Origin of the sequence: Anaerosporobacter faecicola, assembly GCF_012070565.1 — a bacterium.
GTDB lineage: Bacteria > Bacillota > Clostridia > Lachnospirales > Lachnospiraceae > Anaerosporobacter > Anaerosporobacter faecicola.
The window spans coordinates 57672-115342 of the sequence record NZ_JAAQRO010000006.1 but is presented as its reverse complement, the minus strand read 5'-3'; the positions used below and the strand labels follow the sequence as shown (position 1 = coordinate 115342).

At 35.4% G+C, this 57671-nt stretch carries 67 protein-coding genes and 7 tRNA genes (2 of these 74 cut by a window edge); 68 read left to right on the top strand and 6 right to left on the bottom strand.

Translation table 11 applies throughout. The features are described 5' to 3' along the window. Positions 1-184, bottom strand: the 5' portion of a protein-coding gene (locus HBB17_RS03000; RefSeq protein ID WP_167955637.1) for a transposase. The gene continues 20 nt to the left of window position 1, outside the view; the window shows 184 of its 204 coding nt (coding positions 1-184); its start codon is at positions 182-184; its stop codon lies off the left edge, out of view. Positions 185-569: 385 nt separating this feature from the next. Here HBB17_RS03000 and HBB17_RS02995 point away from each other — a divergent pair, with 385 nt between their 5' ends. From HBB17_RS02995 to rpsI, 14 genes are all read left to right on the top strand, one after another. After that, positions 570-1046 carry an HAAS signaling domain-containing protein gene (locus tag HBB17_RS02995; RefSeq protein ID WP_167955635.1) on the top strand — a complete coding sequence of 159 codons (477 nt, stop codon included), beginning with the start codon at positions 570-572 and terminating at the stop codon, positions 1044-1046. Between the two features lie 1216 nt (positions 1047-2262). Then, on the top strand, positions 2263-2580 hold the full coding sequence (locus tag HBB17_RS02990) for a rhodanese-like domain-containing protein (protein WP_167955633.1): 318 nt from the start codon (positions 2263-2265) through the stop codon (positions 2578-2580). A gap of 174 nt (positions 2581-2754) precedes the next feature. After that, positions 2755-3912: a THUMP domain-containing class I SAM-dependent RNA methyltransferase gene (locus HBB17_RS02985; RefSeq protein ID WP_167955631.1), complete on the top strand. Its 1158-nt coding sequence runs from the start codon at positions 2755-2757 to the stop codon at positions 3910-3912. A gap of 36 nt (positions 3913-3948) precedes the next feature. Beyond that, a complete protein-coding gene (locus HBB17_RS02980) occupies positions 3949-4545 on the top strand; it encodes an XTP/dITP diphosphatase (RefSeq protein ID WP_167955629.1) in 597 nt (198 codons plus the stop codon). 10 nt (positions 4546-4555) lie between these two features. Beyond that, entirely contained in the window at positions 4556-5044 is a 489-nt protein-coding gene (locus tag HBB17_RS02975; RefSeq protein WP_167955627.1) for a metallophosphoesterase family protein, read from the top strand. Positions 5045-5441: 397 nt separating this feature from the next. Next, positions 5442-5516: transfer RNA gene (locus tag HBB17_RS02970), tRNA-Pro, on the top strand. A gap of 7 nt (positions 5517-5523) precedes the next feature. After that, a tRNA-Gly gene (locus tag HBB17_RS02965) sits at positions 5524-5594 on the top strand. A 51-nt stretch (positions 5595-5645) separates the two neighbouring features. Then, positions 5646-5719 (top strand) — tRNA-Arg (locus HBB17_RS02960). 34 nt (positions 5720-5753) lie between these two features. Further along, positions 5754-5827: transfer RNA gene (locus HBB17_RS02955), tRNA-His, on the top strand. A gap of 20 nt (positions 5828-5847) precedes the next feature. After that, a tRNA-Gln gene (locus HBB17_RS02950) sits at positions 5848-5919 on the top strand. Between the two features lie 49 nt (positions 5920-5968). Beyond that, positions 5969-6041: transfer RNA gene (locus tag HBB17_RS02945), tRNA-Lys, on the top strand. Positions 6042-6069: 28 nt separating this feature from the next. Continuing rightward, a tRNA-Leu gene (locus tag HBB17_RS02940) sits at positions 6070-6149 on the top strand. 1002 nt (positions 6150-7151) lie between these two features. Beyond that, positions 7152-7592: a 50S ribosomal protein L13 gene (rplM, locus tag HBB17_RS02935; RefSeq protein WP_167955625.1), complete on the top strand. Its 441-nt coding sequence runs from the start codon at positions 7152-7154 to the stop codon at positions 7590-7592. Between the two features lie 26 nt (positions 7593-7618). Then, entirely contained in the window at positions 7619-8011 is a 393-nt protein-coding gene (rpsI, locus tag HBB17_RS02930; RefSeq protein ID WP_167955623.1) for a 30S ribosomal protein S9, read from the top strand. A gap of 94 nt (positions 8012-8105) precedes the next feature. Here the strand turns inward: rpsI and HBB17_RS02925 are convergent, their stop codons facing one another. Together HBB17_RS02925 and HBB17_RS02920 are read right to left on the bottom strand one after the other, a co-directional pair. Further along, positions 8106-9290, bottom strand: coding sequence for a tyrosine-type recombinase/integrase (locus HBB17_RS02925; RefSeq protein WP_167955621.1), 1185 nt, complete (start codon positions 9288-9290; stop codon positions 8106-8108). Between the two features lie 143 nt (positions 9291-9433). After that, complete coding sequence (locus tag HBB17_RS02920) at positions 9434-9931, bottom strand: helix-turn-helix domain-containing protein (protein ID WP_167955620.1); 498 nt, start codon at positions 9929-9931, stop codon at positions 9434-9436. 137 nt (positions 9932-10068) lie between these two features. On the opposite strand from HBB17_RS02920, the gene HBB17_RS02915 reads away from it, so the two are divergent. The 16 genes from HBB17_RS02915 to HBB17_RS02845 all read left to right on the top strand — a co-directional run bounded on the left by HBB17_RS02915 (position 10069) and on the right by HBB17_RS02845 (position 19047). Continuing rightward, a complete protein-coding gene (locus tag HBB17_RS02915; RefSeq protein WP_167955619.1) occupies positions 10069-10266 on the top strand; it encodes a helix-turn-helix domain-containing protein in 198 nt (65 codons plus the stop codon). A 33-nt stretch (positions 10267-10299) separates the two neighbouring features. Continuing rightward, a complete protein-coding gene (locus HBB17_RS02910; protein ID WP_167955618.1) occupies positions 10300-10488 on the top strand; it encodes a helix-turn-helix transcriptional regulator in 189 nt (62 codons plus the stop codon). Between the two features lie 236 nt (positions 10489-10724). Beyond that, the gene (locus HBB17_RS02905) at positions 10725-11057 is read left to right on the top strand and encodes a helix-turn-helix domain-containing protein (protein WP_167955617.1); all 333 of its coding nucleotides are present in this window, start codon (positions 10725-10727) and stop codon (positions 11055-11057) included. Positions 11058-11063: 6 nt separating this feature from the next. Then, a complete protein-coding gene (locus HBB17_RS02900) occupies positions 11064-12959 on the top strand; it encodes a DUF927 domain-containing protein (RefSeq protein ID WP_167955616.1) in 1896 nt (631 codons plus the stop codon). A gap of 379 nt (positions 12960-13338) precedes the next feature. Next, on the top strand, positions 13339-13482 hold the full coding sequence (locus HBB17_RS02895; RefSeq protein WP_167955615.1) for a hypothetical protein: 144 nt from the start codon (positions 13339-13341) through the stop codon (positions 13480-13482). Between the two features lie 224 nt (positions 13483-13706). Further along, the gene (locus HBB17_RS02890; RefSeq protein WP_167955614.1) at positions 13707-14213 is read left to right on the top strand and encodes a hypothetical protein; all 507 of its coding nucleotides are present in this window, start codon (positions 13707-13709) and stop codon (positions 14211-14213) included. Continuing rightward, positions 14210-14812, top strand: coding sequence for a hypothetical protein (locus HBB17_RS02885; RefSeq protein WP_167955613.1), 603 nt, complete (start codon positions 14210-14212; stop codon positions 14810-14812). The genes HBB17_RS02890 and HBB17_RS02885 overlap by 4 nt, the downstream gene beginning before the upstream one ends. Beyond that, on the top strand, positions 14805-14993 hold the full coding sequence (locus HBB17_RS02880; RefSeq protein ID WP_167955612.1) for a hypothetical protein: 189 nt from the start codon (positions 14805-14807) through the stop codon (positions 14991-14993). Before HBB17_RS02885 ends, HBB17_RS02880 begins: the two co-directional genes overlap by 8 nt. Positions 14994-15013: 20 nt before the next feature. After that, entirely contained in the window at positions 15014-15154 is a 141-nt protein-coding gene (locus tag HBB17_RS02875) for a hypothetical protein (protein WP_167955610.1), read from the top strand. A gap of 554 nt (positions 15155-15708) precedes the next feature. Then, entirely contained in the window at positions 15709-16425 is a 717-nt protein-coding gene (locus tag HBB17_RS02870; RefSeq protein ID WP_167955609.1) for a hypothetical protein, read from the top strand. A gap of 10 nt (positions 16426-16435) precedes the next feature. Continuing rightward, on the top strand, positions 16436-16567 hold the full coding sequence (locus tag HBB17_RS20595) for a hypothetical protein (RefSeq protein WP_274380752.1): 132 nt from the start codon (positions 16436-16438) through the stop codon (positions 16565-16567). Between the two features lie 61 nt (positions 16568-16628). Then, positions 16629-16853 (top strand): hypothetical protein, encoded by a 225-nt coding sequence (locus HBB17_RS02865; RefSeq protein WP_167955607.1) that lies wholly within the window; start codon positions 16629-16631, stop codon positions 16851-16853. A 4-nt stretch (positions 16854-16857) separates the two neighbouring features. Next, the gene (locus tag HBB17_RS02860) at positions 16858-17070 is read left to right on the top strand and encodes a hypothetical protein (RefSeq protein ID WP_167955605.1); all 213 of its coding nucleotides are present in this window, start codon (positions 16858-16860) and stop codon (positions 17068-17070) included. Continuing rightward, positions 17063-17362 carry a hypothetical protein gene (locus HBB17_RS02855; RefSeq protein WP_167955603.1) on the top strand — a complete coding sequence of 100 codons (300 nt, stop codon included), beginning with the start codon at positions 17063-17065 and terminating at the stop codon, positions 17360-17362. The genes HBB17_RS02860 and HBB17_RS02855 overlap by 8 nt, the downstream gene beginning before the upstream one ends. A gap of 18 nt (positions 17363-17380) precedes the next feature. Continuing rightward, positions 17381-18256, top strand: a complete 876-nt coding sequence (locus HBB17_RS02850) for a sigma-70 family RNA polymerase sigma factor (protein WP_167955601.1) — start codon at positions 17381-17383, stop codon at positions 18254-18256. Positions 18257-18426: 170 nt separating this feature from the next. Then, positions 18427-19047: a sce7726 family protein gene (locus tag HBB17_RS02845; protein ID WP_167955599.1), complete on the top strand. Its 621-nt coding sequence runs from the start codon at positions 18427-18429 to the stop codon at positions 19045-19047. Here the strand turns inward: HBB17_RS02845 and HBB17_RS02840 are convergent. Then, positions 18980-19993: a beta family protein gene (locus tag HBB17_RS02840; RefSeq protein WP_167955597.1), complete on the bottom strand. Its 1014-nt coding sequence runs from the start codon at positions 19991-19993 to the stop codon at positions 18980-18982. The two genes, HBB17_RS02845 and HBB17_RS02840, sit on opposite strands and share 68 nt — an antisense overlap. 442 nt (positions 19994-20435) lie before the next feature. Between HBB17_RS02840 and HBB17_RS02835 the strand changes: the two genes are divergently transcribed. The 13 genes from HBB17_RS02835 to HBB17_RS02775 all read left to right on the top strand — a co-directional run bounded on the left by HBB17_RS02835 (position 20436) and on the right by HBB17_RS02775 (position 29863). After that, positions 20436-21026, top strand: coding sequence for a hypothetical protein (locus HBB17_RS02835; RefSeq protein ID WP_167955595.1), 591 nt, complete (start codon positions 20436-20438; stop codon positions 21024-21026). A gap of 12 nt (positions 21027-21038) precedes the next feature. Beyond that, positions 21039-21311, top strand: coding sequence for a hypothetical protein (locus HBB17_RS02830; RefSeq protein ID WP_167955594.1), 273 nt, complete (start codon positions 21039-21041; stop codon positions 21309-21311). Between the two features lies 1 nt (position 21312). Next, the gene (locus HBB17_RS02825; protein ID WP_167955592.1) at positions 21313-21729 is read left to right on the top strand and encodes a protein-export chaperone SecB; all 417 of its coding nucleotides are present in this window, start codon (positions 21313-21315) and stop codon (positions 21727-21729) included. Between the two features lie 521 nt (positions 21730-22250). Further along, complete coding sequence (locus HBB17_RS02820) at positions 22251-22856, top strand: DUF6273 domain-containing protein (protein ID WP_167955590.1); 606 nt, start codon at positions 22251-22253, stop codon at positions 22854-22856. Between the two features lie 30 nt (positions 22857-22886). Beyond that, positions 22887-23378 carry a pyridoxamine 5'-phosphate oxidase family protein gene (locus tag HBB17_RS02815; RefSeq protein ID WP_167955588.1) on the top strand — a complete coding sequence of 164 codons (492 nt, stop codon included), beginning with the start codon at positions 22887-22889 and terminating at the stop codon, positions 23376-23378. A 332-nt stretch (positions 23379-23710) separates the two neighbouring features. Next, entirely contained in the window at positions 23711-24364 is a 654-nt protein-coding gene (locus tag HBB17_RS02810) for a TetR/AcrR family transcriptional regulator (RefSeq protein WP_167955586.1), read from the top strand. A gap of 46 nt (positions 24365-24410) precedes the next feature. Further along, a complete protein-coding gene (locus tag HBB17_RS02805; protein ID WP_167955585.1) occupies positions 24411-25670 on the top strand; it encodes a glycosyltransferase in 1260 nt (419 codons plus the stop codon). A 459-nt stretch (positions 25671-26129) separates the two neighbouring features. Beyond that, positions 26130-26573, top strand: coding sequence for an NUDIX hydrolase (locus HBB17_RS02800; RefSeq protein ID WP_167955583.1), 444 nt, complete (start codon positions 26130-26132; stop codon positions 26571-26573). 38 nt (positions 26574-26611) lie between these two features. Next, positions 26612-27187 carry a histidine phosphatase family protein gene (locus HBB17_RS02795; RefSeq protein ID WP_167955582.1) on the top strand — a complete coding sequence of 192 codons (576 nt, stop codon included), beginning with the start codon at positions 26612-26614 and terminating at the stop codon, positions 27185-27187. 99 nt (positions 27188-27286) lie between these two features. Next, positions 27287-27619, top strand: coding sequence for a hypothetical protein (locus HBB17_RS02790; RefSeq protein ID WP_167955580.1), 333 nt, complete (start codon positions 27287-27289; stop codon positions 27617-27619). A gap of 104 nt (positions 27620-27723) precedes the next feature. Further along, positions 27724-28260: a GNAT family N-acetyltransferase gene (locus HBB17_RS02785; RefSeq protein WP_167955578.1), complete on the top strand. Its 537-nt coding sequence runs from the start codon at positions 27724-27726 to the stop codon at positions 28258-28260. 10 nt (positions 28261-28270) lie between these two features. Next, on the top strand, positions 28271-28933 hold the full coding sequence (locus HBB17_RS02780; RefSeq protein ID WP_167955642.1) for a YkgJ family cysteine cluster protein: 663 nt from the start codon (positions 28271-28273) through the stop codon (positions 28931-28933). A gap of 171 nt (positions 28934-29104) precedes the next feature. Further along, entirely contained in the window at positions 29105-29863 is a 759-nt protein-coding gene (locus HBB17_RS02775) for a tRNA threonylcarbamoyladenosine dehydratase (protein WP_167955576.1), read from the top strand. A 2-nt stretch (positions 29864-29865) separates the two neighbouring features. Here HBB17_RS02775 and HBB17_RS02770 read toward each other — a convergent pair whose 3' ends face one another. Continuing rightward, entirely contained in the window at positions 29866-30762 is an 897-nt protein-coding gene (locus HBB17_RS02770) for a GNAT family N-acetyltransferase (RefSeq protein WP_167955574.1), read from the bottom strand. Positions 30763-31124: 362 nt separating this feature from the next. On the opposite strand from HBB17_RS02770, the gene HBB17_RS02765 reads away from it, so the two are divergent. The 18 genes from HBB17_RS02765 to HBB17_RS02680 all read left to right on the top strand — a co-directional run bounded on the left by HBB17_RS02765 (position 31125) and on the right by HBB17_RS02680 (position 49315). Next, positions 31125-31949, top strand: coding sequence for an oxidoreductase (locus tag HBB17_RS02765; protein ID WP_167955572.1), 825 nt, complete (start codon positions 31125-31127; stop codon positions 31947-31949). Between the two features lie 11 nt (positions 31950-31960). Continuing rightward, positions 31961-32608 carry a TetR/AcrR family transcriptional regulator gene (locus HBB17_RS02760; RefSeq protein ID WP_167955570.1) on the top strand — a complete coding sequence of 216 codons (648 nt, stop codon included), beginning with the start codon at positions 31961-31963 and terminating at the stop codon, positions 32606-32608. 269 nt (positions 32609-32877) lie between these two features. Next, a complete protein-coding gene (locus HBB17_RS02755; RefSeq protein WP_167955568.1) occupies positions 32878-33483 on the top strand; it encodes a PadR family transcriptional regulator in 606 nt (201 codons plus the stop codon). Positions 33484-33564: 81 nt separating this feature from the next. Beyond that, positions 33565-33954: a hypothetical protein gene (locus tag HBB17_RS02750; protein ID WP_167955566.1), complete on the top strand. Its 390-nt coding sequence runs from the start codon at positions 33565-33567 to the stop codon at positions 33952-33954. Positions 33955-34212: 258 nt separating this feature from the next. Beyond that, a complete protein-coding gene (locus tag HBB17_RS02745; RefSeq protein WP_167955564.1) occupies positions 34213-34992 on the top strand; it encodes a prolipoprotein diacylglyceryl transferase in 780 nt (259 codons plus the stop codon). Between the two features lie 241 nt (positions 34993-35233). Next, a complete protein-coding gene (locus HBB17_RS02740; RefSeq protein WP_207717315.1) occupies positions 35234-35950 on the top strand; it encodes an epoxyqueuosine reductase in 717 nt (238 codons plus the stop codon). 112 nt (positions 35951-36062) lie between these two features. Continuing rightward, positions 36063-36890 (top strand): endonuclease VIII, encoded by an 828-nt coding sequence (locus HBB17_RS02735; RefSeq protein WP_167955562.1) that lies wholly within the window; start codon positions 36063-36065, stop codon positions 36888-36890. 654 nt (positions 36891-37544) lie between these two features. Beyond that, a complete protein-coding gene (gene trpE / locus HBB17_RS02730; RefSeq protein ID WP_167955560.1) occupies positions 37545-39002 on the top strand; it encodes an anthranilate synthase component I in 1458 nt (485 codons plus the stop codon). Positions 39003-39016: 14 nt separating this feature from the next. After that, positions 39017-39589 (top strand): anthranilate synthase component II, encoded by a 573-nt coding sequence (locus HBB17_RS02725; RefSeq protein WP_167955558.1) that lies wholly within the window; start codon positions 39017-39019, stop codon positions 39587-39589. Positions 39590-39602: 13 nt separating this feature from the next. After that, positions 39603-40613 (top strand): anthranilate phosphoribosyltransferase, encoded by a 1011-nt coding sequence (trpD, locus tag HBB17_RS02720; RefSeq protein ID WP_167955556.1) that lies wholly within the window; start codon positions 39603-39605, stop codon positions 40611-40613. Between the two features lie 17 nt (positions 40614-40630). Next, positions 40631-41425 carry an indole-3-glycerol phosphate synthase TrpC gene (gene trpC / locus HBB17_RS02715; protein WP_167955554.1) on the top strand — a complete coding sequence of 265 codons (795 nt, stop codon included), beginning with the start codon at positions 40631-40633 and terminating at the stop codon, positions 41423-41425. Between the two features lie 5 nt (positions 41426-41430). Then, positions 41431-42057: a phosphoribosylanthranilate isomerase gene (locus HBB17_RS02710; RefSeq protein WP_167955552.1), complete on the top strand. Its 627-nt coding sequence runs from the start codon at positions 41431-41433 to the stop codon at positions 42055-42057. Positions 42058-42159: 102 nt separating this feature from the next. Beyond that, positions 42160-43344, top strand: coding sequence for a tryptophan synthase subunit beta (gene trpB / locus HBB17_RS02705; RefSeq protein WP_167955550.1), 1185 nt, complete (start codon positions 42160-42162; stop codon positions 43342-43344). Next, the gene (gene trpA, locus HBB17_RS02700; protein WP_167955548.1) at positions 43337-44107 is read left to right on the top strand and encodes a tryptophan synthase subunit alpha; all 771 of its coding nucleotides are present in this window, start codon (positions 43337-43339) and stop codon (positions 44105-44107) included. The genes trpB and trpA overlap by 8 nt, the downstream gene beginning before the upstream one ends. 350 nt (positions 44108-44457) lie before the next feature. After that, a complete protein-coding gene (locus HBB17_RS02695; RefSeq protein ID WP_167955546.1) occupies positions 44458-44595 on the top strand; it encodes a hypothetical protein in 138 nt (45 codons plus the stop codon). Between the two features lie 116 nt (positions 44596-44711). Then, positions 44712-46103, top strand: coding sequence for an aspartate--tRNA(Asn) ligase (gene aspS, locus HBB17_RS02690; protein WP_238483657.1), 1392 nt, complete (start codon positions 44712-44714; stop codon positions 46101-46103). A gap of 290 nt (positions 46104-46393) precedes the next feature. After that, positions 46394-47794: an MBOAT family O-acyltransferase gene (locus HBB17_RS02685; RefSeq protein WP_238483656.1), complete on the top strand. Its 1401-nt coding sequence runs from the start codon at positions 46394-46396 to the stop codon at positions 47792-47794. 75 nt (positions 47795-47869) lie between these two features. Next, complete coding sequence (locus HBB17_RS02680; protein WP_167955542.1) at positions 47870-49315, top strand: DHHW family protein; 1446 nt, start codon at positions 47870-47872, stop codon at positions 49313-49315. A 12-nt stretch (positions 49316-49327) separates the two neighbouring features. On the opposite strand, the gene ymfI is transcribed toward HBB17_RS02680, so the two are convergent. Next, positions 49328-50059: an elongation factor P 5-aminopentanone reductase gene (gene ymfI / locus HBB17_RS02675; protein WP_167955540.1), complete on the bottom strand. Its 732-nt coding sequence runs from the start codon at positions 50057-50059 to the stop codon at positions 49328-49330. Positions 50060-50284: 225 nt separating this feature from the next. Here ymfI and HBB17_RS02670 point away from each other — a divergent pair, with 225 nt between their 5' ends. From HBB17_RS02670 to ftsX, 7 genes are all read left to right on the top strand, one after another. Next, entirely contained in the window at positions 50285-51427 is a 1143-nt protein-coding gene (locus HBB17_RS02670) for a LytR C-terminal domain-containing protein (protein ID WP_167955538.1), read from the top strand. 58 nt (positions 51428-51485) lie between these two features. After that, positions 51486-52211, top strand: coding sequence for a WecB/TagA/CpsF family glycosyltransferase (locus HBB17_RS02665; RefSeq protein WP_167955536.1), 726 nt, complete (start codon positions 51486-51488; stop codon positions 52209-52211). A 169-nt stretch (positions 52212-52380) separates the two neighbouring features. Next, on the top strand, positions 52381-53259 hold the full coding sequence (locus tag HBB17_RS02660; protein ID WP_167955534.1) for a YitT family protein: 879 nt from the start codon (positions 52381-52383) through the stop codon (positions 53257-53259). 191 nt (positions 53260-53450) lie between these two features. Next, positions 53451-54563, top strand: a complete 1113-nt coding sequence (locus HBB17_RS02655) for an ABC transporter ATP-binding protein (RefSeq protein WP_167955532.1) — start codon at positions 53451-53453, stop codon at positions 54561-54563. Positions 54564-55071: 508 nt separating this feature from the next. After that, complete coding sequence (locus HBB17_RS02650; protein ID WP_167955530.1) at positions 55072-56160, top strand: PucR family transcriptional regulator; 1089 nt, start codon at positions 55072-55074, stop codon at positions 56158-56160. A gap of 178 nt (positions 56161-56338) precedes the next feature. After that, positions 56339-57025 carry a cell division ATP-binding protein FtsE gene (gene ftsE / locus HBB17_RS02645; protein ID WP_167955639.1) on the top strand — a complete coding sequence of 229 codons (687 nt, stop codon included), beginning with the start codon at positions 56339-56341 and terminating at the stop codon, positions 57023-57025. Further along, on the top strand, positions 57015-57671 hold the 5' portion of the coding sequence (gene ftsX, locus HBB17_RS02640) for a permease-like cell division protein FtsX (protein WP_167955528.1). 252 nt of this gene lie beyond the right edge of the window; only the first 657 of its 909 coding nucleotides appear in the window; its start codon is at positions 57015-57017; its stop codon lies beyond the right edge, outside the window. The genes ftsE and ftsX overlap by 11 nt, the downstream gene beginning before the upstream one ends.

Here is a 57671-nt window from a genome sequence, read left to right as displayed (position 1 = left end):
CCGTAATCTTATGATCATGATAATCATAATCATGTATAAGTTTTGTTTCAGCTCCACAAGCAGGGCATTTATGAAGAGAAGGTTCTGTTTCAATATAAATATCAAGAAAATGATCTGTTTGAAGTATTTTTGTTACTTTTACATCTTTTAAATTTAATAATTTATTGATACAATGATTATGCATTTATTGCACCTCCAAGTGTTTTGTGGTCAGACTGGCGCTTGGGGGTTCTTTTTTATTATACAAGAAAAAAGTTGGAGAATACGATAGCATCGTACACCCCAACTTTTATTATAGAACCTTTTTATTATACAAAAAATGTTGAGGAGTACGAAAAATTAATCGTATACCATTAACTCGAGAGTGAACGAAGTAGATTTTGTTCTTATACAGAAAATGCTGCAAAATACGATTATATTACTGTTCGGACAATTGATAAAATCTTAATAGAAAATTAATTATACGCTTATTTACCAAATATTGCACCTATGTTAGAATAGTAAATAAATTATTAATAAAATCGAATACTATAAGGAAGAAGTTGTACAGAGAGAAGGGAGTGAATCTTTTGAGTAAAGAAGAATTCATAAAAGAACTTAGGGAAAGCTTATATACAGAGGTATCAAGTCTAGAAATCGAAAACAATGTACGTTATTACAGTCAATATATAGACAACCAAGTGAAGAGTGGAAAAACAATTGAACAAGTTATGTACGAATTAGGTGATCCAAGATTGATTGCGAGAACAATAATTGAGACATCAAAATTAGGGAAAGGAACGACACATAGTTCGGCAGATTATTCCTATCAGAATGATTACAAAGAGTCTGTAAATTCTTATTCTGATAATGAAGATGGATATCAACATTCGTATACTTTTAACGGGAAACTGCCATTACGGTATCGTATACTTGCAATCGTTTTTGTGATTTTGTTTGTAATCTTGCTAGTGTTCTTAGGAACCATTGCAATTCGTTTATTTATAACAATAGGTATTCCTTTATTACTTGTGTATTTTGTATATAGATTAATAACAAATAGATAGAAGTATGGAATAGAAGAGTTCTTATTAATGATTGTAGGAGATTGTTAATATAAAGTATGTTATTGGAAATAGAGCGAGCTAGAAAGAAGGAATTTAGAAAGGTAACAATTTTAGAAGAAACTAAAATGTTTTAGACAAAGTGAAACACCGCCGAGGGGGAGCCAAGGCGGTGTTTCGATGAGGGGAGTATAAATAATTAATAAGGGGTTATATAGTGTACTAAAGAGTTCATTGAAGGATGAACTCAATTAATACATTCATATTATATAACAAGAAGGTTTAAAAAGCAACAGGAAAAAGAGCAAAAAAGCCCTTAAAAACTAGGAAAAATATGCTATTTTAGATACTATAAGATGCTTATTGATATTTGAAAATATATAGTTGATGAATTCAGTATCAAATGAAATGAAATTTAAAATAAAAATTAAATTTATAAGAATACATGTATATTTATTTTTAAAATGAAGATACTAGTATCTGTAGTTTAAATTATTTATTTTAGGAGGAACTCAAATGAACAATTATCAAAACAACTCAAACCAAAGCTACAAGAATTCATCAAATAACTCTACAAACAACGCAAATAATAACCAAAATTGCTACAACAACTCAAACAATAACCAAAACAGCACTAACAACTCAAACAACTATCAAAACAGCACTAACAACTCAAACAATTATCAAAATGCTAGCAACAAGACTTCAAATGCTAACAAAGAGAACAACAGTACAAAAAACGCAAGTAATAACAACAACTATAATAAATAGTTTGTTATTACCTGCCGTTATTAGTTAATTAATATTTAGCTAATTTGTAGATAGGCTATCGTATGTATACTTTTTGTAGAGATACGATAGCCTATTTCTATGCTATTAATAGTTCTATGCTATCAATATTTCATTCTATTAAGATTTTTATATTATTAAAATTTCTATTTAAATTAGATTTGTATTTATCAAATTTATATTGGTTATAGTGGTTACACGTTTCATGTTATCATTTATAAATAAGAATGGTTTCATATATAAAGAGATTTGATCTCTGAATTTAGAGATGAATCAGATGAAGCTAAGGCTCATTAATTCATTATAATAAAAATGAAGTTCGTTATATGAGTCTATACATAAACAAAGATAGATGAAGTAACATAAAAAATGTGAGAATATATAAAAATACATTCACAAACTGTCGATTTAGCGAATAAAATAATGTAGAATGGTTGGTGATGATATGTGTTTTGAAACTATTTCTGCAAAAGCATTAACAACATTTATGCATAATGCAAATTATATATTGCTTGATCTTAGAGAGTATTCCGATTATCAAAGAGGACACATCCCTTCTGCTATATGTATTCCATATGATGAACTCATGAAGAATATGACACAACTTGACATTCAAAAAAAATATATATTATATTGTGATAGAGGAAGTATGAGTATGTTGGCAGCAAAAGAGTTATGTACACTTGGTTATGTGGTTGTGAATGTATATGGAGGAATCCATGCATACAGAGGAGTTATTGAGCGATAAGAAACGAGTAATTATGAGGAATTTTGTTGACTATGGTGGAAAAGTGATTTAATATTAATTACTAGGATATACTAAGAATAACGAATATATTTGATAATTTGGGCCCCTTGCTTAACAACTGAATAGTGTAGGGGCTTTCTTATATATAATAGAAGATAATTGAAGGAGATAAGAATGAATCAATATGAATTTATTGCACCATGTCATTTTGGAATGGAGGCAGTTTTAAAGCGTGAAATCCAGGATTTGGGATATGACATTGTACAAGTTGATGATGGTAGAGTCACTTTTGCCGGAGACGAAACTGCTTTTTGTAGAGCAAATATTTTTCTACGGACGGCGGAAAGAGTGTTATTGAAAATTGCGAAGTTTAAGGCAGAAACGTTTGATGAATTATTTGAAGGAACAAAAGCAATTCCTTGGGAACAGTATATACCAGTAGACGGTAAGTTCTGGGTTGCAAAAGCAACATCAATCAAAAGTAAGTTATTCAGTCCATCTGATATTCAATCGATTATGAAAAAAGCAATGGTAGAACGATTGAAGAGTGTATACAAAGTAAATTGGTTTGAGGAAAGTGGAAACTCTTATCCAATTCGTGTTACCTTCTTAAAAGATGAAATAACAATTGGAATTGATACATCAGGTGAATCCCTCCATAGAAGGGGATATCGTAAATTAACTAGTAAAGCACCTATTACAGAAACCTTAGCTGCAGCAATCATACTATTATCTCCTTGGAATAAAGATCGAATCTTAGTGGATCCATTTTGTGGTAGTGGAACAATACCAATTGAAGCAGCCATGATTGGTGCCAATATTGCGCCAGGTATGAATCGTTCCTTCTTGTCTGAGGATTGGACAGACATAATACCGAAAAAAGCATGGTATCAAGCAATTGAAGAAGCAAATGACAATATTCGTAGGGACATTGAAATGAATATTCAAGGATATGATATAGATGGGGAAATTGTAAAAGCAGCCAGAGAAAATGCACAAATGGCAGAAGTGGAACAATATATCCATTTTCAACAGAGAGAAGTAAAAGAGCTTAGAAATCCAAAAAAATATGGGTTTGTTATTACAAATCCACCTTATGGTGAGCGTCTTGAAGAAAAATCAATGATGCCAGCTCTTTATCGAGAAATAGGACAGGCATTTAAAAATCTTGACTCTTGGTCTGAATTTGTTATTACAAGTTATGAAGATGCAGAAAAATATATTGGGAAAAAAGCAGATAAGAATAGAAAAATATACAATGGTATGTTAAAGACATATTTATATCAATTCATGGGTCCAAGACCACCAAAAAAACCTCGTGAAGAAGAATAAATCAAGTATGTATTGAAGCAGGAGGGATAAGAAACAATGGAAAAACGTATTATATTTGCAACAGGTAATGCTGGAAAGATGAAGGAAGTTCGTATGATCTTAGCAGACCTTGGTTATGAAGTTTTATCATTAAAAGATATTGGTTATGATAAAGAAATTATTGAAGATGGAAAAACATTTGAAGAAAATGCATTGATCAAAGCCACAACAATTGCAAAGGAAATGAATGAAATAGTATTAGCAGACGATTCGGGGTTGGAAGTGGACTATATGGATAAGCAGCCAGGCATATATTCTGCACGTTTTCTTGGAGAAGACACTTCATACAGAATTAAAAATCAGTACATTATCGATCAATTAAAGGAAGCAAAACAAGAGGAAAGAACAGCAAGGTTCGTATGTGCAATAGCATGTGCATATCCAGATGGAAAAACACTTACGACGAGAGGAACAATTGAAGGGTATATTGGCTATGAAGAGCGAGGTGAAAATGGATTTGGATATGATCCAATCTTTATGGTACCGGAATTTAATTGCTCTACTGCTGAATTAGATTTGGATCAGAAGAATAAAATAAGCCATAGAGGAAAGGCACTAGAAGCGATGAAGAAGCTTATGGCTGCTTCTTTCTAAGGAGGCGTGTATGAAAGTATTGATTGTAAGTGATTCTCATGGACGGACTTCATATCTGGAGTGGGTAATTGGTAGAGTCGGTCATATTGATGCATTTGTACATCTTGGTGATTTTGAGGGGCAAGAAGAGTATATACGCAGTCTTGTGACATGTGATACGTATATTGTTTCAGGAAATAATGATTATTTTACAGATGTAGAGAGAGAAAAGGTTGTTACCTTTGGCCATTATCGTACATTATTAACTCATGGTCATCGATACCATGTTAGTTATGGAACCGATGATCTGCTAGAGAATGCGTTAGAGTATGGGTATGATATTGTAATGTATGGACATACCCATATACCTAGTGTGGAGTATCGAAGAGATACGTACTTGGTGAATCCAGGTAGTATATCTTTACCAAGACAAGATGGGCATACGCCTTCCTATATGATTATGGAGATTGATCGAAGAGGAGAAATCTATTTTAATATTAATTATTGTAAATATAGTTAAGTAGGTAAATATAGTTGAGTACGTAAATGTAATTGAGTATTTAAATATAATTAAGAACGTAAATATACAAGTCGTAAATAATAAGATAGAGAAATGTAAATTGTATATATTTGCTTGCGATTGGGACGAAATGATTTTGAATAAATATAGAATCATTGGAGATAGTACTATTATATAGAGAACTATGTTGCTAAGTAAGTAGGATTGAATTTACTATATTGTACAAACTAATAATATTTTTGAAAAAATATAAAAAAATAAAAAAAGGTGTTGACATTTCTTTTTTCCTATAATATAATAATTCTTGCGTTGAGGCGATGCAGAAAAAGTTGAAAAAACTTGTTGCAAATTATAAAACAATGTGTTATAGTTTTAAAGGTCTTAACTAAATAGAATACGGGGTGTGGCTCAGCTTGGCTAGAGCGCTTGATTTGGGATCAAGAGGTCGCAGGTTCGAATCCTGTCACCCCGACTTATATGCGGGTGTAGTTCAATGGTAGAACACTAGCCTTCCAAGCTAGATACGTGGGTTCGATTCCCATCACCCGCTTAAGTTTAGCAATATTTTGGTTTTGTTGAACTGGCAATGAAAATTGCGTACGTGCTAGTAGCTCAGTTGGATAGAGCAACGGCCTTCTAAGCCGTGTGTCGGGGGTTCGAATCCCTTCTGGCACGTTATAAGTTGACAAGCTTAGATTAATTATTTATGGTGGGTATAGCGCAGTTGGTTAGCGCGCCAGATTGTGGCTCTGGAGGCCAAGGGTTCGAATCCCTTTATCCACCCTTGCTTGAAAAAGCAATATTGGGCTATCGCCAAGCGGTAAGGCACAGGACTTTGACTCCTGCAGTCGCTGGTTCGAATCCAGCTAGCCCAGTTGGAATATGAATTCCAAAGTGACAGATTAACAGATGTTAGTCTTGTATGGGATATTAGCTCAGTTGGTAGAGCACTTGACTTTTAATCAAGTTGTCCGGGGTTCGAATCCCCGATGTCTCATTTAGAAGGAAACTTCTCATGTGAATATGCGGATGTGGCGGAACTGGCAGACGCGCTAGACTTAGGATCTAGTGGGAGACCGTGCAGGTTCAATTCCTGTCATCCGCACTACTTAAAATCATACTTTGAGTGAGTATGATTTTTTTGTGTTCATTTTTGAGTTTTATATTGTGTGCAGTGTTGTGATTCTATGAGTGACTATATTAAGTGTAAGGTCTGTGAATCTTTTTGGGATTATGTCAATTGCAGCGTTTCGTTTTTGAGTTTTGGCTCTATCTCAAGTGTGAGAATGTGTTTCTTTGATACACGTACTTGTATTTGGTGTAGCGCTTTATTTGTTTCAAAAGACAAAGTACGTTTTTTAGATAGGGGTACTACACGATAAAGATGGTGTAGTGCCCTTTTATCTTGTAAGAGAATATGTAGTTAAAATTTAGGGATATATCGTATTAATTTACAGTTAATTCATTGCTCTTACTATGAATTTTTCAATACTTTATGATAAAAATATTAATATACGAAAAGGGAGAGCAAGTATAGAAAGAAGAGCGAACATAAGAAGAAAGTTAGCAATGTATAGCATTATTTTGCTGGTTATCGTTATGTAATACGAAGGTGTATGCATATAGTATTAACTATGTTTATATACGGGATCATATGCCCGTTGGTATGTTATGCAAACTTGGTAAAAATGTTTCGCGTAAGAATAAAATAAGCATCAAAGGTAAGCAAGGGGGCGACAGGTAAAAAGATGACAGTAGTTAAAAATTATTCGTATGGCAGGGATTAAGTAAGAGGAATAGTTTTTGAATGAAGAATGGGTGAAACGAATTATTAAATTAAATAATATGCATTCAATAAAATTGAATAAAACTGCTTGACACAAAGAATATTAACGTCTATAATATTTAGATGTGACGTGCTGTAGTTCTGTAAAAATATAGACATTTAAGCATCGTTACAAGAGCCAATAAGTGTGATAAATACCTACCAAAGCCCCGGTAATGGTATTTTAACATAAAGTAATCAGCTATTAAAATAGCTACTTATTAATGAAATTATGAGTAACCAATATGTTTGGTTGTTAAGATTATTCAAGGAGGTAAACCAATGAAGAGTTTTATGGCAAGTCCATCTACAATTGAAAGAAAATGGTATGTAGTTGACGCTACAGGACATACATTAGGTCGTCTATCATCAGAGATAGCATCAGTTTTAAGAGGTAAGAACAAACCAACTTACACTCCACATGTTGATACAGGAGATTACGTAATCGTAGTCAATGCAGATAAAATCAAAGTTACTGGTAAGAAAATGGATCAAAAGATTTATTACAATCACTCTGAATATGTTGGTGGAATGAAAGAAACTACATTAAAAGAGATGATGGCTAAAAAACCTTGTGATGTTATCACTCTAGCTGTTAAAGGCATGCTTCCAAAAGGACCTTTAGGAAGAGAAATGCTTACTAAGTTACATGTATATGCTGGACCAGAACATGATAACGCAGCTCAAAAACCAGAAGTATTAGAAATCAAATCTAGATATTAATCGGAAGTTGAAAGGAGGAAATCACAGTGGCTAAAGCAAAATTTTACGGAACTGGAAGAAGAAAAAGCAGTATTGCTAGAGTATATTTAGTACCAGGTACAGGTAAAGTAACAATCAATAAAAGAGATATGGACAACTATTTTGGTCTTGAAACATTAAAATTAATCGTTCGTCAACCACTTGTATTAACAGAAACAGCAGATAAATATGATGTACTTGTTAACGTTCGTGGAGGTGGATTCACTGGTCAAGCTGGTGCAATCAGACACGGTATTTCAAGAGCATTATTAACAGTAGATGGTGATTACCGTCCAGCTCTTAAAAAAGCAGGTTTCTTAACAAGAGATCCAAGAATGAAAGAACGTAAAAAATACGGTCTTAAAGCTGCTCGTAGAGCACCACAGTTCTCAAAGAGATAATACGAAGAAAATTAAAAGCCTTGAAATATCAACGTTTCAAGGCTTTTTCTTTGCTCTTTTTTTATGATTTGTTGTGAATTTGATGTGATAATTTCTATTTTGCTAATTTTAATTCTATAATTTCTGCTGTTTTCTTTCTGGTAGTTTCTAATACATCAGCGTAGATGTCTGCAGTAACTCCAATATCTGAATGACCAAGATGGTCCGATACAATCTTTATATCAACACCACTGTTTAGTAAAAGAGTAGCATTACAGTGCCTTAAGGAATGCAGCGTAAGAAAATCGAATTCTGTATTCTTTATTTTATTTCGAAAGGAAGTATTAAGACAACTACGATCTTTATAATTACCAGTGTCCGAAGTAAATACCATCTCTGGGTGTACGAAAGTATTAGATAATGCTATCTGAAGTTCGAGTTGATGTTTCTTATGTTCTTTCAGTAGATCAACAACAGAATCACTCATAGCAATAGATCGTCGGCTATTCTTACTCTTTGGTGTGGTAAGAAAGTGTTTTCCGCCTACATCTGATAACGTATGTCGTATTGTTATGATCTTATCGGTAAAGTTTATATCTTCCCATTGTAATCCCAGGCATTCGCCTGATCGCATTCCAGTAAACAGAAGAACCTTTATTATTGTATTGAGTGGGGAATACTCTTGAAACATACTAAGGAATGTAGTGAGTTCAGATTCGGTAAGATACTTTCGTGTTTCATCTTGGGTGGCTTTCTTTGATGGAAGAATTACATTCCTGGCAGGGGATTCCTTGATATAGTCCTGCGTTACTGCAAATGTAAATATACTTTGTAAGATTGTGTAAAGCTTCTTAGCATTTGATGGAGACAGGGGCATATTTACACCATTCCTATTAGGGCTTGTATGGGTACCAAAGAAATTAGTAAGCATACCAGAAGTAATCTCCTTAAGTTTCTTATTACCGAAATAATCGTTGAAGTGATAGGCTACCATCTTTTCATAATTGTAAGCAGTGATTGGTTTTAATCTGTTAGGAGCATAGACCTTAAAGTATTCTTCTGAAAGCTCCTTAAATCGCATATTCTCGTTAAATGCAGAGAGACCCTTGCATCTGTTCTTGAAGTTTATATATTCTTCTTTAGCAAGCTTATCCGCTTTCTTCTCAGTCGTTCCTTCTGGTGGAGTGAACGTTGTTGTCTTACGGATCTGCTTCCCTTCTGTAGTCATTCCCATGGCAACTGTGAAAGTATAGCTTTTCCCTCTCTGGACTATTCCAGTATCTACTCTTCTTGATTTCATTGTATCATTCCTTTCAGAACACCAGTTTAAAGGTGCAATTTAATAAGGGATATGATATAATCTAAGTGTCTATGGTGTATCATAACCCTTTTGGTTAGTAGGTTACATCTATATTGCAGCTCCTATTGGCGTAGGGGCTGTTTTTATTTTTTAGACATCTTGTTTTCTTGTTTGTGTTTTTTTAGCAATTCGTCGAATTTATATTTTAAATAAGACAAATTCTCTTCTTCTAACTTCTCTATTTCTCCTAAATTGAACTGTATTTTATTACCTTCGTTATCAGTGATGTAATAGGCTTCTAAATATGGAACAGTATCTAACTTATATCCAAGTAAGCTTAGTTGAGCTTCAAAAATAGAATGAATTTTGCTTGTACGCATATTGATATTTTCATTAACGTTATATTGAACAAGTGAATTTGATAATTCATCTATTATGTCATCAGCATTACTCCATATTAAGTCATCAATGTTCACACCAAGAGCTTTAGCAATACGAGTTGTTATGTCTGCGGAGGGATTTCGTTCATCGCGTTCATAATTTCCTACAGATATTCTTGATATATTAGCCATATCTGCAAGCTCTGATTGTTTAAGCCCTCTATATATACGTAGCTTTTTTATGTTTTCACCTAAACTCATGTTTTCACCTCCAACATAATAGTATCACATAAAGACAACAAATGAAACATTTATTTTAAAAAAGCATTGACAAGAAAACAAACGAAACATACAATGTAAACATAAGATAACAAATGAAACATGAAAGGAGCGATGAAATGAAAATTGATATTACTAAGTTAATGTTGCTTATTGCAAACAAAGGTTTATCAAGTACAGAATTATCTAAATTATCAGGAATCAGCACAGTAACACTTTGCAGAATAAAGAATGGTTCTCAAGTTGCGAGACCACAGACATTGGGTAAGATAGCAATGGCTCTTGGTTGTAAGGTGGAGGATTTTATTGAGGACTAATTAAAACGTCCAAAGAAGAAAGGAGATATTAGAATGAGAATTGACAGAATTAAATTAGTAGCAGAGATTACACGACAAGATATTACCCAGAAACAGCTTGCAGAGCGTTCAGGAGTATCAAGAACAACTATAAACTATATTAAAGGTGGAAAAAGTTGTTCTGAAGAAGTAGGCGAAAAAATAGCTAAAGGATTAGGTTTATCAATTGATCAGTTAATGTAAGACTAACCAATCAAATCATATCGATCTGTATCCTGGTACCAATCGGATCCAGATCAGATCAACAGCTGACCATACAATTATGGTTACTATCTAGTAAATCATTAAGTAAGTCGGATTCCAAGTGGTCTGACAATTTAGCAAAAGGTGCGATTTAAAATCACATCTAGGAACTTTATTCGTTTTAAACGGATAAACGTAGTTTTACCCTTACATGAGGGAGAAAGGAAGATGATAATATGAGCATAAATGATACAGAAATAATTATTCAAGAAGTATACAAAGAATGCAACTTACTGCAACGCTTTGATGGCGAACTTAGAAAAGGGATTAGTAGAGCAATTCAAAAAATTAGTACTGGTACCATCAATACTACACAAACGGATCCAACGTCTGTAACAATGGTTACGATCAATAAGGCTGCTGAATTAACAGGAGTATCTTATAGCTATATTAGGAGCTTATGCCTTACAAAACAGATAGTATTTGTAAAGACGGGATGTAAATATCTAATCAACTTAGAAAAGTTTGTTGCTTTTCTAAATGGAAATCAAAATGAAGTTATGGGGTGATTCTTATTGAAAGATATTAAGGATATAACGAAAGAAGATTTGCTAAGTAGTGATGATATTCTCTGTGAGGTATTCGAGCAGGAAGATGAAATCTACAAAGCAAAGCTTCTTGCAACATTAGCCGATCATGCAAAGTCCTTAGGTATAAAGACAGCGTTTGAATCTCTTGTTAAAGCATACAAAAAGCAACTAAAGGAATTCAATAAGACGCAACAGGCACAACAGCAGCAAAGTGACGGTTTTACACACTTTAGTAATAGCAAATACCCAGATATGCGTTGTGGGGCATGGATTGCTGATGATAGTGGTATAAAAATGCATACACAAAGGAATGGAGAAGTAACAGTATTTCCACACCCAATTCTTCCAGTACAGATGTTAAAGAATGTTAATACTGGATATATGAAGGTGAAACTTGTGTACAAAATAAGAGATACATGGGAAGAGATAATAGTAAGCAAAGACGAGATATGTTCTTCAAATAAAATCTTAATTCTTGCCAGAAATGGTATAGAAGTTACTAGTGAAAATGCTAGGTCATTGGTAAAGTATCTTTCAGATCTTATAAGTTACAACAGAGATATAGTTGACATACAGATATCTACTAGTAAGCTTGGTTGGGTTAAAAAAGAATTCATGCCATACTGCACAAATATAGTTTTTGATAATGAAAGCCGCTTCAAGGAAGCATTCGAGAGTATCCATGAGGAAGGAAATGCACATACTTGGTACGATCTTGTTAAAGAAATCAGAAAGTCTGATCGATTTGAGCCTAAGATTTATTTAGCTGCTTCACTTGCTAGTGCACTGGTTGAACCTCTTAATGCTCTTCCGTTTGTGGTTAATCTTTGGGGAGATACAGGAAAAGGTAAAACAGTTGTTCTTATGTTAGCTGCAAGCATCTGGGCTAATCCTATGGAAGAAGCGTACCTCACGGATCCCAAAAGTACACCAACAGCTTTAGAGCTAAGATTGGACTTTCTGAATAACTTACCAATGTTAATCGATGATATGGCACAAGTAAAAGAAAAATATCATGGTAATTTCTCTGAATTGGTATATTACCTATGTAGTGGTACAGGTAAGGATCGTGCTAATGCAACATTAGGGTTAAGAGCAAAAACAAGATGGCGAAACTGTATTCTGACCAACGGAGAACACTCTCTTGTTACAGAAACAATGCAAGGTGGTGCGGTGAACCGTATCATTGATGTTGAAATGGAAGATGGGCTAATATTCCAAGACGGTAATAAGGTGGTTTCAATACTCAAAGAAAACTATGGTTTTGCAGGGCGAGAGTTTATAGAGGTTGTTAGGAACATTGGATTCGATAAGATTAAAGAGATACAACAAGATTTTGCTCAAAAGATTAGTGATATCGCAAAGGCAAGTAATATAGAGAAAGAGCAAAAGCAGATACTTCCAATGTCAATCATATTAACAGCTGATCAGATAGCGACGGATTACATATTCAAAGACGATGTATATCTTGATTTGGAAGCTTGTGTTGCTATATTGAAAAGCGTTGGTGAGGTATCGGAGAATGATCGTGCTTACGAATGGATCATGTCTGAGGTTGCTGTCCATATGAACAACTTCAAGCCAGATATTACGGGTGCTTATCGTGGTGAATGTTGGGGAGTAATAGAGGACGGATATGTTTGTATTGCTATAAATATCTTTAATGGTATGTGTGATCGAGGAAACTTCTCAAGAAAGTCATTTCTTAACTGGGCAGATAAAAATAATATGTTGAATACAGATAAAGGAAGAAAAGATAAAACAAAGCGTCTCAATGGTAGTCCAACGAAATGTATCTCAATGAGGGTTTTTGAAGATAATGTGCAAGAGAAATTCATGGAGTTAACAAAGGACGAACAGGAAAAGTTACCGTTTTTATAAAATGTATCGGTAACACTTTAACACCAGCAAATTCAAGGTTTTGGAGTGAAAAACATACGTTACCAACTTCCCTAGAACACTACAATATATATTAAGAAAAGAATATATATACTTATATTTTTGGTGATTATACACGTATATATAAATTATTGGTAACATTGGTAACTTGGTAACTATATAAATAAAATGTTTTAAAATCAATGCTTTAAGCAATTACCAACAAAAAAAGTATATGGTAACTGGTGGTAATATAGAGAAAGGAACAACTCAAATGAAGAAACAAAATAGTCACACACTTAGGATTCTTTCACAGAATAAGAACTTTATTACAAGCCTTGGTAGAGAGTGTTGGATAGTAAGTTGCATAAACAATGGAGTAATGGAGTTTCGAATAATGCATAATGGATACATTGATCCATGCCTTGGTATGTATCATAGCTATCAAAGGGCAGAGGAGATAATAAATGAAATCTTTCAGTGCATAAAGCAGGAAATCTGTTCTTATGAAATGCCACAAGAATAGGCAAGAAAAAAGCCATTGAATAAGTTCGCACCTTATGCAATGGCAAGTAACCCATAAACCCTACAAGTCTAGGTATGACCTCATTATATCATCATATCTGGGCGAATACAAGAAAGGAATTATATGGACATTACAACAGCAATAGTATTCTTCATTCTGGGAGTACTATTCACAGTAAATACGCAACCAGATAACAGTAGTATGATGGATAAGGAGAGATAGATATGTATCAAATGATCAATGAAGTATTAAGAATCGCAACATGCAAATTAGGTGATGTACCTGAAAAGTTTGGAAACAATATCACTGGTAGAACGTTCTTTTATTACGATAAAAATGAGGATATCATGGTATTTATTGAAGAAAGAGAAGACATTGAATATTATATTCAGATTGCAGAAATATACTTACAGTTACCTAGAGACAAACGTAAGAAACTAATGGTACAGAACAAAGATTTCTTTGATAGTATCGAAGTTACAGAGATGTTTATCATATGGGAAAGCGTTGTTGAGTATAGAGAAAATCGTAAGATTGAAGATGATTATAAAGAGTTAAAAAGAATTTTAGGGAAGACGAAATTAGAACCAGTATTTGATCATATGAATATGATAAATATGATAACAAAACATGAGGAACCAGATAGATGGCAATGGACTTATCTTTTTTTGTATGGATACATAATGGGTAAGCGAGCAGAACGTTCTAGAAGGAAGAAGGTGCAGGCATGAGCAGATCAGAGGTTTCAAATAATCTTATTAATGCTTCATTTAAGAAAGCGGTATTGCGTAGGGAAGATATCAAACGAACATACATCGTACTGGACAGCTTGCTATACAACTATGATATGGAGCAATACATCAATATAGCCAAACAAAGAATCTTAGATATGGAAGGTGTGGAGTATCTTCTGGAACATGATCATATTGAATACAACATATTAGAGGGTTTAATGGAACTTGATGAAGTGGCGGTCTTATGTTGTAAGGATATTATAAAAGGCTATGTAAAAGAAAGCACATATCAATCATGCCTGGAGCTAATAAGAGCAAAGGACGAATATGTGAGGTTATGCAACGATACGATAAAATATTATCGAGACAAGTCAACAATTGAATCCGTAAGGGATTATTTCAAACACATGATTATGAAGCCTATTGATAAAGAGCAAGGCGAATTAATCAAAGTAATTCTTGAATGTTATAAGTTGGAATTGTCCAGTAGATTCCCTTTGGTCAAGTTATATTACCGATTGTATAACTGGTTATGTAAAAAGGCTGCTTCTCTTATGGTGCATAAATTGAAAAGAGAGGTAGGTATACATGCTTGATAGTCAAAGAAACGACCTAATGAAGAGTGCAACCGAACTTAGCAAGGCACATAGGAAAGCTTTTGAACATTGGAATGAGGGAGAAATCGTCAAAGTATGGATTGATACAAGCGGAAATACTTGCATAGAATACGAAAGCGGTAACTGGTGGCATTATAACGAGCGTGGTGAGTGGTGGTAAATTAAGAGAGCAGGTGATTTATGAGTGTAAAAATTAAGATATCATATGAACATGATCAGGAACTACAGGAGATCATTTCCCTAATAAAACCTAAGATAAAACGATGCAGTAAGGCGGACAAGCAGGGGAAATATAAAAGAGCATATATAGAAGTGAAATAAAGGTAAGGCGGTCTATCTGGAATGGGTAGATCGTCTTTTTTAGATATTCCTTGTGTTAAATTTTGGAGACCATAATTTTATGGTTGCTGATTATCATCATGATTTATCGAGCACCAAATGGCGCCGGCTAAGAAAATTAAAGCCGAATTAACGTCTCTATTTTAGCATTCTAACCGTCATTTTATACCATAAAAATAGCATATAGAAATAGAGGAAAGCCTTATAAATACTAGTTTTTACGGGTAATACCCCTATTGACTATGTGTTATAGAACTGATATAATTAATATACAAGCAAATAAAGAAGAGTACCCCAGTAGCAATACTGGAAGTCTTAACGGACGCGGGAACAGATAGAGCCATTTAGAAGTAACTAGGTGGTTGTATGTGGACCCGCGTTTTTTATTTGCTTGACTAATAGGTATTGTCGTTTCCTTTCTTCCATGTAACTCCGTCCCTGGGCATGGATTGAAACTGCCCCATTGTTCTAGAAAGGTGAATGATAGTATCAAGAACAATGAAGATTAAGAAAAGAAAAGAAAGGAATGGTATGTTATGTGCGAAACGACACAAGAGCAAAAAGACAAATATCTAAACCGAATGAGAGAAATCAGATCAACCGTAACGGAAATGGTTCCTAAAATTAATAGCGTTTTGGTAGGCTACGGTGCTGAGTATTACAGAAACACTAAAGGAGAGTATACGGCTAGTTACTTCCGTAGTATAAGGGCAAAAGCAGAAGAGGATATTAAGATTATTGCCAAAGATAAGTTTACAGAGATAATTGATTCTCTGGCCAAGGCAAAAGAAGATTATATCGACCAGTGTTTCGAGAAGAAAACCACAACGGATCCAGTGGAGCTTAATTTCGTAAGTAAGGAACTGGAACTTATGAGTAGAGAAGAATTACAAGAGTTCTTAGAACTAAACTATCTTGATAAGAATATGGTTCGGTTATTTGATATTGAGGTTAAGCGACGTATCAAGTCAAATGAACAAGGTATGAGCACACAAGGAACTTCATTACAGAATTTCAAAGAAAACTTCACTATCAATGACCAGGTAATCAAAACGTTAGATGAATGCATTAAGGAAATGACCGCGGCAAGATCTGTATCTGGAAGTACATTATTCTTCCCTCAATATGATGAATACGACAATATGACAACAAAATCTGTGACTTATGCGGAGTTGTTTAATTACATTCATGGTAAGTGTGCCTGGGGAGCCCCAAGCAAAGATGCAGTTAATATCTTAGATATCTCAAAGTAGGAGGAAACGCATGGATCAAGTAATTCAGTATATTAACGATAGAATAGAGCAGTTACGAAAACTCAATGGTAAAGAGACCATCGGAGAGAAAGAGCTGCTTAAGGTATTAGAGGTTATAGATAACCTACCAAAAGAAGAATAACTGTTAATAGCCTGCTTCGTGTTATTCGTTGCAGGCTTATTTTAAAGGAAAAGGTGATTATATGGCAGATAAGAAGATACGGCTTAAGGTTGCTACTGCTACAGACGTAAGAAGAACCTTAGCCAGAATAACCAATATGGTTGCAAATAACGAGATTGATACAAAGAAAGCGAATACCATTATATTAGCTTGCAACGCTGTTCTGTCCGCTATAAGGACCGATGATCAGCAGAAGAAAATCAGTGAGTTGGAACAACTTCTTAAAGAAATTACGAACGGAAGGTGATTAAGTGAAACTAATTGATAGATTACTTACGAAAGCTAAAGCTATTGCTTCAACAATGATCACTTCATTGTATTCGCATAATGATGATGATTTTATTCAAGCGTTGGGATTGAATCCAAAGAATTACGAGGTAGTGGTCGGAGATGTGACTATGTATGATTCTATGAAAGCTTTAAACGATTCGTGTGAAAGCATATGGAGTGATGATAATGGATAAGATAGACAGATTAATATTCAAGGCAAGGTACCAGATGAAAAGCCTAGTGCCATCAATAATGGCTGTATTTATTATGAATACTGGTGATAAGGTAAAGAAAACCGTCTGCTATTATAACAATGGTGATGGTTATTCCAAGGAAGAACTTTTTGATAATACTGATAAGGCTATTGAAAGTGTACCGAAGAATAACCGCTCATATCCTGTTATTCATTTTGTTAAGGCAAGTGAAGTTATGAAGAAAGAAACAAGCAATTCAGATGGTGAGATATATCAAAGATATCTTCACTAATTGTCAGGGGTGGGTCAAATGAGTAATGAAGAATTAGTAGAATTAATCCAAAAAGGTATAGACCCTTCAAATAATATGGGGCAGCTATACGAACAGAATAAAGGTATGATCTGTAAGATTGCCAGAAGATATTCTTCGCGTGCTGACATAGAGGATTTGATGCAGGAAGCGTATTTCGGTCTATATGAAGCAGTAAAACGCTATGAGAGTGCTGCAGAGGTCAAGTTTATGTCATACGCTACATACTGGATTTTGCAGTCCATACAACGCTATGTGGAGAACAATGCTTCTTCAATACGGATTCCAATACATACACAGCAATTGTACAACATATACAGTAAAGTAGTTAAATGTTTCAAGGAAAAGTATAAACGTAAGCCAACCGATCAGGAAGCTAGTCGGTTACTAGATACAAGTATCACTGTTATTCAATCTATGAGAAAAGAGTTGTATGAAATAGGTAATATGAATAGTCTGGATCAAGTTGTGGGTGGAGAGAATGACGATATGTTTCTATCAGATACAGTAATAGGCTCAAATGGGATTGAAAATGATATAGTCGATAAAATTGTCGAACAGGACAAGAAAGGCTCTCTATGGGGCATTGTGGAAGAGAATACAAGCGAAATAGAGAATCAAGTCATTGTAAGCAGATACAGAAAAGATCTAACACTTGAAGCTACTGGGAAAGAGATTGGAATATCCAGAGATCGTGTTAGGCAGATGGAAACTAGAGCGTTGAGAAAGCTACAATCTGCCAGAGTGAAACGAACCATTGCAGAACGCTACGAAATAGCCATTGTGGGAGCATATAGGGGTAGTGTAGGAAGCTTCAACCATACATGGACTAGTTCAACGGAAAGAGCTGCTTTGAAATTAGAAGAAATGAGGTAAGGTATAATAGTATGAAAGATGAGTACTAGTTAATCAGAAATCATTGTAATTATTGCCAGTATAAACCAATTTAGCAATCTGATTTAATAGAAGTATATAAATATTTATGATATAATGTGAATAATAGATTCTATGCGTGTGTGCATATCAAATATAAAGAGGTTGATAAAATGAAGGTGTATGATTCAGACATAAGGTACTTATTATATGATTGTTTTAAAGGAAACCCTGAGTATGCTGCAGAACAGGATACAGTTGTAATTAATGAATTAGATGTATGCTCTGGAGTTGCAAGAGTTGATATAGCCGTAGTTAATGGTAAATTACATGGCTATGAAATAAAAAGTGGACAAGACACTCTTGAAAGATTACCTCAACAAATTAAGTTCTATAATACCGTGTTTGATTCAATGACTATAGTAGCACATCAAAATCATATAGATAAGGTAAAGAAAATAGTACCTAATTGGTGGGGAATACAATGTGTATATGAGAATAAGAAAGAGCAAATAAAAATCAAAAGAATTCGTAAGGAAAAGCAAAATAGCAACATTAACATTCGTAATGTTGCTATGCTTCTTTGGAAAGATGAGATGCTTGAACTTATTAAAAATTACAGTAGTATAAAAAAAGGATATAAAAGTAAAACAAGAAATGATTTAAGTGAACTGATCGCAACAAGTATAAATTCAGAAGTAGTTTTACAATATGTAAGAAGACAACTTAAACAGAGGATAAATTGGAGAGCTGTTCCATTACAAGAGTTAGGTGATGATTTGCACAGTATGTAACCCATTGTGGTGAATTACCTGGACCGGCTGTTGGAAGTGTGGCTTTCTCATAAATAATTTGATCTCCATAGCTAAATTCTTGACCAGAATAATACGGTGATTTGATTATTTCTTTGCACATATCCTTAATAGAACGAGTATATATACCATGTATACGATCTTTTTTCCCTTTATGAATATAGTATTTGTCATATGTGGTGTATTTTATTTTTGGTAATGTTCCGTATTTCATTAAGCGAAAATCTAATTCAGATTCAGTGAACTTGGTTACACCATAATCAGAATAAGAAAGCTTATATGTTGGAAAGTAACTGCGTAACTTTGAGAAAATTTGTATGTCATATCGAATATAGGAAGTGCTCTCGCCAGAATCAATAGTAAGTTGTTCAGGAAAAGATGTAAGACATACAACAAGATTGTTGAATTTATTGATCAATGTTTCGTTGTTAATTAATAAATATTTATATGTTGCAAAGACTATATTTGCAATTTGTGGAGTTAATACTTCTCCTGCATCAAAAATTAGATCAATAAGAGTATCAGAAGAATATGGAATTAGTGAATTAAGTATATCTTGAGTAGATTCACCATCAATATCTTCTGGAATTGGAATTTTTACAGAAACTTTTGAAGTGATTTTGGAGATGGTTTCAATTTGATCATAAATATCATTTGGGTATAATAATGGATATGCTTCTATATGATGCTCATAAGCATATGCAGCATAGCTACTTAGTAGTGATCTATCTTGATCGCATCTAACGGTGTCATAAATAATAGAACCATTATAACAATTATGTACTTTGCTAAAGAAGTCCTCTGGTTCTAGTTCCTCTACTAATTCAATTATTGGTAGAAAGTTTTGAGTGTTAAAATTGCTCTTGCTAAGAGCGCATTGTTCGCCTGTTTTCCATTTTAAAATAGGATAATACAAAATGTTATTCATGATTTAACCTCCTCTAATATTGATAGGAATATTTTACTATATAGCCACAAGGAAATCAACATAATTTGACAGTGATAAACTAGATTCTCCATATAATATGTTATTAGTTACAGTGACTGCGATGCATAAGTTTTAGAAAATTACTATCAAAAATATACAAATTAGATAAGAAAAAGAGCATCTATCGATGGTAGGTGCTCTTTTTTTTATATAGAGGTTAGTAATGACTATAGATAGAAATGGAGTTCTAATTAAAGTAATCTCGTATTGATATAAATAATCATTTTGTATAAAATAATATTGTTTTTCAATGTAAATTGTCTCTTTTCGATGAATATATGTTTACAAAGCAGTTTGAAAATGGTACAATATGGTAAAAACACAATGATGGGTTAGGTGTGATTATGTGTATCATGGTACGGAAATAGGGCGAGGAAAAAGAATGTTAAAGAAACAAGCAATGGAATATAGTAGAGGAGATAGCCATTGGCTTGGAGATGGAATATATTTATATAAACATGAATTGTATGTTTTTCGCTGGCTTGTTATTATGTATAAAGATCGAAATGACGAAAAAAGAATAAAGGAACAACTATTTAAAAGGTATAGTATCCTTGATGTTGACATAGATTATAATGAAAAGGAAGTATTTTCATTAATAGATCCTGGTCATAAAATCCTGTTTGAACATTTTAGAGAACAATGTGAAAAAAAAGCAAGTTATTCAAAAAGATTAGCAAAGCAAGAATTTACTGATGGTGTAGTCATAAATATTATGTTTAATAATTTTGAATACGGGAATAAATATAGTATGGTAGAAGCTATATTCCCAATAAGTAATTGTCAAAGTCATATAAATTCAAGAACAAATGGCTTTGATGAATATCAGCTTTGCGTAAAAAACCCAAAGAAAATTTTAAAATTAGTAGATTGTTCAAGTGAATTTGAAAAAAAGATGAATGATTACTTTAAAAGTTATGATCAATTCTATATTTATAAAAGAAGATATGGAACAAACTATAAAGTTAATTAAAGAGGTGATTATATGTTAGATATTAATGAATTAGATAACGAGATGAAACGAATGGATGAATTTTTTGACCAAATAACAGATAGCCAGTTTGAAATGATGGCTATTGAAGCGGGTATTGGATATATAAAGAATAGTTGTGAAAGTAATTATGTTAAGGCTACTATGATGCCATTAGTTGATTTAGACATTAAGAAGACATATAAAAGTGACAGCAAAATCAAAATATCGGATAGCTGTAACATGTCTTGGAGCAATAAGTACAGTTTAATAAAAGGGGCTGCATAATATGAAAAGTCAAGACAAGGGTATAATTTCTTTTAATTCATATGAAGTAAGAAAAATAGAATTTAAAACTAATGATAAATTTGATGATAGTGAGGTTACCATGGATGTGGAAATGGGAGCGGATGTTCATGTTCATGAAAACAACAGAGAAATGATAGTAGATTTAGAACTATTAATTTTTAAAGAATCTGAAAAAAATAATTATCCATTCGAAATGAATGTGATCATAAGAGGATATTTTAAAATGGATTGTGAATCAGAGGACTCAATCGAAAAGTATGATGCAAATGCTGTTGCTATTTTATTCCCTTATGCACGAGCATTGGTTTCAACATATACGGCCAATGCCAATGTTGCACCTCTAATTTTGCCAACAGTTAATGTAAATGAATTCATAAAGAGGTCGAAAGAACAATAAATTTTACGACATTGCTTTATTAACACGGTATTGAATTATGTCAATTTTTTGTTGTGACTTTGTTGTGAAAAGTTGTATAAAACTATAAAAAGAAATACCACTTATAAGATTAGTACATACGAAAAATGAAGTAAAACAAAGAGTTTTTATATAATAAAGAATTACAAAAGGTGCTTGTCATAACTCAAAGAGATAATCAAAGAGAATATCAAAATATACAAACCTCAGAAACCTTGTGTTTCTGGGGTTTTTCTTTTTGCTTAGAATTGCAATGGATCGTATAGAAATGCAGAAAAGTTTAGTGGGTAAGGCACAAGTAGAATACGGAATGTAAAGTGCTAGATCACACAGAAGTAAAAAGCCACACATAATACAAATGGGACTCATGTTTTACAATTCACCTATAATTCACCCCTGGCAGAGAATGTGTTACAAAGTGACTCTCTGCTGTTGAAACATGTGGTAAAATAATTGGAAATATGTTAATATTTACATACAAATAGAAATTTAAGGAGGAGAATATGCAAGTAGGAGATAAAGTTTTATTTGGAAATTATGAATGGAATGTACTAGATATACAAGGCGATCGAGCCTTAATCGTAACCGAATATATAATAGATCATCGCTCTTATCATGATGCATATAAAGAAATAACATGGGCTGATTGTGCTATGAGGCAATATTTGAATGGTGAATTTTATGATAAATTTAGTGAGAATGATAAGCTGAGAATTTGTCCAGTTACAAATAAAAACTCTGATAATCAGTGGTATGGTACCAAAGGTGGGGAAGATACACAGGACTGTATATTCTTATTAAGTATGGAGGAAATAGTATGCCAATATTTTGGTGATAGTAGTGAGAAATTGTATAACCCAAGAAAAAATCAAAGATATTGGTTTGAAAGAAAAGATCATAACAATAGTAGGCGAATTGCAAGACTTGAGAATAATAAAGAGCAAGTATGGTGGTGGTGGACGAGAACACCAGGCCGAGTTGGCGTAAAAGCAGTGTATATTCATGGTGATGGTAATATAGGTATTCAGGGTAACAATATCTTAAAAGGAAATGTGGCTGATGGTAAGTGTACAGGTGGTGTCCGGCCAGCGTTATGGTTGAAACTTTAATTCATATTAAAATAGAAAAGGAGTCCAAAGATGGATGAATTTCAAGAAGGATTACGATTAATTGATGAAATATATGGAAATGGAAAGGATAATTTGATATCACTTGCAACGATAGCTAGAGAGGTAAGTTCGGAAGGACATATTCGTCCTGTTGTACGTACAGTAGACGCATACTATGAGGATGGAGTTTTTTATGTTGTTACAAGTGAGAAATCAAATAAAATGCTGCAAATCGCAGATAATTCAGAGGTTTCAATTGCAGGAATTTTAGACATGTTTACCGCCAATGGTGTTGGGAAAAATCTTGGCTGGGTACTTGAACCTCAAAATGCCGAGATCAGAAACAAATTACGTACGACATTTGCAAATTGGTATGACGAGGCAAATGATGAGCAAGATAAGAATTGTTGTATTTTAGCAATATATCTAACAAAGGGAACGCTCAACGTAAATCATTGGGAAAAACTATATCATATGGATTTTGTTAATAAGGTAATTATGGAGAACGGTGGTATTTTTTGAACTAGACTAGGAACGCTTCACAAAATACATAGTAAAGATATTTATAGGACATTTCTCAGTAGAAATACTGGGCAATGTCCTTTTTTCTATAATAGGGGTTGGGTGTCAAAAGTCCTCATTTAATTTGAGGTCTGTCAATTTTGCAAAATTTAAGTTTGTCTAACATGTAATTAGAACATCGTTCACTCCGGGCACGCTCTCGCCCCGCTGAAGTTCGTAGTGGTACATAAGGTTCTAAAGTACAGAGCCTAACAGAAAAATGGTAATTGACATAGGTTAATTATTGTACTATTCTTATTTATAGAATCCATTCTATAAATAAGGAGAAGATTATGGCACGCCCTAAAAAAGACCCAACAATTAAACAAAAGGAATTTATACTTGCAGCTAAAGATTTGTTTTTTTCAAAAGGCTATGAGGAAACAGCAATCCAAGATATATTGAAGGCTGTGGGGAACGGAAAAGCATTATCGCCCAGCGTGTTTTATTACTATTTTTCATCAAAAGAGGGACTGCTAGAAGCGGTAATACAGGATTATATGGCAACCTATCTGAAGGGAATAATGGAAATCATTGAAGCATCAGAATATAATTATGCTGAAAAAATGCAACAGATCATGAATGCTGCTTATATGGCAACAGAAGAGTTCACGTACATAGATAGTTATTTTGATCAGGGAACTTCCAATGCAGAGCTGTTTAATTTTTATATTGATAAATGCATTCGTTGTGAATTACAAGAACCATTAACAAATTTAATTTTAGATGCTAGCAAAAGAGGAGAGATCCCGTTAACTCCACTTCTGCAAGCTGCAGGTGCTGAAATGCTCGTACAGATTATGCTTTGGTCAATCTACCCCCTTTCACATCAGGGGAGAGAGTCAGATGGGAAACATCACAATGAAAAATATCTGTCACTTATGCCACTTATATTTTCTCAATTATTAGATGTACCATTTGAACTGCTAAACATAAAAAATAACTGAAAATCTGAAAATCCATTAGAACAATAAGATAAGGGAGGGGACTATCATGAAAATAGGAATTGTTACAATTGGTTCAAGAGGTGACGTTCAGCCTTATTTGGCATTAAGTCAGGAACTTATGAGAAGAGGACATTCATTGAGAATAATTACCTTTAGGAATTTTCAGAGTTGGATTCAAGAGGAAGGAATTGAATACTATCCTATTCCAGGAGACGCAAAGGATGTCATGCGATTATTAATAGGCGAACAGGTATCTTCGGGAGAATACTTTAAAAACTTAGATAAACTGCTCATCCCAATAAAAAAAGAGTTTTTGGCTGAACTTGAGAATGCTTGCAAGGATATGGATTTGCTTATATATTCTACACTTGGCAGCATTACATGGCATATAGCGGATAAGTATCATATTCCATGTATCCGTGCATTTTTCTGTCCCCTCGATCCAACAGGAGAATTCCCAACGATGACGGCTCCTATATTACCACTTGGGAAATTGTACAATCGTTTTACATTTAAATGTGGAGATTTATTATGGTCAAGTGCTACAAGGCGACTGTTAAATGATTGGAGAGTAGAAAATGGTTTGAGACCGATTCAAAAATTTGAATTTCCATATCGTTACCTGCATGGTCAAGAAATCCCAACATTATATGCGTACAGCACTTTTTTATCACCGAAGCCGGCAGAATATGATTCGAATAAGTACCTAACCGGTTTTTGGATTAAATCTCTTGAAGCGGAATGGGAAGCAGATCCTTCCCTAGTGGAATTTCTAAATAAGGGTGAAAAACCAATCTACATCGGTTTTGGCAGTACGGTTGGAGGGTCCTATGATGAAGCGCTTAGGATTGTCTTGGAGAGTTTAATAAATGTGGGGCAACGAGCTATTTTATCTTCTGGCTGGGGGGATCTATCAGGAAGTAATCTTCCGGATACGGTATTTCAGATTAATAATGTACCACATGAATGGCTGTTTCAACATGTATCTGCGGTGGTACACCATGGTGGAGCTGGAACAACCGCAGCTGGACTACGTGCTGGGGTACCAACGATTATCATACCTTTTGGTGGCGACCAGCCATTTTGGGGGCAATGCGTATATCGTTTAGGTGTAGGACCAAAACCTATTTTAAGAAAACATCTTACAGTGAAAAATCTGACGAAAGCTTTGAGGGAAGTAATAAACAATGATGAAATAAAAAAGAATGCAAAAGCATTAGGTGTTCAATTGAGAAATGAAAATGGAGTGAAAAATGCTGCGGATATGATAGATTCAATACGGATGAATACAAAGACGATTGGATGAGAATATTAAGATTTTAGTAACGGGGGAGAAGTAGAATACATAGGGCCTCACAATTTTAATGTGCCCACTCAAAAAGGTTTTACTTTGTAAGCAAGGCAGTTTTAACTGTCTTGCTATTTTTATTTACGCGTGCAACGAGCCAAAGTCCAAGTTTACTTGAGACCTTGGCGACTGCCGCGATAATTTGATAAACTCGCAAAGCGTGTTTATCATAGTTGAATCTTACAGTGGACAAAATTGGAGTAGATAGAAGTTCTCCACAATAAGTGACCATTATGGTGGAGATTGTCCAATGAATGTGATAAAATAAAGCAAAGATTATGTATTAGATTATGCTCGTGAAGTGAGGAAACTTAGCCAGAAAAGAGAAGTAAGCAAAAGTAGCTTTGGCTACATGTTCTCATATTGGAGGTTTCCGTGTAACAGTAAATAAAAACATTAAATGAATAGGAGAAGTATATGGTAGAAGTGAATTTCTACGATCAGATTGCAGATGAGAAACTAAAATTTGCAGTGATCCTAGCGAAGGCGGATGGAAAGTGGGTGTTTTGTAAACACAAAGAACGAGATACCTATGAGGTCCCAGGTGGACATCGGGAAATTGGAGAACGAATTGAAGAGACTGCGAAACGAGAGTTAGAAGAAGAGACAGGTGCCACGGCTTATCATATAAAACCAGTTTGCGTGTACTCAGTGAAAGGGAAGACAAGAGTTAATGAAATACTTGGAGAGGAAACGTTTGGAATGCTATTTGTTGCAGAAATCCAAACATTTGAACAAGAGTTACATAGTGAGATGGAGAAAATTATACGTACAGAAAAGTTGGTTACCAATTGGACATATCCTTTAATTCAACCCAAATTAATCGAGGAAGCAGTTAGAAGAGGATACATCGAAGGGTAGGAGAAGACAATCTTTGCTTTATAGAGAAGGAGATAATTATGACAAGAATATATTTTGTTCGACATGCACAGCCGGATCATAATTACGCGGACAGGATTCGCCCATTGACAGAAGAAGGGCAGCAGGATACAAAGATGGTTTTAGATTTCTTTAAAGAGAAGAACGTGGATCAATTTTACTGTAGTCCCTATAAAAGAAGTTATAATACGATTGCATCAACAGCTCAGTTTTTTGGAAAAGAGATTATAACGGATGAGCGTTTACGGGAAAGAGAAAGCGGTATCGATGCTAACAACTTGGAAATGTTTCGTAAAAGATGGGACGATTTCCGCTACCATGAAGAAGGTGGGGAATCTCTTGGTATGGTCCAAGAGAGAAACATGAGTGCTTTGTGGGATATTCTTGCAACAAATGAAGATAAAACACTAGTAATAGGAACCCATGGAACGGCACTAAGCACGATTTTGAATTATTTTGATCCTGCTTACAATTGTGATTCATTTTTGCGAATGATAAATTGGATGCCATATATCATTGAAGTGGATTTTGAAGGAAAGCAATGCGTTGGTAAACGGGAGCATACTTATATCAATAAGCCCTATAGAAACAAATAGTTGAGAGGGAATATTCGATTAAAATAGGGAAAAGAGTTTACCAAAAAAGTTGAATTAAAAAGAAAACTAGTTACTAGACTTATACAAGGAGGAGTAGCCATGGAATGGGCGGGTTGGATTAGTTTGATACTAATGCTCTGTTTTGTTGCATATCCTGCACGAGTACGAGCAGTTGAGAAAAAAGTAAAAAGGTTAGAACGAAAAGTGAATGGAGGAACGGATATGTCAAAGATATTTAACGATTTAGTGGGAAAAGAATGTATAATGAAAACGGATGAAGGATTAAGTTTTGCAGGTAGTACATCTGTAAAATGTCAGGTGTTAGATGTAGATGATGAGTGGATCAAATTTTCATATATGACAAAAAAAGAAGGAAAGAAGATAAAGATTATGCGTATTGATGCAATAGACAGTGTGGATGTTGTAGAATAATCTCTATAAAACAAGAGTGTTTGATACGGTCCATAGTATGCCATAGTGTGTCTAATTAAGAGTGAGATAAAAAGCATTTTATGAAGAAAGCGTAGAATCATAGAATGCAGAGGACCGCAGAGAACGCAGAAAGTGAGAAAATTATGTTATCACAAGTAGATATGACATACGAAGAATTGCAGACATACATCAGAGAAACCTCAAGTTTTGGAATAGAGGAATTAGAGGGAAAAGAACGAGAGGATCGGGAAGCTTGCGTTAAGCAAGCTATGGAAGACATTGATGTACTTCTACCAGAAGGTATACACACAAAGAACAATACGATTCGAAAATATGTGGATGAAAAGGGCAACGAAGTTGGCGCTTTGTGGACAACTGTACGAACAGAAGAAGAGTATCTATTATTGGCACTGATAAATGTCAAGGCTGACCAACGTGGTAAAGGATATGGAACAGAACTGATGGAATTGGTGAAACAGGAAGCAAGAGATAAGAATATTGGTCTTGTAGCACTTGGAGTTTATAAAATGAATACCGTTGCCATTAAGCTGTATGAAAAATGCGGATTTCATATATTTGATGAAGAAGAATTTCGGTATGCAATGGTATGGCAAAACAAAAATGAAAGTAGAGACGAGTAGAGGAATTGTTATGATAAGAAACTGTAAGCTGGAAGAAATATCGGATGGTCGATTTTATGGATTGCAAGATATGGTAAAAGTCGGTTGTGGAGACTGTAAAGGTTGTTCAGCCTGTTGTCAGGGAATGGGGAAATCTCTTGTTTTGGATCCCTTGGATATTCACCGATTAAGTGTCCGTTTACAACGTAGTTTTGAAGAACTATTAAGTGATACAGTAGAATTGAATCTGGTGGATGGAGTAATCTTGCCGAATTTGAGGATGGTTGGTGAAAAGGAACAGTGTGTCTTTCTTAATGAAGAAGGAAGATGTAAGATTCATTCACATCGCCCAGGTTTTTGTCGAATCTTTCCCTTGGGACGATACTATGAAGAAGGAAGTTTTTCTTATATCCTACAGGTTAATGAGTGCGTTAAGTCCAATAAAACAAAAGTTAAATTGAGCAAATGGATTGATACACCTGATCTAGGGAAAAACCAAGAGTTTGTAAACAACTGGCACTATTTTTTGAAAGATATTCAAAAGAAAATGGTTGAAGCGAAAGAAGACCAAGTACGGAAACAGCTTTCCATGGTTGTTCTACAGTTATTTTATCTTGCGCCATATGGACAAGAGCATTTTTACGAAGAATTTCAGGAACGGTTAACAAAAGTAAAAGAGCAGTTATCTTGCTAAATACATGGAACAGGAGTTGACAAAGTATTTTTCACAAGCTATCATATAATTCATATAGCTTTAATATGAAACAAAAGCAGAAAAGCAGCATGTTAATTAAGATGAAGCAGGAACCTCATAGATTTAAAAAGGGGCGAAACAGTTTATAGCTTATGAGTAAGGAAGGATACTATGTTAAACGAATTTTCAAGAACCCAATTATTACTTGGGGAAGAACATATGCACACATTAGCAAAGGCAAGAGTCGCAATCTTTGGCATTGGTGGTGTTGGAGGTTATACAGTAGAAGCACTTGCACGAAGTGGGGTTGGTTTTTTCGAACTGATTGATGATGACAAGGTGTGTCTAACCAATATTAACCGTCAGATCATAGCAACAAGAAAGACGGTTGGGCAATATAAAGTAGATGTGATGAAAGAACGAATTCTATCAATTAATCCAAAAGCTGAGGTTGTGGTTCATAAATGTTTCTATCTTCCAGAGACAGCGAAAGAGTTTGATTTCTCTTCTTATTCGTACGTCGTGGATGCAGTAGATACAGTAACAGCCAAATTGGATATTATTTTACGAGCAAAAGAAGCTGGAGTACCTGTGATCAGTTGTATGGGTGCGGGGAATAAATTAGATCCAACGCAATTTGAGGTATCTGATATCTATAAAACGTCGGTTTGTCCATTGGCTAAAGTGATGCGAAAAGAATTAAAGAAACGAGGCGTTCGTTCTCTTACTGTTGTTTATTCAAAAGAAAAGCCAACTAGACCAATGGAGGATATGTCAATCAGTTGTCGAAATCACTGTATCTGTCCACCTGGTGCACAGAGAAAATGTACTGACCGAAGAGATATCCCAGGTAGTTTATCCTTTGTTCCATCAGTAGCTGGCTTAATCATGGCTAGTGAAGTAGTAAAAAATCTAGGTAATGCAAAATAAGGTTAAAGCGTGTAACGCATCTCAATTAAGTTATAGATGAGTTCATAACCCATGCTATAATACATGGCGAGAGCAGGTCGATTCGTACCAAGTACGGTCAAGGAAGCCTGCTTTTCGCCATTTTCTTTTAAATATTGCAATGCAGTTGAAAGAGTTGCACGTGCAATATTCTTATGACGGTAGGCAGGAATTGTAAAGATGTTTTCTGTGGCACTTCGTCCCTCTCCCATACCCCAAACGGTAGTACTTGAGATTACTTGTTCGCCATCTTTGGCAGTAAATACTTTCGTTGTTTCTCCACCCAAACGAAACCATAGTTCTTGTTCGCTGTCTTGTACTTGATCAAACCCCATTTCGTTGGCTTGAAGATATTGTTTCATTCCATTTCCCTCAAAGGAATGAATACCAATCTCAATGGAAGAAGGTATGGAGTAGTTTGGAATGTCTTTGGTTAGATCAAATGCTAAAACAGGTGTTACACAGTGCGCATAAAGTCCATTTTTTAGAAGAAAACTCATATCCGCTATAGAAGAGTCTTCACACCAACAGCGCATGGAGATGGTACGGTCGGGATACTTTTTTTTGTATGTAGCAAAATGTTCTTTCATTGTTGTTAAGAGTTGTAGCTTAATCTGCTCTGTTTGTGGATGATCTTCTTTTACGTGATACTCCAAGTTCATCTGAAAATCTGGGATATGTGTAACTGGACGATCTATATAGTACCATGTTGCACTATAAGAGAGAGCAGCAACACCAACCACTTGATTTGAGTCATCAACAGCAACAAAAGCATCCTCCCCATGAAAATCTTTTTGCCATTGTAGCTGAAGCCAAGACATAAAGTGAATCTGTTGAATAGCATCTAAATCCTGTTCATTAAATTTTCTAATGGTAATCATATGATTATGTTAACCCCTTTCTTACTTCTAGCTTTAATAAGCTAGTAAAAACATTAATCTGTTCAATATATGATTGTAAGTGATATAAGAATATTATGCAAGAAATCAGGGGCTACTAAAATAAATATAGTTATTCTTGTCAGTGATCAGAAGGATTCTGTAAAAAATCATGACAATGTACGTTGACAAAAGAATAAGAAGAGCTATATAATTGACTCAGAGTCAATTATATAGCTCTTCTAGTTGTACTTGAATAAAGACACACATGTATTGTTAGAATACGTTGTAGGAAAGACAGAAAAGTTGGCATATACAAATTGAGAGTAGGAATAGAAAAAGGTAAATAAGAAAGGAAGAAGTGTATGAGTAAGAAAGTTGTATTGATTACAGGTGCTTCATCAGGTATAGGAAAAGATACAGCAATTGTTTTACAGAGGGAAGGGTATCAGGTATTTGCTGCAGCACGTCGTGTGGAGCGAATGGAGGATCTTAAAAAACATGGAATAAAAGTAGTTTCACTTGATGTCACCAAAGAGGAATCCATGATTGCTTGTGTGGAGTGGATTAGAAAACAAGCAGGCAGGATTGATGTGCTTATTAATAATGCAGGATATGGATATTATGGTGCTGTAGAAGATGTAACAATTGAAGAAGCTAGAAAACAATTAGAAGTAAATCTATTTGGATTGGCACGCATGACACAGCTGGTATTACCGATGATGCGAAAACAACAAAGTGGTAAAATCATAAACATTTCTTCTATGGCGGGACGTGTAAGTACTCCTTTTGGAGCCTGGTATCATGCAACCAAATATGCGGTTGAAGGTTTTTCTGACTGTCTTCGAATGGAAACAAAACCATTTGGTATTGATGTAGTGTTAATTGAGCCAGGTGCAATTAAGACAGATTGGGGAATTATTGCAGCAGATCATTTAGAAGAATCTTCTGCAAAAGGAGCGTACGCTGCACAGGCAAAAAGAGTGGTGAATTATTTAAGACAATCCTACAACTCAGATTCTATATCAAAACCAGAAGTAATATCGAATGCGATACGTAAAGCGGTTCTTTCCAAAAAACCAAAAACAAGATATCTTATTGGCTATGGTGCTAAACTATCGGTATGTATCAAACGTGTGGTTTCTGATCGTATGTTTGATAAGATTATACAGAAAATTATGAGTAAATAGGAGTTATTACGGTGGCTAAGAGGGCAAGAAGCGATGCGGAGAAGGAACTAAAATCAAAAGAAATATTAGATATGACGGCATTAATGTTTGAAAAACAAGATTTTGCTAATATAAAAATGTCGGAAATTGCAAAAGCATTGGGAATATCAAATGGAATATTATTTGTTTATTTTAAAACAAAAGAGATGTTATTCCTTCGATTATTAATGCGAGAATATGAAAGTAGATTGATACGTATGGAACAGAGAATGGAGCAGGATCAAAAGAGGGATAAAGAAAGTTTCCATCAATTGATTCTAGAGGAATTGGTTGAAGTAATAGAAGAACATGAACTCTATATCCGCTTGTGTTCCATACGAGGTGTAATCCTAGAAAAAAATGTTGATTTACAAGAGGTGATCAATTATAAAAAATGGTTATACAATCGGTTTGAACAAATTGCCAAACGCATGGAAGAACACTATAAGTTGTATAAGAAAGAAGCAATCCAGCGACTATTTTTGATTGAAGAGTCTATCTTTGTGGGGTGTGAACTATGTGGCGCTCTTCCAAAGGATATTAACAATATACTGGAAAATTATCATATGACAGCATTTTTCTTCGATAAAAAAGAAAATGCAGCGGCTTTGCTAAAATCATATCTGGATATGTACTTTTAACGTTTTGATTCTTTGTTAATTTCGTTATGAAAATGAACGTAATACAGAATATAGTGTATTATAGATCTGTTCTTATTTTATGAGAAAAAGGAATTGCTTAGTTTATGGCAATTCTTTTTTTATGGAATTTTTTATGGGAATTACATAGGAAGGTAGGACCGACGATATATTCCTATATTTCTAGTTGACAAAATGGGTCTAATAGACTTATTATATACATATAAAATAGTGGGTCTATTAGACCTATAGATACAAGAGGAGAAGTAAAGATGGAAAAGATTATTCTGGGATTACTGATGCTGCGAGGCATGTCTGCATATGATCTGAAGAGAGCAATTTGCAGAAATTTTGATACAATGTGTAGCAATAGTTCAGGAAGTATTCATACAGCAATACGTAAATTATTGGAGAAGGGCTGTATTGCATATCAGGAAAAGGAAAAGAAAAAGCTTTATTATATTACAGAACTGGGGAGAGAAGAATTTTTACAATGGTTGGGGCATCCAATGGACTACACAAAAGTAAAGAATATGGAGTTGAGCAAGGTGTATTTTCTTGGGCTTGCACCAAAAGAAAAAAGGAAAGAGTTAATTAGGGAGTATATAACAGATCTTCAAGAGGCGTATGATCAGTTACGGGGGTTATGGAAACTTACTACGGAGAATACAGAGATGATATTAGCACAGGCAAGAGATACCATGCAACAGGATGAATGGAATGGAGAGGGTATAAAGAAAATATGTGATAATCGTACATTACAGGAACTAACGGAGGAAATCTATCAGTATCAAATGGAAATATTGAAGTACGGGATGGACTCAATCTGTTTTGAAATAGAATGGTACCATAAGTTGTATGAGAGATGTAAAGAGTAGGAGTAGGGAAGATAACACAAAGAAGAGAACAAAGAATATTACAAAGAAAAAACACAAAAAACAAAGAAGGGAGTTTTACATATGTCAAAAAAAACATGTGGAATAATTGCAATAATTGCAGATTTACTTATAACGTTAATTGAGGTGTTCGTTATTGCAAAAGTAATTCCATACACGGTCATTGGAGGAGGACGTCTGTCAAGTTATGAAAAGGCTGTCCCATTAGCGGGATTTAGCATTGTTGTACAGGTTATATTAGCATTTGCGATTGCGATATCTTCAGGAATAATAGAACATGTTCGATGCAAAAAAGTAACTGACTGGGTTTTACGAATCTTTACTATTTATTTTAGTATTAATATAATTATGAACCTTATGGGAAAGACCTGGTTTGAAAAGTTGGTTGGTAGTACCGTTTGTGTAATTCAGATTATCTGCTTTATTCGAATCTTAAGAAAATCGAATCGTTAAAGTATTACAGTTAATGTTTTTGGAAGGCAATGGTGCATCAAGTGCTTACTGGTTATAAGTGGAGAACGAAGAAAACTATAGAAATTACCAAACCGATCGTTTATAGGGAATGCATACTCATAAGAAATGTGATATAATGGCAATGTTATAATGCTAGGGTGATAAGGAGTTTATCCAGACATTATAAGAGTTAGAATATATCAAAATATCGCCGTGATGTGAAAGAGAAGCATGCGCTGAAAAACGAAGGAGATTACTATGTTAAAAGATATCGTAACCATTGGTGGTCTTACGATTCATGGTTATGGATTAATGATAGCCATTGGGTTCTTATTAGCTGTTTTGGTTGCAATGTACCGTGCCAAACGATATGGATTGGAACAAGAGATCATTATAGATATTGCATTGATAGCAATTATTGGCGGATTTATTGGAGCAAAATTGTTATTCGTAATTGTAAGCTTCAAAGACTTCTTGGAAAATCCATTGGAAGTACTAGGTTCAGAAGGATTTGTTGTATATGGAGGAATCATATCTGGAGTTTTATTATGTATGTTCTACTGCATACATAAAAAAGTAAGATTTTCAAGTTATTTTGATATTGTTATGCCTTCCATATCCATTGCCCAAGGGTTTGGACGTATTGGTTGTTTTATGGCAGGTTGTTGTTATGGTAGTGAAACCGATTGTTTCTTAGGTGTGGAATTCCCTGCAAATAGTATGGCACCAACTGGTGTAAAACTATTACCAACGCAGTTATTTTCCGCAGCAGGGGATTTTGTTATTGCCGGAGTGTTGATTCTATTTGCGAAGAAAGCAAAATACAAAGGGGATACCGCGGCAATGTATCTTGCACTTTATGGAATTGGACGGTTTCTTATTGAATTCCTGCGAGATGATGAACGTGGAGCAGTTGGTTTCCTATCAACATCTCAATTCATCTCCATATTCTTTGTGATTATTGCAGTAATCTTATTCATTGCGAATAAAAAGAAGGGACTACCTGCTGACCGTATTGTAGAGAAGACAATGGAATAAAGAAATAAAAGCTGGCTTGTCGTGAATAATTTTATATTATCCTACACGAAGGTCAGCTTTTGTTATGTGTTGCGGAGATAAAGGTTGCAAAACAAATGTATTATTACCAAGTAAAGATTGAAGAATAGGGGAAAAGATTCGATATATATGACACAGGGTGTCAGGTTTATATGGTATACTATTTTATATCAGGTTCCGTTTTTGTAGGAGTCTATAAACGAAATAGAAGGGGGGATATAGAATGGTAGAAACGAGGAATAATACAGATATTGATGCTAGTTATGTGAAAGAAACGTTAAAGGAATTAGGAGCAGATCTATGTGGTATAGCAAGTATGGATCGTTTTGATGAAGCACCAAAAGGGTTTCATCCAAGAGATGTTTTACCAAGTTGTGAATCCGTTATTGTATTTGCCAAGCGCTTTTTGTCAGGAACATTAGCATGTAACACAACAATCCCTTATACGATTGTACGGAATGTGTTATCGGATCGTATGGATAAGATGGCAGTCGACTTTTGTACAATTATGGAGGAGAAGGGGATTCTAGCTGTTCCTACGGGAACAAATGGACCAAGTGAATATGATGAAGTAACGGGGCGACATCGTAACATTGTATCAGGAAAACATTGCGCACAGGCAGCAGGTTTGGGTGTGATTGGGAGAAATACATTGCTGTTGACGCCAGAATACGGCAATATGGTTTGGTTAAGTGTCATCTTAACAGAAGCAAAGCTAGAAGCAGATCCACTTTGTAAGGAGCCGATTTGTAACGATTGCAATTTATGCGTGGAAGCTTGCCCTGCATCCGCCCTGCAATCGCAGGAAATGAACCAAATGGCGTGTTGGAATTATGCATTTGGATCGGTTGGAGAGGGAGACTGGCGGATCAAATGTCATACATGTAGAGATATCTGTCCATTTTGCTTGGGGACGAAGAATGCTCAGTTTAGACGCTAAGTTAGATATAATGTGGATTTGCAAAATTAGAATATCCCACAATGTAAGACTATGTACATAAAAGACTATTCAAGGGGAGTATCTTTTATAGAGAGGCAAGGTGATATTATTTATGTTAGAAATCGCAGAAAGCTATACTATAGCAGAACAAATGAGAAAATCACTGGTAGGAAAGATTGTAAGTGAGATTGTTGTACTGCATAGTCCTCACAAGTTTATGTGGTTCTGGGGAGAGCGGGAAACGTTTGAAGAACTTTTAGAAGGAAAGCAAGTAACAGGTGCGAAGCAATATGGAGGAATTATTGAACTGGAATTAGAGACGGTTCGAGTTACATTTTCTGACGGAGCGTATCCTCGCTACTATGATAATTCGAAGAAATTTCCAAAGAAGCATCAGTTTATGATGATCTTTGATGATGATACAGCTATTAGTGTATCGGTTCAGATGTATGGTGCAGTGGGAATATTCGAAGAAGGAACCTATGATGGAGACTATTATATCGGTTCAAAGGAAAAACCTTCTCCATTAGATGATCGCTTTACATATGCGTATTTTAAACAGATCTATAACCAATCAGGGGGGAAAAAAGTGTCTGCAAAAGCCTTCTTAGGAACTCAACAACGTTTCCCCGGAATTGGAAATGGAACCTTGCAGGATATTCTCTACCATGCTGGACTTCACCCAAAATGCGACATGGCAACGGTTTCTGAGGAAGAATTAAAGAAATTATATACCTGTCTACGTGATACAGTGAAAGAGATGTGCCAGAAAGGTGGACGAGATACAGAAAAGGACCTTTTTGGAGTTGAAGGAACATACCAAACGTGGCTTAGTAAGAAAACAGTCTGGACACCATGTCCGCAATGTGGATATGAACTGCACAAAGGAAGTTATCTTGGAGGAACAATTTATTATTGTGAACATTGTCAAAGAATGTAGTAAAAGAGTAATCAAAAACGGTAACGTTTTATTCTGAGTTTTGTATAATAATGTATGTGTTAATTTATGAATTTGAATTGTCTAACAAATGTATTCAAAACAAAGGATTCAACGGAACATAGCAACCGGCGCTTGTCAGAAAAGCACGAAAAACTTTAGAATATTAACTCTTTACATTGGAAAAGAAAATTTTTAGAAAACCAATTGACATTTCCTATCAGTTGTGTATAATATAACTCAATTACCAATTCAAAACTAAATATGGTTGAAACCGTTGAGGTGGAGATAAAAATGAAAGATGCGCTTACAGAGAGTGAGGGAGGGTGAGAGCCTTACAGAGATGCAGTTCATTAAATGGACCACCGAGGGCATGGTGAAAAGAGTAGTTACTCCTAGTATTCCATGACGTGTGGGCATACGTCAGTTGCCGGGAATATGATAGTATTTCGCTAAGTGTGTGGGAAACCATGAACTCAAGGTGGCACCGCGGTATAATGTAATTATAACCGTCCTTGATTATTGTATATGCAATAATCAGGGGCGTTTTTTTATACTTTTTTATGGATCTTTAGGTCTTGTCCCCTTTGATTACACTCTCCTCATAGCGAGATGGAGCAACGTAATAATTAACCAGTATAAGAAAGGAAGGAAAGTATGATTACAATAACGCAGGCAAAGGAATGTGCAAAAGGATTTCAAGTCGTTCCCATCTATACGGAAATTTTAGCAGATGTACGCACACCAATTGAAGTATTACAAGCGCTAAAGAAAGTAAGCAGGCACTGTTACCTACTTGAGAGTGTAGAAAATCAGGAAATCTGGGGGAGATATACGTATCTTGGATATGATCCAAAGATGGAAATTACCTGTAAAGACGGAATGATCCATATTAGGAATGAACAGAAAGAGAAAATGGAAAAAGGAGATCCTGGAGAATGTATTAAGAGGATACTCAGTCAATATACCAGTCCAAGAATTGAGGAGCTACCAACGTTTACAGGAGGATTGGTTGGATATTTTGCTTATGATTATGCCAAATACAAGGAACCAAAATTGAAAATGACTGCCAATGATGAAGAACAGTTTTGTGATGTGGATCTTATGTTATTCGACAAAGTCATAGCATTTGATAATGTGAAACAGAAGATATATGTAATTGCCAATGCAAATGTAGCAAATCTAGAAGAGGATTATACCAGATGTGAAAAAGAACTAAATGAAATGGTGAACCTAATCAAGACCGGAGATAAATTAATGGAAGCACCAGGGAGGAAAACATCAGAATTTGTTCCACTGTTTTCAAAAGATGCATACTGCGAGATGGTGGAGAAGGCAAAACGGTATATCTATGAAGGGGATATCTTTCAAGTGGTACTGTCTAATCGATTAGAAGCAAATTATGAAGGCAGCTTACTTAATGCTTATCGTTATCTTCGTACGACGAATCCTTCTCCATATATGTTTTATTTTAGTAGTGATGATATGGAAGTGGCAGGAGCATCACCGGAGACTTTGGTGAAATTGGAACAGGGGACCTTGCATACTTTCCCTTTGGCCGGAACGAGACCAAGAGGAAAAAGTTTGAAAGAAGATGCGATGTTAGAGAAAGAATTACTAGCAGATGAGAAAGAACGAGCAGAACACAATATGTTAGTGGATCTAGGACGCAATGATCTAGGAAAGATCAGTAAGTTTGGTTCGGTACAAGTGGAGAAATATATGGAGATTCAGCGATTCTCCCATGTGATGCATATTGGTTCCACTGTAGCCTCAACGATACAGGAACCATTTAGCAATATTGATGCCATCGATGCCGTATTGCCAGCAGGAACCTTATCAGGAGCTCCTAAGATTCGAGCAATGGAGATTATTAATGAACTAGAGGATAACAAACGTGGTATCTATGGAGGAGCCATTGGATATCTGGATTTTACAGGAAATATGGATACTTGCATTGCTATACGGATTGCCTATAAGAAGAACGGGAAAGTATTTATACGTTCAGGTGCTGGAATTGTAGCAGACAGTGTACCGGAAAAGGAATTTATGGAATGTATGAATAAGGCAAGAGCGGTGATTAATGCAATAGAAGAAGGGCAGAAGAAAATCTAGTGAGGAGGGGTAGTATGATCGTATTGATCGATAATTATGATAGTTTTTCTTATAATCTATATCAATTAATTGGAACACTTGATTCAGAAATCTGTGTAATACGAAATGATGAAAGAACGGTTGAGGAGATTGCACATATGAAACCTTCTCATATTATTGTTTCTCCTGGACCTGGTAGACCAGAAGATGCAGGAATCTGTAGAAAAGTAATTCGTTACTTCACAGGCAAGGTACCAATCCTTGGCGTATGTCTTGGACATCAGGCAATCTGTCAGGAATTCGGAGCAACCATTTCCTATGCAGAGCATCTAATGCATGGGAAACAATCAGAGATTGAAGTAGAGCAAAGCTGTAAGATTTTTAAGGATTTACCAAAACAACTTCTCGTTGCAAGGTACCATTCTTTAATAGCCGTAGAAGATACTATTCCGGAGGAACTCATAATTCTTGCAAAAACCAAAGAAAACGAAGTTATGGCAGTAAAACATAAGAAGTTTGATACGTACGGACTTCAATTTCATCCAGAGTCCATATTAACGCCACAGGGAATGACTATGATTCGTAATTTTTTAGATATTAAAAGTTGAGAGGAGAAGGAATATGATCAAAGAAGCAATTGCATTACTGGCTAAGAAGGAAAATCTAACGGAAGAAATGACAGAAGCTGTTATGAATGAGATTATGACAAATGAAGCAACCGATGCCCAGAAGTCGTCATTCTTAACGGCAATGGCAATGAAAGGGGAGACAATCGAGGAGATTACTGCTGCAGCAAGAGTCATGCGAAAGCATTGTGAACGTTTCCTCAATGACCTAGATGTATTAGAAATTGTAGGTACAGGTGGAGATGGTTCGAATACCTTTAATATCTCTACCTTAGCGTCGATCGTGGTATCGGCAACGGGAATCCCAGTTGCCAAGCATGGAAACCGTGCGGCATCTAGCAAATGTGGAACAGCTGACTGTTTGGAAGCGTTAGGTGTGAAGATTGACCTTGAACCGGAAAAGAGCGCCATGCTATTGAAAGAGATCAATATGTGCTTTCTATTTGCACAAAAGTATCATACAGCAATGCGTTTTGTCGGTCCTGTTCGAAAAGAAATGGGGATCCGAACATTGTTCAATGTATTAGGACCACTAGCGAATCCAGCGGGAGCTAGTATGCAGCTATTGGGCGTCTATAGTGCAGATTTGGTAGAACCTCTTGCACATGTTTTACAAAACCTTGGGGTTAAGAAGGCAATGGTTGTTTATGGAGAAGACAGCATTGATGAGATTTCCATGAGTGCCCCAACAAAAGTCTGTGAGTTTAAGAAGGATGGTTTTCGTTCCTATACAATCACGCCAGAACAGTTTGGCTTTACGAGATGTAAAAAAGAAGAGCTGGTTGGTGGAGAACCCGCAGAGAATGCAGACATTGCAAGGGCAATATTAAATGGAGAGAAAGGTCCAAAGACGGATGCGGTCATTCTTAATGCAGGGGCAGCCATCTATGTTGCTACCGATGATTTGACTATGGACGAAGCTATAGAGAAAGCAAAACAAACAATTGCAAGTGGAGCAGCGAAAGCGCAATTAGAACAATTTATTACGTTAAGTCAAACAATATAACAAGGAGGGAGTATACATTGACTATATTAGAAGAGATTGCGCAAAAGGCAATGATTCGAGTAAGAGAGCAAAAGAAAACAATCCCCCTAGAAACAATGAAACAACTGGCACTTGCCTGTGTTATTCAAGAAAATGGAGATATATTTGAAAAGGCATTGCGAAAAGAAGGGTTATCCTTCATCTGCGAGGTAAAAAAAGCATCTCCATCAAAAGGATTAATCTCAAGTACATTTCCCTATCTAGAGATTGCCAAGGATTATGAAGCAGCAGGAGCCAGTGCCATATCAGTATTAACAGAACCAGATTACTTTCAGGGAAAGAATGTATATCTGACGGAGATTTCTAAGACGGTTTCTCTACCAATTTTACGAAAAGATTTCACAGTAGATGCATACCAGATTTATGAAGCAAAGGTAATTGGAGCAAGTGCAATCTTACTAATATGTTCGATCCTAACAGATCAACAATTACTTGAATATAGGCAATTAGCGGAATCCTTACATCTAGCGGCACTGGTAGAAGTTCATGATGAGGAGGAAGTCAAACGTGCTCTACAAGCAGGTGTAAGTATTCTTGGTGTGAATAACAGAAATTTGAAGACCTTTCAGGTAGATATGCACAATAGTATACGATTAAGAAATAAGGTACCATCGGATATTTTATTTGTTTCCGAGAGTGGGATTAGGACAGAAGAAGATGTGAAGGAATTAGTTGCAAATGGTGTAGATGGTGTATTGATAGGAGAGGCAATGATGACTTCTTCCAATCGAAGAAGAAAATTAACAGAATTCATACAAAGTAGTAGGAGCTGAGGAATTTGTCAACAACGAAGATAAAGATTTGTGGATTACGTCGTCAAGAAGACGTGGAGTATGTGAATAACTATAAACCGGATTACATAGGATTTGTATTTGCCAAAAGCAAACGACAAGTTACAGCACAACAGGCAGAACAACTGCGGAAAGCGTTAGATCCAACCATCCTTTCTGTTGGTGTTTTTGTGAATCAACCTGTTGAACAGGTAGCGAATTTATTGAATCGAGATGTCATTCAATATGCGCAGCTACATGGAGAGGAAGACCAGACATATATTGATTGTCTACGAAAGCTGCTAAAGACTGAACAGAAAGGAATCATCAAAGCAGTTCGTGTGAAAGATGCAGAAGATATCAAAAGAGCGCAGGACTACGATTGTGAATATCTATTGTTGGATACCTATTCGGTGGATTGTGAAGGGGGGAATGGTAAGACCTTTGACTGGAATCTGATTCATCAGATGAAGAAACCTTTCTTTTTAGCTGGTGGAATTACGGTATCCAATGTGGAAGAAGCAATTGCAAGAGTTCAGCCATATGGCATAGACGCAAGTAGTGGATTAGAAACCAATGGGTACAAAGAGGAAGAAAAGATTAAACAATTTGTGGAGATTATTCGAACCTGTTGATTAGTGGACGAACATGACATTTGCAATATATACAACTGCGTTATGCGCTTATGGTTGCCTAGTTAATACGACATATTATTATAGAAGAAAAGGAGTCGAAAGATGAGTAAAGGGAGATTTGGGATTCATGGTGGACAGTATGTTCCTGAGACATTAATGAATGAGTTGATCAAAATTGAGAAAGAGTATGAGTTTTACAAGAATGATGAAGCTTTTCAAAAGGAATTATCAACATTATTAAATGAATATGCAGGAAGACCTTCCCTCTTATATTATGCAGAAAAAATGACAAAAGATTTGGGCGGAGCGAAGATCTATTTTAAGAGAGAGGATCTGAATCACACAGGCTCCCATAAGATCAATAATGTACTGGGGCAGGCATTATTGGCGAAGAAGATGGGAAAGAAGAGGATCATTGCGGAAACCGGAGCGGGGCAGCATGGCGTTGCAACAGCGACAGCAGCTGCACTTCTTGATTTGGATTGTGAGATTTTTATGGGAAAAGAAGACACCGTTCGCCAAGCGCTTAACGTATATCGTATGGAACTATTGGGGGCACGTGTTCACCCTGTTACAACAGGAACCATGACATTAAAAGATGCAGTAAATGACTGTATGAGAGAATGGACAAATCGAGTAGATGATACGTTATATGTTCTGGGATCTGTAATGGGGCCACATCCATTTCCAACGATGGTTCGAGATTTCCAAAGTGTTATTAGTAGAGAAGCGAAAGAGCAGATTTTAGCAGCAGAGGGGAAACTTCCTGACGTGGTTATGGCTTGCTGCGGGGGTGGCAGTAACTCTATGGGAATGTTCTATCACTTTATCAAAGATAAAAACGTTCAATTAATAGGTTGTGAAGCAGCTGGGCATGGGATTCATACAAAAGAAACTGCGGCAACCATTGCTACAGGTACCGAAGGAATCTTCCATGGAATGAAATCTTATTTTTGTCAAGATGAATATGGCCAGATTGCACCGGTATACTCTATATCAGCGGGCTTAGATTATCCGGGAATTGGACCGGAACATGCCTATCTTCATGATGCAGGAAGAGCACAATATGTACCGATTACTGATGATGAAGCTGTAAAAGCATTTGAATACATAGCGAAACAGGAAGGAATCATTGCAGCAATTGAAAGCTGCCATGCAGTAGCGCATGTAATGAAAATTGCACCAAAAATGAAAAAAGACCAGATCATCATCTGCTGTTTGTCTGGTCGTGGAGATAAGGATGTAGCTGCAATTGCTAGATATAGGGGGGGTGATTTACATGAGTAGAATTGGAAAAGCATTTGAGAAAAAAAAGGTATTTATCGGTTTTGTAACGGCAGGTGATCCTTCCTTAGACAAGACAGAGGAATTTATTCTTGAAATGGAACGGGCAGGAGCTGGCTTGGTGGAGATAGGAATTCCGTTTTCAGATCCCATTGCAGAAGGGTCCGTTATACAGGAAGCGAATATACGTGCACTTAATGCAGGCTGCACGACCGATCGGGTATTTGATATGGTAGCTTCTCTGCGTCAGAAGACGGAAATCCCATTGGTGTTTCTAACATACCTAAATCCTATCTTCCGTTATGGAAAAGAGCGATTTTGCAAACGTTGTCAGGCAGTAGGGATTGATGGACTAATTATTCCAGATATGCCATTTGAAGAAAAAGAAGAATTGGCGTCAATTACAAAAGAATATGGAATCAAACTTGTTTCCATGATTGCACCTACTTCGGGAGATCGAATTGAAATGATTGCAAAAGAATCAGAAGGATTCTTATATGTAGTATCCTCCATGGGAGTAACAGGTGTGCGAAATGAAATCAAGACCAATGTAGGGGAGATTGTAGAAAGAATTCGTAGAGTTACGAATACTCCTGTTGCAATTGGATTTGGTATTCATACAAAAGAACAGGTTAAGGAATACTGCACTCTTGCAGATGGTATAATTATTGGAAGTGCAATTACTAAGCTCATAGCGAGATACGGAGAGGATGCAGGTAAAGAAATCTACACTTACGTTAACGAAAGACAGCAATTTTGCTCTTAGTAACTTGCTTGACAGAACTATACTTGGTAATCTAGTAGAGTTTTACCATCTGGATCTTAACAAGTTGCACAGGAAGGAATACAATCTTCCTGTGCAACTACCTTGTGGAAGATTAACAAGAAGCTTTCAAGTTTTAGACAAACCAATATCTTAGGTGGGGATAGGAATAAGCAAAAGGTGAGCAATATGGAAGGACGGCGTCATAATGGGAAGACTAGTTGAAGATATTGACAAAGAATAGGAACAGTGGTAAATTATGAAATAGAATCGTAAGAAAAGCAAGTACATCAAATTTATGAAAGAGGACAAACATATGAGATACATATCAATTCAACAGATGAATAAGGACGATGATCGTTAGCGTTTGTAGCTGTGAAACCACACAGGTACAAACGCTTTTGGTGTTGTACCTGTGTGGAGAAATCTTGTTGAATGAATGGATTGATCAATATAGAGAAACCGCACTGGTAATTGTAACAGATTACTGATGCGGTTTTTTTCGTGTATTCGATTGGAAGGTGGTGATCATATGAGGCATATAGACGATGCCTGCAGAGATTCTATGCAAAGGTTGCATAGAAATCACGAAAGGTAGGAAAACAATATGAATGAAAAAAATATGAATGAAAAAAATATAAATAGAAACAAACAAATTATGATCAAACAGAATTGGAATGCAGTTACTGGTAAATTAAGCAGCTATACAGTAGAGCCAGAAGATATGGAAAATAGAATTGGTGAGCGAGTTAAGGTCCATGGAAGTATCTATAAAATTCGTAAAATGAGTGGTTTTGCATTTGTCCTGCTACGGACAAAGAGGACAGTGATCCAGTGTGTGTATAGTGAAGAATATGCGAAGTTCCCACTTTCCCTGCTCCGAGAAGAAGCTACCGTTATCATGACAGCTGATGTGGTAAAGGAGGAACGTAGCAGAAGTGGATATGAACTACGATTGGTTGGGGTTGAGGTATTATCCACACCAGAGGAAGAACTTCCTATTGTTATTCATAATAAGAAAGTAGATACCTCTATAGAAAATCTCCTAGATTACCGTCCAATTACCTTGCGTAATGAAAAAGAGAGAGCAATCTTTAAAATCCAAGAGGGAATCTGTCGAGGAATAAGAAATTATCTATATAACAATCAATTTACAGAAATTCATACACCAAAGATTGTCTATGCTGGAGCGGAAGGGGGAGCTAATATCTTTCAATTAAAGTATTTTGAGAAAGATGCATATCTGGCACAGAGTCCACAGTTTTATAAGCAAATGATGGTAGGTGTTTACGAGAGAGTGTTCGAGATAGCACCTGTATTTCGCGCAGAAAAACACGATACAAGCAGACATCTGAATGAGTATACCAGTGTGGATTTTGAAATGGGGTATATCAAAGATTTCAAAGAGATCATGGAGATGGAGACTGGAATGATACAAGCGGTATTTGCAGAACTGCAGAAGAACTATACAGGAGAGATAGAACTGTTAAAAGTTAATATTCCAGAAGCGATATCAATTCCAACCATCCCATTTCATGAAGCAAAAGAGTGGGTAGCAAAAGAGTATGGACGAACGATACGTGATTATGATGATTTTGAACCAGAAGAAGAAAAATTATTGTGTGAGCTAGTACACAAACAGTGGGGAAGTGAATTGATCTTTGTTACACACTATCCAACAAAAAAACGTCCATTCTATGCGATGGAAGACCCTGAGAATCCTGATGTGACCTTAAGTTTTGACCTCCTTTTCCGCGGACTAGAAGTTACCACAGGAGGGCAGAGAATACACAATTATCATGAACAGATTGCGAAGATGAAGAAGCGAAATATGGATGTAGAAGCCTTTGAAAGTTATCTGATGATGCACAAATACGCGATGCCACCTCATGGAGGATTGGGGCTTGGACTTGAGCGGTTAACGAGCTGTTTACTTGAACTAGATAATGTACGTAGAGGAACATTATTCCCAAGAGATATTCATCGCTTGGTGCCTTAATACTTATTTAAAATACTACATTGGCGAATAAGCAGAATAGAGTAGAGGTCTTGCGTTTCATATAAGTATAAAACACAATACTTTATTATTCTTGTAGCATAAAATGAGAAAAGATGAAATATGTTAATAAGAGGGGAGAATGGTAATATATTTACTGTTTCCCCCTCTTGTTTTATGTTGTATATTTTGTTATATTTTTTACTTAGGCGACATTAATGTAGAATTTTGTATTTAACGAGTATTGATATTAGAAAAGGGGTAGAACGATGGTATTTTCTAGTTTGATTTTTATGTTTTTATTTTTACCATTGTCGTTAATCGCGTATTATTTTAGTAGGAACAAGAATTGGGTCTTACTGATCAGTTCCTTAATCTTCTATTCATTTGGTGGTTTAAAATTAATCTATGTGTTAATTGGAATGACTGTAATAAGTTATATTGGCGGATTATTAATTGATGCGAGTCATCGTAGACCGATACGTAGAATGTGGCTTTGGGGAACGGTTACTTTACTATTGATGATCTTAGTGTTCTTTAAATATACGAATTTCTTTATTGATTTATTGCGAAATCTTACAAAAGGAGATTTTCAAAGAATTGATCTAGTGCTTCCTATTGGTATATCCTTTTATACATTTCAATTGCTATCTTATGTAGTTGATGTATATCGAGAGGATTGTGAGGTACAGGAATCTTTCCCAAAACTATTGTTGTATGCCAGTTTGTTTCATCAATGCATTGCTGGACCAATTGTCCGTTATCAAGAGATTGCAAGACAGATTGACAATCGGATGGTAACGACTGAGATGGTGAATCAAGGAATTACACGTTTTAGCGTGGGACTAGCCAAAAAAGCTGTATTTGCCAACCATTTGGCGGCACTTGCGGATACTTTGCTACCAGATAAACTAGAGAATTTATCTACATCTAGCGTAACCGGTTTATGGTTTGGTGTGTTATTTTATATGCTTCAAATATATATGGACTTTTCTGCTTATTCGGATATGGCAATTGGTCTAGGAAAAATGGTGGGATTTACTTACCGAGAGAATTTTAGATATCCATATATGGCAAAATCCATAAGTGAGTTCTGGAGAAGATGGCATATTTCTTTAGGAAGTTTTTTCAGAGACTATGTATATATTCCACTTGGTGGAAATCGTTTGGGATTAGGACGAACTATATTGAATCTCATAATCGTATGGGCATTAACAGGATTCTGGCATGGAGCAGCAGTAAACTATATTCTGTGGGGATTGTATTTCTGTGTATTTATCATAGTAGAAAAGATTTTCTTTTCAAAGAGGGTAAGCAAACGAGGAAAAGGAATCTCTCATATTTATACATTGGTGGTTGTTTATTTTGGATGGCTATTGTTCCGATACACAGATCTGAATCTGATGTTGCAGATCGGGAAAAGCATGTTTGGAGCAGGCAATCTTGTGGGGATCGATCTTCGAACAATGCTATTACTTAAGAACAATTGTTTCTTTATTATAGCAGCCATAGTTGGTTCTACAGGTCTGATTCGATTCATCAATGAGTGGTTGATCGAATGGGGCATTCGACACAGATGGGTAATGAATCTAGTAATGATAGCAAATGTGGCAGTTATACCAATTCTCTTACTTCTTTCGGTTATGTCGTTGGTTGGAAATAGTTATAACCCGTTTATTTATTATCAGTTTTAATGAAAATGTTTTAATTGTTAGGCAATAGATTGTTGTAATTACTGCATGTAGCAATCGTTTTGAAGGAGTGAGTTTATGGACCAAAGGGAAAAGTGGAAATTGTTTCAGAAAATACGAATTGTGGTATTCTTTGTATGCTTGTTTGGTGGCATGCTCCTAGGCGCCATATATGTTCTACGTCCCAACTTTTCAAAAGTAGAAAATCGTAAATTAGAAGAGTTCCCTTCCTTTCAAATAGCAAAGTTGTGGAGCGGGGAGTACTTTGATAAATTGACAACATGGTATGCAGATACGTATCCATTTCGAGAAAAACTCCTTACGTTAAATGATACACTAGAAGAAGGATATGGATTACAAGAGGAACAGATTACAGGGGATGCCATTTTAGCAGATGAGATTCCAACAGTTGATGGGGAATGGATAGATAATGTGGAAGTGGAAGAAAAAGAGGAATCTGTGGGAGAAGATCCAGTTGAAAAAGAAGAGGAATCTGTGGGAGAGAGTCCGGTTGAAAAAGAAGAGGATTTAATCGAAGAAGAGTCGATTGAAAAAGAAGATGGGACAGGAGAAGGAGATGCTACTGAAAAGGTAGAAGACCCTACCATCAGTAAGAAGGACATTACGGCTGGAGAGACATTTGGTAGTGTATATGTAACAAAAGAGCGTGCGTTCAGTTTGTATTATTTTAGCTTAAAATCTGCTAATAATTATGCAAAAGCAATTAATTCTGTTGCAAAGCAGTTAGATGGTGTTGCTACCGTATATGATTTGTTGGCACCTACAAGTGTAGGAATTTACTTAGATGAAGAAAAAAGTAAACTGGTAGGAACAAGTAACCAGAAAGATGCATTTTCCTATATTTATTCAAAATTAAGTAAAAAGGTTGTACCTGTCGATGTTTATGATGCAATTAAGGAGCATGCAGATGAATACATTTACTTTCGAACAGATCACCATTGGACAGCTTTGGGAGCATATTATGCGTATGAGAAATTCTGTGAGGATAAAGGAATTCAACCGAATACCCTAGATCAATTTGAAAAACATAAGTATAAGAACTTTTTGGGATCATATTATGCTGCGTCCAATCAATCAAAAATACTAAAAAAGAAGAAGGATACCATTGAAACCTATGTCCCAATGGGAACCAATACAATGAAGTTCATTGACAGGAATGGTGAGGAGCATACATGGCCGATTGTAAATGATGTTTCAAAATATGCAAACAATGCAAAATATAGCACATTTGCAGCAGGTGATAATCCATATGCAACCATTACCAATTCAAAAAGTAAGACCAAAGATAGTTGTATTGTCATTAAAGAATCTTATGGGAATGCGATGATTCCATTTTTAGTGGATCATTATCGGAAAATCTATATTATTGATTACCGTTACTATGAAGGAAATATCATTTCCTTGGTAAAGAAAAAGAAGATCAAAGATGTAATTTTTATTAATAATGCGGAAGCGATTAATAATCAAGTAGTTGATCGGATAAAGAAGATTAGTAAAAAATAAAATAGGAGCCTGTTATAACCAGGCTCCATCAAATGGAATTACTTGCCCTGTAAGATAGGAATTGCCTGTGGCAATTGCGAAAACGAACTCTGCTACATCAGTAGGGCTTGCAAAGCGTCCACTTGGAATTTCGGATTCTAGTGCTTCGCGATCATCTTGGGATAGAAATTGATTCATTTGGGTATCGATTGTTCCGCATGCAATGGCATTTACTTGAACATTACTTGGTGCCAGTTCCTTTGCCAATGCTTTGGTGAAGGAATTGATACCACCTTTGGTTGCAGAATAAGCTACTTCACATGAAGCGCCTGCTATTCCCCACACAGAGGAGATATTAATGATCCGACCTGACTTTTGATGTACCATGGAAGGGATAACTGCCTTTGAGCAAAGAAAAACACTAGTTAGATTGGCAGTTAAAATTGTATTCCAATCGGTGAGAGAAAGATCGCTGAGCAAACCAATCATAGATATACCAGCATTGTTGATCAATACATCAATATGACCAAATGCTTCAAGTGCCTGCTTACAGAAACACAGTGCATGTTCTTCTTCTCCCATATTTCCTACATATGATATACATCGAACACCATAGGAGAGAATCTCTTCTTCCACTTCTTTTAATAAAGCCGCATTGGATTGACAGCTTATGGCAACATGATAACCTGCTTTTGCAAAGTATAGAGCAGTTGCTCTGCCAATACCCCTTGACGCCCCGGTAACAATGACGGTTTTTGCAATCATGTAAAATCCTCCTTCATCTATATAATGATTACAACTATTGTAATGACTCTTTTGAAAATTTGCAAGGAACATGAAGAAAATTCCATAGTTGATAGTTTTTACGGTATCTGCTATACTACTTTGTGTACGAAAGGGAAAAGAAACCAAGAATTGTAGAAAATATTAGTGAAATTGCATGAAAGGAATTGCTATAGTTTTGTTATGCTTTAGCAAAGGAAATGAGTTATGAAACGAAATAAACACGTACAGGCATTTGTAAGAGGTTTTGTTCGAACAGGCTGTATGATGATACTTATGTTTATTGTTGGTTTTGCATCGTATAAGATCACATTGGGAATATACAAACTAACACATAAAGATGCTTCCCCATCTGCTACGACTACGACGATGGCAAGTGACGGAGTTGCAGATAATATTTGCAGGAACTTAATCTATATAGCAGATGAAGAAGATAATATAGAGGGAGCTGTAGTGGAAATTCTGAATACGTATACGTATAATTTGGATTATGTTACAATCCCCGTTAATGCTAATTTTACATTATCAACGGAATTATATCAGAAGTTATATGCGAAAGATGCGCAAATTCCGCAGATTATATCATTAGAAAAGCTAAATGCTTTTTTTGATAATTCTACCAGGTTCGGATACGGGAAGCTGATCATAAATGAATTGTTAGGTAATGAATTAAGTTGTTACACGATTATTGATAAAGAAACGGCGGAATCTATTTTTAATACAGAAGAAAAAACAATGGTACTTGGAGATGGGGAATCATTGGAAGGAACTGTTTATACGATAAAAGACAGTTTGATTACAACTATTGGGGAAGAAGAATCCTTGTCCATGAAGGAATATCTTGCTCGATTTTACGAAGTGGCAAAGTCGAACTTGTCGTTGGAATCCAAACAAAAATACGCATCTACTTACAAGAATGTAAATCCAGATTACATTTACTATTATATTCTACCAGGAATACATGAGGGAGATACGTATAGTGTGGACGAAGAAAAGACCCAGCAATTGATTCAACAGTTAATTGCCAATGAGGCTTATACAATAACACAGGAAGAAGCATCAACAGTTGAGCCAATCTCGTCGATAGGACATGCCATTTCCTTATTGAATGGAAGCAAAATTACAGGATTGGCAAGCAAATACAGTTCGATTATTCAAAATGCTGGATTTACCGTTGGTGAAATCGGTAATTATACAGATACTGTTTTAGAAGAAACAAAAATTATAGTAAATCAAGAAGGACTTGGTTTGGATTTGGTTTCATTGTTTCAAGCTGCCACAGTTGAAGTGGGAGAAGTACCAGTAGGATATGATATACAGATCATATTAGGAGTTTCAGAGAATAGATAGGAATAACCGTTAACAATCACGATTTAGTGAGTTACTAATAGTGAGTATGGAGGTTACTATGAAGAATAAGATTAATGTAATGGGAGTGGATTTGGACGCTATATCGGTTCTAGCGTTCAGTCAGAAATTAAAAGAGTTTCTGTTAAATGATTATTTAAATATTGTGTTCCTTATTACTGCCAAAACTCTGGAGTATGCTAATGAAGATGAAGAATTCAGAAACAGTTTAACTTGTGCAGATTATATATTGCCGTCGCAGGAGATGTTACTGTATCTACCATGTCCTCACATATATGAGAATTCAAACTATGTAAGTGACTTTCATAAACTGCAATTAAGTGTTCGGAATATGGAAGGGTCTAAGAAGACAGTATTTGTAATATCAGATATGGTAAATCAAGTGGAGAGTTTTTTGAATTATAAGAGAAAAGCAGAAGACCGGTTTATAATTGCTGGTTCTTATATGGGAGATATTGTGGAGAATGAAGATCTTGTGGTGAATGAGATCAATGCTACAGCACCAGATATATTGGTTCTAGCGCTTGAAAGTCCGCAACAGGAGTTATGGATTGCTCACAATTACACAAAGTTAAATGCAAAATTATGTCTTGTGCTAGCAGACATTAAAGATGGTATGTTGAAGGAATATAATGAAATACCAAAAGTTGTGCAGAAATTAGGATTACAAGGGATCTACCATCGTTTGAAAGCGTGGAAACCGTGGAAACAAAGTAATGCAAAACGTATATTTAAGAAGAAATTAGAGAACTATAATAATAAATAACGGAAGGGTCAAAAGGGATTGGATTACACAAGACTTTTTGACCCTTGTATAAATAAGTTTAACTTTTCACTTACCACAATTAAGTAATAGGTAGTGTTATATGATGTTTGCAATTTAACTGAAAAATTCAAAAGATTTTAAATAAGTAAAGTAAAGATGGGGTCGACGTATGGAAATATTAACAAAGCGGTCAAAAGGAATGGATTGTATTCTGATTATACTTGGAACCTTGCTAGTTGCAGTCTCGGTAAATGTTGTTTATGAACCTTTGGGAATGGTAACGGGAGGTGTTTCTGGTGTAGCAATCGTGATTAAGTATTTTACAAAAAATCTTTTTCATGGTGGTATTCCAATCTGGTTTAGTAACTTAATAATTAATATTCCACTATTCTTAGCAGCAATTCTGTTAAAAGGGAAACGATTTGTGGGTAAAACCTTATTTGCAACAGTATGTTTTACCATTGCTCTATATATTGTGCCAAGTTTTGATGTGCAATACCAGGATTATCTGTTGGCTTCTGTATTTGGTGGTGTTATTGGTGGGGTAGGACTGGGACTTGTTTTTTTAACCAGCGCCACAACGGGAGGAACCGATTTATTTGGCATGATTATTCAGAAATATTTTAAACATTATACGGTACCTCAGCTGTTGATCGTAATCGATGGAGCAATCGTGTTGACGGGTGCAGCTGTATTTGGTTTAAACAAAGCGTTGTATGCAGTTATAGCAGTGTATATTAACTCAAAAGTCATGGATGGTATTCTAGAAGGATTAAAGTTTGCCAAAGTAATCTATATTATATCCGATCAGTATGAAGAGATATCCCAACATATATTGTATAAGATGGACCGTGGTGTTACAGGAATATCAGCACGAGGAATGTACTCTAATAAGGAAAAGCAGATGCTCTTTTGTGTGCTATCCAAAAAAGAAATCGCACCTGTTGTTGAGATTGTTTCTTCTATAGATAAAAGGGCTTTCATCATTGTTACAGATGCAAGGGAAGTAATGGGTGAGGGCTTTATAGAATATAGACAAGAAAACTAGAAAATTTCAGCTATTTTCTTAACAAAAACAACTATTTTAATTGCTGATATACAAATTATACAAAAGCCTATTTTTTTATTTGGTAAAATGGAGTATGGTTTTTGGGGGGTAAATGGTGTATCATAAGATTATCGAATTGGTATAATTTTAGTAAAGAGAAAATCAAGAATATTCTAGGGAGGAACTGTTTAATGGCAAGTTTATCATTAAAAAATATTAATAAAACATATCCTAATGGATTTGTAGCAGTAAAAGATTTCAATCTTGAAATCGCAGATAAAGAATTCATCATCTTCGTAGGACCATCTGGTTGTGGTAAATCTACAACTCTTCGTATGATCGCTGGTCTTGAAGAAATTACTTCAGGTGAATTATGGATCGGAGACAAATTAGTAAATGACGTAGAACCAAAAGACAGAGATATCGCAATGGTATTCCAGAACTACGCATTATATCCACATATGTCAGTATATGACAACATGGCATTTGGTCTTAAGTTAAGAAAAACTCCTAAAGATCAAATCGACAAATTAGTACATGAAGCAGCTAAGATCCTTGACATTGAACATTTATTAGACCGTAAACCAAAAGCATTATCAGGTGGTCAAAGACAACGTGTTGCCATGGGACGTGCCATCGTTCGTGATCCTAAGGTATTCCTTATGGATGAACCTCTTTCAAACCTTGATGCAAAACTTAGAGTACAGATGCGTATCGAAATCTCTAAATTACATCAAAGATTGGAAACTACTATCATCTACGTAACACATGACCAAACAGAAGCTATGACACTTGGTACAAGAATCGTAGTTATGAAAGATGGTGTTGTACAACAAGTTGATACACCAATCGCATTATATAGCAAACCAAACAACCTATTCGTTGCAGGATTCATGGGATCACCTCAAATGAACTTCATCGAAAGCAAAGTTGTTAAATCTGGTAGCGATGTTATCTTAGCATTTGGTTCATTATCAATCAAATTACCAGAAGCTAAAGCTAAAATCTTACTTGATAAAGGATATGAAAACAAAACAGTTATTCTTGGTATTCGTCCAGAAGATATTCATGATGAAGAAATCTTTATCGAAGCTAATCCAGGAAGTGTTGTTGAAGCAACAGTTAAAGTATACGAATTACTTGGTGCTGAAGTTTACTTATACTTCACAATCGATCAATTCGAAGTTACTGCTCGTGTTAATCCACGTACAACTGCAAGACCTGGTGATGTTGTTAAAGTTGCTATGGATTTATCAAAGATCCATGTATTCGACAAAGAAACAGAACAAGTTATCTGTCACTAATTATAAATTTACAAAGCTGTCCCACAAAGAAAATTGTGGGGCAGTTTTTTTATATACTAGGAAAGTCCTCCGACTTTCCTGGTATATAAACCCTCCGGGAGATGCGTACTCGCACATAAGGTAGATGTCAGCTGAAGCGGACTGTGCTTGGCGCGGAACACAAAACACCAATACTTACATTAGAGCTATTTTTATAAAAGTTTTACTTTGAAATATTTCCAATTTATTAGATACCATTTTGTTATGGCTATTGCGTTATAGGGCGTAGTTCGCTCATATTCAGTAAAAGAGAATTGGATTAAAGATAATGGTTAGACTAATTGATATAACATCATAATTGAAAAATACCTATTAGTTTAGTCAGTAAATTAATTAGACAGAAATAGATTTTGATTAATTTTGCTAGTTTTTATTGATACTTAATCGTTTTTTAGTTTACATTCAATAAAAATAGTGATAATATTATTCTAAGATAGTTTAAGTTTTGTAAACAGAGGAGTGAAATTATATGATATCAAACCAAATTCTTCAGAATACCATTGAAGGCTTAAAAGTAATTACTCGTATAGATATTTGCGTAATGGACACAGAGGGAAAAGCGCTTGCTTCCACAATTTCCAATGCCGAGGATTATGAAAGTGCGGTGTTAGCATTTGTTGATTCTCCAGCAGATAGTCAAGTGATTCAAGGGTACCAATTTTTTAAAGTTTTTGATGAACATCAGTTAGAGTACATTATCCTTGCAAAAGGAGACAGTGAAGATGTATATATGATCGGTAAGATTGCATCCTTCCAGATCCAGAATCTATTGGTTGCTTATAAGGAACGTTATGATAAGGATAACTTTATTAAGAACCTTCTTTTGGACAACCTGTTATTAGTAGACATATATAATCGCGCAAAGAAACTTCATATTGATACCGACGTTCGACGTGTTGTTTTCATTATTGAGACAAAGAATGAAAAAGATATGAACGCTTTGGAAACAGTACGCGGTTTATTCTCAACAAAAACGAAAGATTTTATTACAGCTGTAGATGAAAAGAATATTATTCTTGTAAAAGAATTAAAACAGAATGAAACATATGAGGATATGAATAAAACAGCGAAAGTTATCTTAGATATGCTGAATACGGAAGCAATGACAAAAGTTCATGTCGCTTATGGTACAATTGTTAATGAGATTAAAGATGTTTCTAGATCATACAAAGAAGCAAAGATGGCATTAGATGTAGGAAAGATTTTCTATAGCGGAAGAAATGTAGTGGCGTATAATAATCTTGGAATCGGTCGTTTGATTTATCAATTACCAATGCCATTATGTAAGATGTTTATTAAAGAAATCTTTGATGGTAAATCTCCAGATGATTTTGATGAAGAGACATTAGCTACAATTAACAAGTTCTTTGAAAATAGTTTGAATGTTTCAGAAACATCAAGACAATTATATATTCATAGAAATACTTTGGTTTATCGTTTGGATAAGTTACAAAAGAGTACGAATCTTGATTTGCGAGTATTTGAAGATGCCATTACCTTTAAGATTGCATTAATGGTAGTAAAATATATGAAATATATGGAGAGCCTAGAGTATTAAACTGTTTTGAAGTGAATTCTTCGAAATTGTAAATATAACTAATATAGCACCGATTTGCTACAGTAGAGAGGGTTTTGGCTACGGGTTTCAAATACGGTGCTAATTTTTTATGGAAGGGATACATGAGATAATGAGAAAAGAAGTGGAAGAATTGTTTGAGGAACCGATAGAACCTCCGATCATTGTGTTAGAACATGTATCAAAAACCTACTCGAATGATGTAGATGCGGTGAAGGATATTAACATAAAGATCAGAAAAGGAGAGTTCGTATTTATTGTAGGTAGCAGTGGCTCTGGGAAGTCAACACTGATTAAACTACTTTTAAAAGAAATCGAGCCAACTAGTGGAAAAATCTATGTCAATGGGAAGGATATTACACGATTACGAAGAAGAAATGTACCAAAGTTTCGTCGTAATCTGGGCATTGTATTTCAAGACTTTCGATTATTGAAAGATCGTAATGTCTTTGAAAATGTTGCATTTGCCCAGAGGGTAATAGAGAAACCAATCCGTACCATACAGAGAAATGTTCCTTCCATTTTATCATTGGTAGGGCTTTCGGATAAACAGGAAGCATTCCCAAAGGAATTATCAGGCGGGGAACAGCAAAGAGTTGCTTTGGCACGAGCATTGGTAAATAATCCGTTAATTTTATTGGCAGATGAACCAACTGGTAATCTAGACCCTAAGAATTCATGGGAAATCATGTCTTTATTAGATGAAATAAACAAAAGAGGAACCACTGTAGTAGTAGTTACACATAATGTGGAAATTGTAGATGCAATGCAAAAACGAGTTATAACAATGAACAAAGGTGTCATGATTAATGACGAGCAAAAAGGTGGTTATTCAAATGAAATTTAGTTCAATCGTGTATAGTATCAAACAGGGATTTAAGAATATTCACCGTAATCGTATGTTTTCTTTGGCTTCTATTGGAACCATAGCGACTTGTCTGTTTTTATTTGGAATCTTTTATTTTATTCTTGCTAATTTTCGATATACAGTTAAGATTGAGGAAAAGTCGGTAGGAATTTCAATCTTTTTTGATGATGGAGCTACACAGGAACAGATTGATGCCATTGGGGAACAGATCAAAGCAAGACCAGAGGTTGCTACGATGGAATACATATCGGCGGAGCAGGCTTGGGAAAAGTATAAACAAGATACATTTGCCAACGAACAGGAATTGGTCGATACATTCCAAGATGATAATCCATTAGCAGATTCGGCGTCTTATGTGGTGTATCTGGATAACGTTTCACAACAACCAGAATTCGTTGAATATGTGCAGCACATTGATGGTGTCAGAAAAGTTAATAATTCCGACAAGTTAGCAAAAGGGTTAAGTGATTTTAATATTCTTCTTGGATATGGTTCCGCTGCAATCATTATATTGCTTTTAGCTGTTGCTATATTCCTAATCAGTACAACAATCACAATGGGAATCTCTGTTCGTAAGGAAGAGATTTCAATCATGAAGTTAATTGGAGCAACCGATTATTTTGTT

Excerpts from the sequence above, each read along its gene's own strand:
- HBB17_RS02990 (WP_167955633.1), top strand. The coding sequence starts at position 2,263 with ATGGTTGGTGATGATATGTGTTTTGAAACTATTTCTGCAAAAGCATTA.
- HBB17_RS02985 (WP_167955631.1), top strand. The coding sequence starts at position 2,755 with ATGAATCAATATGAATTTATTGCACCATGTCATTTTGGAATGGAGGCA.
- HBB17_RS02980 (WP_167955629.1), top strand. The coding sequence starts at position 3,949 with ATGGAAAAACGTATTATATTTGCAACAGGTAATGCTGGAAAGATGAAG.
- HBB17_RS02975 (WP_167955627.1), top strand. The coding sequence starts at position 4,556 with ATGAAAGTATTGATTGTAAGTGATTCTCATGGACGGACTTCATATCTG.
- rplM (WP_167955625.1), top strand. The coding sequence starts at position 7,152 with ATGAAGAGTTTTATGGCAAGTCCATCTACAATTGAAAGAAAATGGTAT.
- HBB17_RS02925 (WP_167955621.1), bottom strand. The coding sequence starts at position 9,290 with ATGAAATCAAGAAGAGTAGATACTGGAATAGTCCAGAGAGGGAAAAGC.
- HBB17_RS02920 (WP_167955620.1), bottom strand. The coding sequence starts at position 9,931 with ATGAGTTTAGGTGAAAACATAAAAAAGCTACGTATATATAGAGGGCTT.
- HBB17_RS02915 (WP_167955619.1), top strand. The coding sequence starts at position 10,069 with ATGAAAATTGATATTACTAAGTTAATGTTGCTTATTGCAAACAAAGGT.
- HBB17_RS02910 (WP_167955618.1), top strand. The coding sequence starts at position 10,300 with ATGAGAATTGACAGAATTAAATTAGTAGCAGAGATTACACGACAAGAT.
- HBB17_RS02905 (WP_167955617.1), top strand. The coding sequence starts at position 10,725 with ATGAGCATAAATGATACAGAAATAATTATTCAAGAAGTATACAAAGAA.
- HBB17_RS02895 (WP_167955615.1), top strand. The coding sequence starts at position 13,339 with ATGGAGTTTCGAATAATGCATAATGGATACATTGATCCATGCCTTGGT.
- HBB17_RS02890 (WP_167955614.1), top strand. The coding sequence starts at position 13,707 with ATGTATCAAATGATCAATGAAGTATTAAGAATCGCAACATGCAAATTA.
- HBB17_RS02885 (WP_167955613.1), top strand. The coding sequence starts at position 14,210 with ATGAGCAGATCAGAGGTTTCAAATAATCTTATTAATGCTTCATTTAAG.
- HBB17_RS02880 (WP_167955612.1), top strand. The coding sequence starts at position 14,805 with ATGCTTGATAGTCAAAGAAACGACCTAATGAAGAGTGCAACCGAACTT.
- HBB17_RS02875 (WP_167955610.1), top strand. The coding sequence starts at position 15,014 with ATGAGTGTAAAAATTAAGATATCATATGAACATGATCAGGAACTACAG.
- HBB17_RS02870 (WP_167955609.1), top strand. The coding sequence starts at position 15,709 with ATGTGCGAAACGACACAAGAGCAAAAAGACAAATATCTAAACCGAATG.
- HBB17_RS20595 (WP_274380752.1), top strand. The coding sequence starts at position 16,436 with ATGGATCAAGTAATTCAGTATATTAACGATAGAATAGAGCAGTTACGA.
- HBB17_RS02865 (WP_167955607.1), top strand. The coding sequence starts at position 16,629 with ATGGCAGATAAGAAGATACGGCTTAAGGTTGCTACTGCTACAGACGTA.
- HBB17_RS02855 (WP_167955603.1), top strand. The coding sequence starts at position 17,063 with ATGGATAAGATAGACAGATTAATATTCAAGGCAAGGTACCAGATGAAA.
- HBB17_RS02850 (WP_167955601.1), top strand. The coding sequence starts at position 17,381 with ATGAGTAATGAAGAATTAGTAGAATTAATCCAAAAAGGTATAGACCCT.
- HBB17_RS02845 (WP_167955599.1), top strand. The coding sequence starts at position 18,427 with ATGAAGGTGTATGATTCAGACATAAGGTACTTATTATATGATTGTTTT.
- HBB17_RS02840 (WP_167955597.1), bottom strand. The coding sequence starts at position 19,993 with ATGAATAACATTTTGTATTATCCTATTTTAAAATGGAAAACAGGCGAA.
- HBB17_RS02835 (WP_167955595.1), top strand. The coding sequence starts at position 20,436 with ATGTTAAAGAAACAAGCAATGGAATATAGTAGAGGAGATAGCCATTGG.
- HBB17_RS02830 (WP_167955594.1), top strand. The coding sequence starts at position 21,039 with ATGTTAGATATTAATGAATTAGATAACGAGATGAAACGAATGGATGAA.
- HBB17_RS02825 (WP_167955592.1), top strand. The coding sequence starts at position 21,313 with ATGAAAAGTCAAGACAAGGGTATAATTTCTTTTAATTCATATGAAGTA.
- HBB17_RS02820 (WP_167955590.1), top strand. The coding sequence starts at position 22,251 with ATGCAAGTAGGAGATAAAGTTTTATTTGGAAATTATGAATGGAATGTA.
- HBB17_RS02815 (WP_167955588.1), top strand. The coding sequence starts at position 22,887 with ATGGATGAATTTCAAGAAGGATTACGATTAATTGATGAAATATATGGA.
- HBB17_RS02810 (WP_167955586.1), top strand. The coding sequence starts at position 23,711 with ATGGCACGCCCTAAAAAAGACCCAACAATTAAACAAAAGGAATTTATA.
- HBB17_RS02805 (WP_167955585.1), top strand. The coding sequence starts at position 24,411 with ATGAAAATAGGAATTGTTACAATTGGTTCAAGAGGTGACGTTCAGCCT.
- HBB17_RS02800 (WP_167955583.1), top strand. The coding sequence starts at position 26,130 with ATGGTAGAAGTGAATTTCTACGATCAGATTGCAGATGAGAAACTAAAA.
- HBB17_RS02795 (WP_167955582.1), top strand. The coding sequence starts at position 26,612 with ATGACAAGAATATATTTTGTTCGACATGCACAGCCGGATCATAATTAC.
- HBB17_RS02790 (WP_167955580.1), top strand. The coding sequence starts at position 27,287 with ATGGAATGGGCGGGTTGGATTAGTTTGATACTAATGCTCTGTTTTGTT.
- HBB17_RS02785 (WP_167955578.1), top strand. The coding sequence starts at position 27,724 with ATGCAGAGGACCGCAGAGAACGCAGAAAGTGAGAAAATTATGTTATCA.
- HBB17_RS02780 (WP_167955642.1), top strand. The coding sequence starts at position 28,271 with ATGATAAGAAACTGTAAGCTGGAAGAAATATCGGATGGTCGATTTTAT.
- HBB17_RS02775 (WP_167955576.1), top strand. The coding sequence starts at position 29,105 with ATGTTAAACGAATTTTCAAGAACCCAATTATTACTTGGGGAAGAACAT.
- HBB17_RS02770 (WP_167955574.1), bottom strand. The coding sequence starts at position 30,762 with ATGATTACCATTAGAAAATTTAATGAACAGGATTTAGATGCTATTCAA.
- HBB17_RS02765 (WP_167955572.1), top strand. The coding sequence starts at position 31,125 with ATGAGTAAGAAAGTTGTATTGATTACAGGTGCTTCATCAGGTATAGGA.
- HBB17_RS02755 (WP_167955568.1), top strand. The coding sequence starts at position 32,878 with ATGGAAAAGATTATTCTGGGATTACTGATGCTGCGAGGCATGTCTGCA.
- HBB17_RS02750 (WP_167955566.1), top strand. The coding sequence starts at position 33,565 with ATGTCAAAAAAAACATGTGGAATAATTGCAATAATTGCAGATTTACTT.
- HBB17_RS02745 (WP_167955564.1), top strand. The coding sequence starts at position 34,213 with ATGTTAAAAGATATCGTAACCATTGGTGGTCTTACGATTCATGGTTAT.
- HBB17_RS02740 (WP_207717315.1), top strand. The coding sequence starts at position 35,234 with ATGGTAGAAACGAGGAATAATACAGATATTGATGCTAGTTATGTGAAA.
- HBB17_RS02735 (WP_167955562.1), top strand. The coding sequence starts at position 36,063 with ATGTTAGAAATCGCAGAAAGCTATACTATAGCAGAACAAATGAGAAAA.
- trpE (WP_167955560.1), top strand. The coding sequence starts at position 37,545 with ATGATTACAATAACGCAGGCAAAGGAATGTGCAAAAGGATTTCAAGTC.
- HBB17_RS02725 (WP_167955558.1), top strand. The coding sequence starts at position 39,017 with ATGATCGTATTGATCGATAATTATGATAGTTTTTCTTATAATCTATAT.
- trpD (WP_167955556.1), top strand. The coding sequence starts at position 39,603 with ATGATCAAAGAAGCAATTGCATTACTGGCTAAGAAGGAAAATCTAACG.
- trpB (WP_167955550.1), top strand. The coding sequence starts at position 42,160 with ATGAGTAAAGGGAGATTTGGGATTCATGGTGGACAGTATGTTCCTGAG.
- trpA (WP_167955548.1), top strand. The coding sequence starts at position 43,337 with ATGAGTAGAATTGGAAAAGCATTTGAGAAAAAAAAGGTATTTATCGGT.
- HBB17_RS02695 (WP_167955546.1), top strand. The coding sequence starts at position 44,458 with ATGATCGTTAGCGTTTGTAGCTGTGAAACCACACAGGTACAAACGCTT.
- aspS (WP_238483657.1), top strand. The coding sequence starts at position 44,712 with ATGAATGAAAAAAATATGAATGAAAAAAATATAAATAGAAACAAACAA.
- HBB17_RS02685 (WP_238483656.1), top strand. The coding sequence starts at position 46,394 with ATGTTTTTATTTTTACCATTGTCGTTAATCGCGTATTATTTTAGTAGG.
- HBB17_RS02680 (WP_167955542.1), top strand. The coding sequence starts at position 47,870 with ATGGACCAAAGGGAAAAGTGGAAATTGTTTCAGAAAATACGAATTGTG.
- ymfI (WP_167955540.1), bottom strand. The coding sequence starts at position 50,059 with ATGATTGCAAAAACCGTCATTGTTACCGGGGCGTCAAGGGGTATTGGC.
- HBB17_RS02670 (WP_167955538.1), top strand. The coding sequence starts at position 50,285 with ATGAAACGAAATAAACACGTACAGGCATTTGTAAGAGGTTTTGTTCGA.
- HBB17_RS02665 (WP_167955536.1), top strand. The coding sequence starts at position 51,486 with ATGAAGAATAAGATTAATGTAATGGGAGTGGATTTGGACGCTATATCG.
- HBB17_RS02660 (WP_167955534.1), top strand. The coding sequence starts at position 52,381 with ATGGAAATATTAACAAAGCGGTCAAAAGGAATGGATTGTATTCTGATT.
- HBB17_RS02655 (WP_167955532.1), top strand. The coding sequence starts at position 53,451 with ATGGCAAGTTTATCATTAAAAAATATTAATAAAACATATCCTAATGGA.
- HBB17_RS02650 (WP_167955530.1), top strand. The coding sequence starts at position 55,072 with ATGATATCAAACCAAATTCTTCAGAATACCATTGAAGGCTTAAAAGTA.